Below are 54,854 nucleotides of genomic sequence, written 5' to 3' on the forward strand. Positions count from 1 at the left end.
AGCTACCGGTTCTGGCTGCCGCTTCAGCGAAGGTGACGAATTTGTCATCCGCCGGACTCGACCGTGTTGGTGTCCGGTTTCTAAAGTTGCGCTCATGCCATTGGGCATGCCCCGGCAGGCGCCGGCGGCCACACCCCCACCAAGGAGCCAATTTCATGAATCTTCGTAAAACCACCGCGCTGTGTGTCGTTGCTGCTGCGATCACGCTGCCCGGAATTTCGTTCGCCTCCTCGGAATGGCACCCCAGCGGCGGTGAGGCGGGTGGCACCTACCATCCGAACCACGTGACCAGCACGAAGACCCGGGCTGCCGTGATTGCCGAGCTTGATGCCGCGCGCAAAGATGGCACGCTGGCCATCATGCAGCGAGGAGGGGCCATCCCTATCAAGAGCACCGGGCCAGGCAAGACGCGAGAACAAGTCGTCAGCGAACTGCGCAACGAGTCCCCCGAGGCGCGCCGCGCTCGCATGCACTCGCACGCGGGTGGTTGAACTTGGCTGCGTTGCCATGCACCTGCAAGTGGCAACGACGCAGTGGTGTCCCTCGTAGCGGGGCTTGCATCCACGCAACGCTGGCATGGCGGCAGGAGGGACGCTTTGAACGCCGGATGTCATGGTCGCGGCGGGGCTGAATTCAGCACGGTGCCAGTTTCATGAACGGGGTTCTGGTGTGGGTGTCGCAACCGCGACCGCCGCACCGGTGCCATCGGCCGGCCCATGCGCTCTCGTCGTGCCGGTCTTGTAGGCCAGCAGCCGCAGCGCATTGATGACCACGATGACGGTCGATCCTTCGTGGAACAGCACCGCTGTGCCGATGTTCAGGCCGAAGATCGTGGCCGGGATCAGCACGGCCACCACGCCCAGGCTGACCCACAGGTTCTGCTTGATGATGCGGCTGGTGCTGCGCGACAGGCCTACCGCAAATGGCAGCTGCGCCAGGTCGTCGGCCATCAGCGCCACATCGGCTGTCTCAAGCGCCACGTCGGAGCCGGCGGCGCCCATCGCGATGCCGACGGTGGCATTGGCCATGGCCGGCGCGTCGTTGACGCCGTCACCGACCATCGCGACCTTGCCGTGCTGCTCGCGCAGCTTCTTGATCGCTTCGACCTTGTGCTCGGGCATCAGGTCGCCGCGCGCCTCGGTCAGGCCAACGGTCTTTGCCACCGCGTCGGCCACCTGCTGGTTGTCACCCGAGATCATGATCAGCCGTTCGATGCCCAGCGCCCGCAGCTCGGCCATGACCCGCGCCGCCACCGGACGCGGCGTGTCCATCACGCCGATGACGCCGAGGAAGCGCGACCCTTGGCGCACCACCATCGTCGTGCGGCCGGCCGCGACGAGCCTGTCATTGGCTGCGCTCACTTCGGCCGTCAGGGCCACATCCGGCAACTCCGAGAACAGCACTGGCTTGCCGATGAGCACACGCTCGCCGGCCACCTGCGCTTCGATGCCGCGCCCGGTGATGCTCTTGACGTCGGCCACCGCGGGCGGCTGCACGCGGCCGGCCAACCGCTCGCGCGCGCCGCTGACCACGGCCGAAGCCAGCGGGTGGTCGCTGCTTTCCTCGATCGCCAGCGCCACCGCCAGCAGTTGATCTTCGGTGACACCAGCCACCGCAACCACGTCGGTCAGCCTGGGCTTGCCTTCGGTCAGCGTGCCGGTCTTGTCGAAGGCAATGGAGGTCAGCGTGCCCAGGTTTTCCAGCGGGCCGCCGCCCTTGACCAGCACCCCACCGCGGCCGGCGCGGGCCACGCCGCTGAGCACCGCGCTGGGCACCGAGATGGCCAGCGCGCAGGGGCTGGCCGCCACCAGCACCGCCATGGCGCGGTAGAAGCTGGCGGCAAAGGGCTCGTCGATCACGACCCAGGCAAACAGCAGCACCACCACCAGCGCCAGGACCAGCGGGACGAAGATGCGTTCGAACTTTTCGGTGAACTGCTGCGTCGGTGAGCGCTGCGCTTCGGCTTCGGTCACCATCTTGACGACGCGCGCCATCGTCGACTGTTCGGCGCGGCGGGCCACCATCACTTCGATGCGCCCGCGCCGTTGATGGTGCCGGCGAACACGCGGCTCTCGGGCCCCACCTTGTCGAAGGCCGCGAGCGCGGCCGTGGCGGCCGCGGCATCGCCGATGGGGCGCTTGTCCACCGGAACGCTTTCACCGGTCACCGGCGCCTGGTTGACGCTCGACGTGCCGACGACCACCACGCCGTCGGCAGGCAAACGTTCGTTGGGCTTGACGATCACCACGTCGCCGAGCTGCAGTTCGGCGACCGCCACCTCCTTCGTGCTGCCGTCGCGGCGCACGACGGCCGTGTCGGGGGCCAGCTCGGACAGCGCCTCGATCGCCTTGCGCGCCCGGCCCATCGCGTAGTGTTCGAGCGAATGGCCCAGGCTGAACAGGAACAGCAGCAGCGCGCCCTCGGCCCACTTGCCCAGCGCCGCCGCGCCCACCGCGGCCACCAGCATCAGCGTGTCGATCTCGAAGCGCTTGGCCCGAAGGTTCTCGATCGCCTCCTTCAGCGTGAAGTAGCCACCGAAGAAGTAGGCCGCGACATAACACGCGGTCGGCAGCCAGCCTGGCGCCGCGCCGAAGCGTTCGATGAGCCAGCCCGCCAAAAGCAAGGCACCCGACAGCGCGGCGAAGATCAGTTCCGACTGTTCGCCCAGCGGCCCGCCGTGGGCGTGGTCGTGGTCGCCACCGGCTTTGCCGGGCTCGCCCTTGGCGTGATCGTGCGCGGCATGATCGTGCTTGCCTTTGGCGTGGTCATGGCCGGCGTGGTCATGGCCGGCGTGCTCATCCGCGGGGGGCGATGGTGGGACATGGGCTGCAGTCGCTGGCGCCGCTGCCGCCACGGCCGCGGGCTTGGCTGCGCGAACGCCCACGGCTTCGGCCTTCGACAGCAGCACGCTCTCGGACACCACCGACCTGTCGTATTCGATCCGTACCGTTCCGGATGCCGACACGTCGGCCTCCAATACGCCCGGCACGCTGCGCAAGGCCTCGGCAGCGCTGCGCGCGGCCCGCGCATGCAGCGTCGCGCCACCGCGGATCACCAGATGTGCAAAACGTTCGGTCAGTTCAGCGCCGGCTGCATGCACCAGCTCGCGCACCCGGGCCAGCGGCAGGGTGGCCGGTTCATAGTGCACGCAGAGCTGGGGCGCGCCGCTCTCGCGGCCGATGACATGCGCCTGAGAGATGCCGGGCCGGCCTGACAGGGCGTCGATGAGGCGGCTGACGCAACGGTCCTGCGCATCGTCTACATCGGGCAGGACCAGCGGCAGGTCCAGGCGCAGCGTTGTTGCTTCGGTCATCGGGGCTGCTCGTTGTTTGTTATGGGGCAGAAGGTTCGCAGGTATCGCGTCACCTCACAGCGCCGGGCGGCGCCGGGATGGCGGCCGTCAGGCGCAGGTTGCCGTCGTATCGGTCGGCGCGGAAGACGATGGCGTCGCCGACCCGGATACGAACCACGAGTGCGGGGTTGAAGTACCGAAACGTCGTCGTCGTGGCGGGCAGGTGGAGATGGGCGATGGGGGCATGCCGCAACGTCACCGTGCCACGTTCGCCGTCGATCCGGATGACCGTGCCGGCGATGAGGTCCGAGGTCGATGCCTGCGCCAGGACTTTGCCAGAACCCCATGGCGCCAGCCCAAGGCAGAGCAGGAGCGTCCTGCGCCGCATCGCAGGCGTGGCGCACACACCGTGCCAGGCGGCGGCATCAGATTCCGGAGCAGGCATCAGTGGCGTCCCCCGCTGTGGCCGCCATGCCCGCCGTGATGGCCATGGCCGCCGCGATGGCCTCCCGCATAGCCGCCGTAGCTGCCGTAGCCCCGGTAGTAGGGCAGGCCACCGTAGTAATGCAAGCCGTCGTAGTACCCGAGGTAGTTGTAGCCCAGGTACAGCGCGCCCGAGTACGCGGTGAGCCGGTAGCGGCCCGACACGATCTTCGCCCTGAGGTCTTGTTCGCCGCGGGCCCGCCCTTGCAGGTAGCGCAGCAGGCCTTCGCTGACGCCCGCAGCACGCTGCTGCTCGAAGTCTTGCGGCGACAGCACGAAGGCGACGCCCCGCGTCTCGATCTCCGCAATCAAGGCTTCGTCGTCCAGCCCCTGCTGCGACATCACGACGACTTCATCCAGACGCAGGCGGGGGGCCTGCGCGTCGGGAGCCTGGGCGGTGGCGCAGCCCGTCAAGGCGACTGCCGAAACCAGCGCGAACAGCGTCAAAAGGTTTTCATGAGAGATCCCCTTGTGATGAACCTTGGGTGCGGCCAGGCCACCGGTTGTTCCGTGGCGTCGTCGAAGAGTGTTCACCGTGTGGCCGCAGTCTCCCGCGTTCTGCGGGCCGCGCGCGCCGCTGCCCACAGGTCGAGCTCGGGCCGGTAAGCCTGCGTCTGCGTGCCGAAGGCGCCCAGCAGCGTATGGAACAGGTTGTCGTGGCTGTAGCTGCCCCCAGCAACCCCTTGCAGAGCGCCGGCACCGAGTTGCAGCCGTTGTGCAGCACCCGCCGACAGCCACGCCATCATCGGGATACCGGTCTGCTCGGCGGGCGCCAGCAGCATGGGCAGCCCGTGCAGGTACACCTTGCCTTCGCCCAGCGATTCGCCGTGGTCCGACACGTACAGCAGCAGGCTGTCCCTGCGGTCGGACTCGCCGGCGAGCCAGTCGATCGTCTGCGCGATCACCTCGCTGGTGTAGGCGATGCCGTTGTCGTAGGTGTTGATCAGCGCCTGGCGCTCGCAGCTCTGGATCTGGTTGGTGTCGCAGGTTGGCGCGAATCGGCGTGCGCCGCTGGGGTAGCGCTTGTAATACGCCGGCCCATGGCTGCCCTTCATGTGCAGCACCACCAGGCTGTCTTTGCCGGTCGCCGGCCCGGTCATGGCGGTCCGGAGGCCGCGCAGCAAGACTTCGTCGAAGCACTCCTCAGGGCCGCAAGGGCCGGCCATCGCGCCTTGACCTGGGAACTGGGTGTCGACGCGCTGGCACACGCCCTTGCAGCCCGAGTTGTTGTCCAGCCAGCGCACGGCGACGCCCGCACGCTGCAGCACATCGAGCGCGTTCTCACGCGCGGCCGCGGCCGCCACCGAAAACCGCTGGGCGCCGAGGTCTGAGAACATGCACGGCAGCGAGGTGGCGGTGTCGGTGCCGCATGACGTGACCTTGTCGAAGTAGACGACGCCCTTGCCGGCCAGCGCCTGGTTCGTCGCCCGGGCATAGCCGCCCAGCGAGAAGTTGGCCGCGCGGGCGGTTTCGCCGACGACCAGCACCACCAGCAGCGGCTTGCGGCTGCCGGCTGCCGCCGGCCGGACGGCATCGGCGCCCACGGTGATGAGCGCCGCCGCCGGCCGAGCGCGGCCTTTCCACAGGCCGACGAAGCCATTGGCCACGTTGGTCGGCGTCAGCAGGTGGCGCAGCTCGCGGTGGTTGCGCGCTGCGGCGGCGTAATCGGCGTAGAAGGCGGCCAGCGCCGCCAGCAGCAGCAGCGTCAGTGCCAGCGCGTGTCTGGCGACACCAGCGGCCACGGTCGGCCAAGGTTGCCGCTTCACCGGCATGGCCAGCAGCAGCGCCGCCGGCAGCAGCCCGCGCCAGGCAAAGTCCCACCACAGCGCAGCCGAAGACAAATCCGCTGCCTCGCGCCAGTCGGTTTCCAGCACGTTGCGGATCATGCCCTTGTCGATCAGCACGCCGTAGTTGCCGATGAAGTGTGCTGCCAGGGCGCTGACGAGCAGCACCGTCGCGAGCAAGGGCTTGCCCACCCAGCGCCAGCACAACATGCGCAAGATCAGACTGAACAGCAGCCACAGCACGGCCGCGAGCGCCACCACAGCCAGAATGCTGCGCGATGAGGACAGGTCCCGAGCGGCCCACAGCGTGCGCCAGAAGCCGGCGTTGTCAACGACGAGCAGCCACAAGGCCGTGGCCCCGCACAACGCGGCAGCCGAGACAGGGCGGATGGAGCGAGGGGTCATCGGGCAGACGTGTTCAGGTTGGTGCAGCCAAACACTGCATTGCGCGTCGTCGCTCGAAAGCAGCAGGGCAGCCATCCCGGCAGGCGCTCCTGACGTTCAGGCCCGTGTCCATGCCACTCTGCAAGAGCTGCTGAACAAGTTCACAACCAGCAGGCGCGCCTGACGTCGGGCCTGTGCCCATGCGGCTGTCCCAAGCGTCGAGCGTGCCAGGGCAATGCCGACGGCCTCCAGAGTCAAGGCCCACGTGGCCGTTTGCGCGGCGGCTTCGACCGTTTCGGCGGTTTGCCCGCAGCTCGGTGCGCGTTCAATCGTTGCTGCAGCCGCTGCGCATAGGGAGGTTCTGGCTTCGGCACGGGCAGGGGGTGACGCTTGCGCCACCAGAGGAACAAGCCGTATCCGACGACGGCTGCGACCACAATGGCCAGCCATATCCACGCCATGGTGATGGCCAGTGCGGTGTCCAACGTCTTGTAGCGCATGGTGCGGCCTTCCTTGCATCGTGGTTCGTGATCGAAGACGAACCCCGGCATCGCCGCGCGACGCAAGATGCCCGGGCGGGGGCACTGGGTCGGTGGCCAAGTTGGCTGAGCCGGCAATCAAGCAGTTGGCCTGACGTCGCAGGCCCGTGCCGGTAACGCGTGAACGCTGGTCGACGGCACTTGCGACGGAGCTACTGCACATCGGCAACCAGTCGCAACTGCGCGACACGATGGCGGCCCTCAGCAACGTCGCCATGTTCGAGTCGGTAGGTGCTGCCCCAGGCCCAGACGGAGCCCACCAGTTCCACGACCCGCACCTCGCCCGCCGCGCCGTTGACCGCCAGTTCGGTCGTGCCCTCGCTCCAGGCGGCGGTGAAGGTGTGCGTGCCGGGCCGCATCCGCAGGCGCACGAAGGACTCGGGCGTCGTCACCACGGGTGCACCACCGTCGACGGTCAGCCGCACCTGGTTGACTGCATCGCCCCACCGCTTGCGAACGACATAGACCGTCAGCAGCCCCGGAGCCGGCTCGAACCGCTTCGCTTGGACCTCGACCGATTCCGGAGGAATCGGCGTTGGCGTGCAGGTCAGCGTGCGTCGATACCACTTTCCGATACCGAAGCAGTACGTTCCATCCGGGTTGGCCGGCTGCATCGGCTTGGTCATGCAGCCTGAACTGGCCAGGGCGACAAGTCCAGTAGCGACGAGCAAGGTTCGACGCGAAACGTGGTCCATGGCCTGGCACCTTCACATGTCACTTGAGTGTGAGCGTGCCGACACGGCGTGCTTGCCGTTCAGCGCCACCTCCGCCAACACCTTGGTGCCTGCGCCGACCTTGAAGCTGCCCTTGGCTTCCGGCTTGTCGCCGATGATTGCCAGTGGCGCTTCGGTCTTGTCGCTGCCGTTGAACACCGTCACCTTGCCGCTGGCACTCGTCAGCTTCATCGGCTTGCCGTGGTCGCTGACGTGGATGACGATCAGCTCCGGCTTGGCGACCAGTTCCATGTCGCCGGCCTTGGTCTCGACAACAACGCCGCCGAACTTGGGCGCAGGGTCTTCGGCGGCATACAGCGCAGTGGCCGGCAGCGCCAGTACTGATGCGGCCAGCAGGGGACTCAGAAACGTCTTCATGGGTAAGTCCTTTCGGCGTTGGGGAACGGCGTTGGGGAACGGGGTTGGCGTCAGTGAATGGCGTCAGTGAATGGCGATGGCCTGCACGAGCTCGGTGACGGTGATCCAGCCGGCAACGGCCTGGCCCGTACGTGCGGAGGCCTGGATGGCAGCGACGATCTCGTCCACTTCACCGTCTTCGCAAAGCAGTTCGAGCTTGTATTCGTTGACCACCTCGTCGCCGAGGTCCATCGCGTAGTGCTGCTCGCCGCTGTCCAGCGGCATGATCGAACCCTTGACGACGTACACGGCCAGGTTGTGACGCCGGCCGGTCCGTTCTCCGCCCCAGGCGGAGGAGTTCTTCAGGGCCGCGATCACGCCGGCGACGCGGCTGCTGTGCACATAGGCTTTGATCTCTTTCATGTCGTGGCTCCTTCGACAACAACGTCGGCACGGTTGCGCCTTTCAGCGCGCAATTCCGACCACTCGTAGATCAACGGCAGCAGCAGCAGCGTGAGCGCCGTCGAGGTGAACAGTCCGCCGACCACCACGGTGGCCAACGGACGCTGCGTCTCTGCACCCACACCCGTGGACAGCAGCATGGGAATCAAGCCGAGGATGGCCACCGACGCCGTCATCAGCACCGGCCGAAGCCGCAGTGCCGCGCCGCGCCGCACGGCATCGCGCACGGACATGCCCTGTCGTCGCTGGTCGTTGAGAAACTCGACCATCACGATGCCATTCAACATCGCCACGCCGAACACGGCGATGAAGCCGATGGCCGACGGCACCGACAGGTACTGGCCGCTGACGAACAGGCCCACGATGCCGCCGATGACCGCGAACGGCACGTTGGCGATGATGATCGTCGCGTGCCGCACCGAGTTGAAGGCGGTGTACAGCAGCATGAAGATCAACCCGATGGTCAGCGGCACGATCACGGCCAGGCGTGCCATGGCCCGCTGCTGGTTCTCGAAGGCACCACCCCACTGCGTGTAGTAGCCGGGCGGGAGCTGGACTGCCTGCTTGAGCGCCGCGTCGGCGTCCTTCACGAAGCCGTCCACGTCACGGCCCTTCACATCCATCTGCAGAACCGAGTACCGCTGCAACGATTCGCGCCGCACGAAGGAATAGCCCTCGTCGAGCTCGATGGTCGCGACCTGAGAGAACGGCACGAGCGCGCCCTCGGCGCTGCGGATCGGTATGGCGCCGATGGTGGCCGGGTCCATGCGGAACTCGTCGGACAGGCGCACCGCGATGTCGAAGCGCTTGGTGCCTTCGATCAAGGTCGAGACCGAGCTGCCCCCGATGCCGGCCTGCACGATTTCCAGAATCTCGTCCGCATTGATACCGTAGCGCGAAGCCGCGTCGCGGTTGACCTTGATGATCAGCTGGGGCTTGCCCTTGTTCGCCTCCGCCGACAAGTCTGCGACACCGGGCACTTTGTCCAGCACACCCTTCATCTGGGCCGTCAGCCTGTCCAGCGTCTCCAGGTCTTCGCCATACAGCTTCAGCGCCAGCGTCGCGCGGACCCCGGAGATGAGTTCCTCGACCCGCGACTGGATCGGTTGCGTCGCTCCGAACACGGCAGTCGGCACGACCTTCTCCATCGCTTCCTGCATCTCTGCGGCGAGCTTGGCGTAGGGCATCTTCTCGGGCCACTCCGACTGCGGCTTGGTGGCGAGGTTGATTTCCATGTAGTTCACGTCGGTGGTCTCGCCGCCTTCGGCGCGCCCGATGGTGGCGAGCACGGAGACCACCTGCGGGAACTGTTTGTGCAGTTCGTCGCTGACGACCTTGGACACCCGGATCGACTCATCGAGTGACGCCGACGGAATATTGGTCACACGAAACTGGATGGTGCCCTCCTGCAGCGTCGGCATGAACTCCTTGCCGAGGAACGGGAACAGAGCCAGGGATGCGACCAACAGGGCCAGGGCAGAGCCGATGACCAGCTTCTTGCGCTCCAGTGCCCAGTCGAGCAGCGGCAGGTAGGCCTTCTTTGCCCAGCGCACGACGAACGTGTCCTTCTCCTCCTTGGGCTTGAGGATCAGCGCAGCGAGCACCGGCACCAGCGTCATCGACAGCAGCAACGATCCGGCCATCGCGAACGTGATGGTCAGCGCCATCGGCTTGAACAGCTTGCCTTCCAGGCCGGTCAGCGAGAACAGCGGCAGGAAGACGACGATGATGATGATGATCGCAAAAGCGATCGGGTTGATCACCTCGCGCGCCGCTTCCAGGATCAGGTGCGTCTTGTTGATCGGCTTGCCGGACTCCCGCGCATGCGACAGCAGCCTGAAGGAGTTCTCGACCAGCACCACCGCCCCGTCCACCATCATCCCCGTGCCGATGGCCAGACCGGCCAGCGACATCAGGTTGGCCGAGACGCCGAACTGCTGCATCAGGATGAACGCAATCAGCATCGCCAGTGGCAAGGTGATGATCACGACGATGGCCGAGCGGAATTCACCGAGGAACAGGAACAGGATGACGGCCACCAGGATGGCACCCTCGACCAGCGAACTCTCCGCCGTCCTCAGCGCCTTCTGGACCAGTTCGGCGCGGTCGTAGTTCGGCACCAGCGTCACGCCCTTGGGCAGTGCCGCCTGCGCCACGACCAGCTTGGCCTTCACCGCGTCCACGACGGCCTGCGCGTTCTCGTTGACCCGTGCCAGCGCAATGCCCAGCACGGCCTCCTGGCCGTCCTTGGTGACGGCGCCGAAGCGCGGTGCCGGCGCCTCCTTGACCTGAGCCACGTCGCGCACATAGATCGGCGCACCGTTGCGCTCGGCGACGACAATGCCGGCGATGTCCTTCGTAGTGCTCACCAGCCCCAGGCCGCGCACGAGGTACTGCTCGGAGCCCAGGTTGATCGACTGGCCGCCCACCTGCTTGTTGTTCGCCGTGAGGCGCTCCATCACCTGCTTGAACGACAGGCCGTACTTGATGAGCTGGCGCGGGTCGATCTGCACCTGGTACTGTTTCTGATGGCCGCCCCAGGACACGATGTCGTCGACGCCAGGCGCGGTGCGCAGGATCAACCGCACGGTCCAGTCATGCAAGGTCCGCAGGTCCATCGCGGACAGCTTCTTGTCGGCGGACTCGATCGTGTACCAGAACACCTGACCCAGGCCCGAGCTGTTGGGCCCGAGAACGGGTTCGCCGTATCCCTGTGGCAACCGGCCTTTCACGTCCTGCAGCTTCTCTCCGACGAGCCGGCGTGCGAAGTAGATGTCGACGTTGTCCTTGAAATAGACCGCTACATACGACAGGCCGAACAGCGAAACGGAACGCACTTCCTCGACCCCGGGCAGGCCTGCCATGCCGCCTTCGATGGGCGTGGTGAGCAGTTTCTCGACATCCTCGGCCGCCAAGCCTGGCGACTCGGTGTAGATGCTGACCTGGATTGGTGTGACGTCGGGAAAGGCGTCGACGGGGACTTGGCGAAACGCCTGGACACCGAGGCCGATCACGACGGCGAAGGCGACCAGGACGAGGACTTTGTAGCGCAATGAAGCGTCAACGATGGCATTGAGCATGGTGAGTTTCCTTGGGTCTCAATGCGTCAATGCTCGTCGCCGATTTGCGACTTGAGCAGGCGTGCCTTCAGGGCGTAGGCCCCAGCAGTCACGACCTTCTCGCCCGCGGCAACGCCCGACTTGATGACGGTTCGCCCGGACAGCTTTTCTCCCGGCTCGATGGCCCGCGATTCGAAACCTTCGCCCTTGGCCACAAAGATCGTCGGCTGGCCCTGCAGCAGCAGGATCGCCGCGTCGGGCACCGACAGCGCTTCGCGCTTGGCGCCGTTGGTGTCGATGGTGGCGCTGGCGAACATCTCGGGCTTGAGCCGGCCGTCCTTGTTGTCCACCTCGATGCGTGCCGGCACTGTGCGGCTGTCCTTGTCCAGCAGGCTGGCCACATAGGTCACACGGCCCTTGAACTGCTCGCTGGGATAGGCGGCCACCTTCACGCTGGCTTGCGCGCCCACATGCACCTTGGACAAGGCGTCTTCGGTGAGGTTGGCTTCGATCCACACGCGCGACAGGTCCGCCACCGTGAACAGGGGTGCCGCAGGTGTGCCCAACTCACCGACGATGGCCGTTTTCTGGATGACCGTTCCAGTCAAGGGCGTGCTCAATGGAAACGTGGAGGCGCCCGTGCCCGACTTCACCGAGGCCCCGAGCAGCCGCAGCCGGTCCTCGGCCGCGCGCAGGCTTGAGGACGCCTTCTCCAACTCGGATTTGGCTCGCAGGAACTCGCGCTGCGGGATGATTTCTTCAGCACTCAGGGTCTCTGCGCGCTTGAAGTCGGACTGTGCGACGCGCTGGCTGGACAGCGCCTGCTGCAAAGCCGACTGGGCTTCACCGATGGCCAGGCTGTCGAGGACGGCGAGCGACTGACCGGCTTTTACGGCGTCGCGAGATTCACTGCGACCGAAATGATCCGACCCTCCACGCGAGGTGCCACGCGCGCAATGCGGTCCTGATTCGGCCGGATGGTGGCGGTGACGGTGATCGAGTCGGCAAAGGCCAGCGACGCCAGCGTCTCCACCTTGACGCCCGCCCGTTGCGCTTCTTCCGCCGACAACTTCAGCCCACCGCCTTCTTTTGCTTCTTCCTTCTTGGGCTCTCCCTTCTCTCCCGCGGCAGCAGAGGAAGCGGCCTTGCCTGTCGCCGCAGTCTCGCCTTTGCCACAGGCCGACAGGCCCAATGCCAGAGCCACTGCCCCGGCGATGGCTGCTAGGCGCAGCCGAGATTGCTGATCAGGCGTGCTCATCGTGAAGTTCCTTCTTGCGACCAGCCGGCCGCGTTTTCAAGTTCGATTCGGGTGGCGTGGTACTCCGCCAGTGCGTCGCCCAGTTCACGCTCGGCGTCGAGCGTCTGGCGGTTGATGACCAGTTGCTCCAGCAGGCCGATCTGGCCGGCCTGGCGCGACTTGGCGGCCAGTTGCTGGTTGTCGGCCGACGCCGGCAGCAAGGTGCGCTGAAGGCGTTGCACCCGCTCGCGCTGGCTGCCGAGCCGGCTCCACAGGCGCCTGACCTGGGCTTCCTGGTCGCGGATGACCACCGCGCGCTCGACTTCCGATGTCGTCACGTCGCTGAGCGCCTGGCCGATGCCGGCCTGGTTGCGCTTGAACAGCGGCAGCGGCATCGACAAGGTCAGCATGGTGACGCGGTCGCGTGCGTTGCCCGGCCCTTCGCGGCCGACGTTGACGCCCACCGTCAGGTCGGGCAAGCGGCTGGCTCGCTCCACGCCCAGCCGGGCGCGTGCCGCGTTTTCGCGGGCAGACAGCGCACGCAACCGCGGCAGGGCCTGCGCGGCGGTGACGAGCTGGTCCAGGCTGTAAGGCAGGCCTGTGCCCAGTTCGGTGGCCAGTTCACCGGCCACCGCGGGCACAGCCGAAGGCGGCAGCTGCAGGGCAGCAGCCAGTTCGCTGCGGGCGTCAAGCCACTGCTCGCGGGCGACGGCCAGCGCATTGCGCGCGCGCTCAGCTTCTACCAGTGCCACGTTGGCGTCGAGCCGCGTGTCCTCACCGGCAGTACGCCGCTTCGCGATGGCCTGGGCCGTGCTGTCGAAGAGGTCCACCGACCGTTGTTCGATCTGGATGCGGCGCTGAATGGCGAGCACGGCGTGGAAGCGCAGGGCGGCGTCACTGCGCGCCTGGCGCCGCGCGTCTTCGATCTCGGCCTGCAGCGCATCCAGCGCAGCGGCCGCAGCTTCGCGGCGCCGGGCCTGCTGGCCACCGATCTCGATGGGCTGGGCGATGCCGACAGACCACCCGTTGCTGCGCTCGTCGGGCGGTGGCGTGATGCGGGTCTGCGTCCTGCGGCGCTCGAGGCTCAGCTCGGGGTTGTTAGCCAGGAGGGTCGACGCCTGCTGCCGCGCGCCTTCGGCAGCGGCCAGTTGGGCCTCGCGCAGCTTGACGGCGGGACTGGCCAATTCGGCCTGTCGCAGCGCCTCGGCGAGTGTCAGTGCAGAGGGTGAGGCCGGCAGCTGTGCGCTGGCAAGGCCATGGGCGGCGGCCAACAGGCAAGCCGTGCAGGCTGCCACCAAAACGGGAAATCGCATCGAATCATCCTTCTGGTCTCACGACAGAAGCGATTCGGAGGCGACGTGGGGGTGTCGTCAGTCAGTCCATGAGTCAGACCACCACGCCGCTGCCGGATCGCGCGGCAGGAGCGGAGACGACTCGATCAGGACGTTGTGGGACGGACGGTACGTACGATGTGTAGCGTGGTTCTCGACAACCCGGAGCGCGGGCCTGGGGCAGCGCATGAATCCCGGGGGCGTTGGCTTGCACGGCCGCGGAGCACCCGAGGTGGCAACTCTCGCAATCGGCGTGGTAGGCGCCCACGGCATCACCCTGGTTGTCCGCGGCCGGTGTGACCTCGCCGCCGGCCTGGTGCTTGTGCTCGTGATGGCCGAAGTGCTTCTTCGCCAGGACGCTGGCTTCATGCGCGCAGTACGGCGCCGCCGAGCCCCAGACGAACTGGAACGGCACGACAAGCAGCAGGAACGCGAACACCCAACGACGCATGACCCGGATTCTAGACTGACAATTTTGGTTGCGGCCCGCAAGACATGCGGTGCGAGCCTTGGCTGATCGCGATTCCCGCCGGAAAGGGCTATCAACGCTACTCCAAGTCGCCTCGAGGCCGCGCCATCCTGATCGAGGGCTATCGACGGAGTCGTGCGGCTGTGAGCAATCCCGGCTCAAAGCCGCGTGGCACGTGCCATCGGTACCCCGGTCAGCATACGGCCCGAGGTTGAGGCTTGTCCGGACGGCTTGGACGCATCGAGACGCGCGGCAATCGCCATCGGCACCCCGGACAGTTTTGCAGGCGTCACCGAGACTTCTGGCAACGAGCGGGCATCGAGTCGCTTGGCAAGGCTCATCGAGACGCCAGTGAGCGGTGTGTCCGACGGCGTAGCCGCCGCGTAAGTTTGAGTGCTCGCAAGAGAGGCGATGGCCAGGACGATCGAGGACGGGTTCATGGGGTGCGGTCTTTCAGCATGGCGCGGCAGCAGGCAAGAAGGCAGGTCAGCCCCGCGCCGGGTTGAGGAGCTCACTTAATCTACGCACCGGCAATCAACAGAAATCTGTCCAGAAGATGACAGGGCGGTCATGTTTCGCGTCAGTGCTGCAGCAGGCGTGGCGCGACCCCTCCAACCTTTTGCGGCACATCGGGGCTGGCGCGCTACGATATTTGCCGAGCGCGGGTTTCCCGGGCTCGCCTGCTTTTCCTCCCTGAGCAGGAGCGTGGTCGCGATGACAGCGGCCAGGCTTCGCGCCTCGGCTTCAGGGCCGGGGCGTTTTCTTTGGCGCACCGAGTGGGGCGTACCAGAGAGAGCCCCACAGCCTTTCGGCCGTGGGGGTGAAGTCAGTCACGCTGCTTCGCGCAGTTCTTCAGTATCGACTTTGGCCGTGCCGGCCTCGTCTTTATCGAGGTCGAGCTGGCTGAGCAGCTGGCGCTGCCTGGTCAGCAGATCCAGTAGTCGGGCTTCGTGCTCGAACGGGCGCTCGAGTTCGAGGCGGATGTCGTCCAGTCGCTTGCGCCTGATCTCCAACTGGGCCTGGCCCGCGGCGTGCTGCTTTGGAATCGACGCCAGCAGATCGACCAGCGCCGCAACGAGTGCCGGGCCGGTCTGGTACGGCGTCGCCTCATACACGCACGCGCCTGACAGGTACAGGCTCGGCACCTCGTCGCCGCGTGCCGTCTTGACGCCCAGCTCGAAACCGCCGAAGCGGCCGACAAGCTGTTCGATCTCGCGGCCCCCTGAACGGACTTCGTCCTTCATTGCCTTGACGATGCCCCGTAGGGCCTCGCCCACGGCATCGGGCCCGACGATCCTTCGGTCGCCGACTTCCATGCACATGCCCTGAAGCGTCTGTGGCTCGATGCGCGCCATGTCCTCGGCGTACAGCGCAAGCTTGCGTTGCTGCGCTCGATCATCATCGGCAGCCGGCTCACCTCGCTTTCGTTGGCATAGCGCTGGTTGCGCCACACCGAGAACAGCGTTGAGAGCCTGGCCACTTCCGCGTCCACGCCGGCCTTTTCGATGACCAGCGGGTTGCCCGAGGCCAGCGCCTTCACTTCGGCGTACGACAGCGCCGCCAGTTCCACGTCCTCCAGCGACCGGATGCCCTTGTCGCCCTTCATCACCTGGGCGATGAAACGCGCCTTGGTCTCCAAGGTCTGCCACATGTAGCTGTCGAAGCTGCCTTCGGTGACGTAGCGGAAGATCTCCACGTCCTCGCACTCGTTGCCCTGGCGCAGGATTCTTCCCTCGCGTTGCTCGACATCGCAAGGGCGCCAGGGTGCATCGAGGTGATGCAGGGCGCACAGGCGAGTCTGCACGTTGGTACCGATGCCCATCTTGGCCGTGGACCCGAGCAGCACGCGAACCCGTCCCTCGCGCACCGCCTTGAACAACGTTGCCTTCTGGGTGTCGGTCTCCGCGTCGTGCACGAACGCGATCTCTTTCTCCGGGACGCCTGCTTCGACTAGCCGCGCCCGCAAGTCGTCGTACACGCTGAAGACGTGGCCTTGCTTGGGCGACGACATGTCGCAGAACACCAACTGCGCACCGCGGAATGCGGCACTGCGCTCGCGGATCGCCAGCACCTCGCGCAGGCAGGCGGCGACCTTGCCGTTCTCGTCGAAGCCCGTCTGTGGTGCCACCAGCCGGAAGTCCAGCGCCGCCTTGCGGCCGTCGGTGGTGATGGCCAGCATGTTGTCGTCCTGCGGCTTCACGTGGCCGCTGCGGATCGCCTCGGCGCGCTGCACCAGCGTCTGCACAAAGGCCTTCAGCGCCTTGCTGGCCGGGCAGGCCACGATGCGAGGCTTGCCGCCCCTGAGCTTGGGTACCGGCAGGTTCAACATCTCGGCAGTGCGGATGTCGGCCACTTCGCCGAACACCGCCATCAACTCCGGCACGTTGATGAAACGCGCGAACCGGGTGTGCATGCGGTAGCCGCTGCCGTCCGGTGCGATCTCCAGCGCCGTGACGTTTTCGCCAAAGGTGGCGGCCCAGGCGTCGAACTGCTGCAGCCCGAGTTCCTCCAGCCGTCGCGGCTGCAGGTAACGCATCATGGTGTGGATCTCGGCCATGGTGTTGGCCACCGGCGTCGCCGTCGAGAACACCACGCCGCGTTGCGCCGGTCCTTTCGAATCCGCGTGAACCTGCATCGTGTAGCGCGTCTTCAGGTACAGATCGAAGGCACGCTCCGAGTTGCTCATCGGCAGACCCGCCACGCGGGTCATCTTCGTGAACCGGTACAGGTTCTTGTGCAGGTGGGCTTCGTCGACGAACAGGCAGTCGATGCCCAGTTGCTCCCAGGTCAGCAGGTCGTCCTTCTTCTTGTCGGCCAGCAGTTTCTCCAGCCGCACCGCCCAGTTCTTCTTCATGGCCTCGAGTTGCTTGACGATCCGGTTGCCCCGGTCGTTGCTCCTCTCGGCCCTCACCGCCATCTCGATTTCCATGATGATGTCCTTGATGAATTTCTCCGTGAATTGCGGTGACACCTTGATGCGCTCGAAGCTCGAATGCGTGATGACGACCGCGTCCCAATCTCCCGTCGCGATGCGCGACACCAGTTCCCGTCGGCGGTCGCCTTCGAGGTCTTCCTTGCCGGCCATCAGCACCGCCGCGTTTGGATAGAGCCGCACGAACTCGGCCGTGTACTGCGCCAACATGTGGTTGGGCACCACATGGCAGGGCTTGTTGACGAAGCCCAGCCGGCGCAACTCCATGCCCGCTGCCACGCACACCGCCGTCTTGCCGGCACCCACGACGTGGAACAGCCCCGTGTTGCCGGACTGCACGACACGCCAGATGGCGTCCTTCTGGTGCGGGTGCAGCTCGAAGCAGCGGGAGAACCCCGGCAGCTTCAGGTGCGCACCATCGAACTGCCGCTGCCGGGTGGCGTTGAACAGATCGTTGTAGATGCGGCAGAGCTTCTCTCTCCGCGTCGCATCGTCGAAGGCCCAGAGCGCGAACCGTTCTTTGATCAGGCCCAGCTTCTCGCGTGCGGCCAGGGTCTCGTCGGGATTGACGATGTACTTGTCGGTCTCCGGGTCGCGGTCGCGCACCGTCGGCACCTGCACGTTCAGCGCGCACTGCACCAGCTCGATCGCGTTCATGCGCGAGGTGCCGAACTCCTGCGTCACCTTGACGTTCTGGCGCGCGTCCCAGTCGCGGTAGCGCACCGACCAGGCGCCAGCTTGCGCCGAGTAGCCCACTTCGCAATCCTTCAGCTCCAGAACCTCCTGGACGAAGGTCTCGACCTCAACCGCCGGGATCCACACCGCCCCGAGCCGTGGCTCGATGGCGGCCGGCAGCAGGTCTTCCGGCTGCACCTGTTCCAGCGCCTCGATGTTGCGGCGGCATGCCGCACCCGACAGCAGCGCCTGCTTCAACTTCTCCTTGACGTTGCCCGACAAGTACTCGTCGGCCGTCTTCCACCGGCTGTCAGCCGGGTCCAAGAACACCTGACCGGCTTCGGCCAGCGCGTCCAGCACCGCCTGTTCCGGCGCCGACAGCAGCCGCGCCATGTAGGCCGGATCGACCCGCCCGCGCCACTGCATCGACGCGGCCAGCGCCTCGGTGGGTTCGCCCGCGACCGTCGGTTCGACCACGCGCGCCAGGGTGCGCCGCGTGAACAAGGCCGCCTTGCTGGCCCGGTCCGACTCTTCGTCGTAGTGCTCCAGCGACAGCAGCAGCGGATAGTCCGGGTCGCGCCGGAAGGCCAGCGCGTTGGCCCGTGTGGACAGGCAGCCGTGCCTTGCGACAAAGCGGTCGTAGCTGCCGTTGAGCAGCACCCTCAGGTGGGCGACCTGGCTGGCGCTGTCGTCCCTCAGCTGGGCATTGAGCAGTGCCCGGGCCTGGTCGCGGATGGCACACAGGCCGACGATCCGCGCACGCTGCGTGCCGTTGAGCTGGTCATGCACGTCAACCATTTCGGCACCCTCGGCGCGATGCACCCGCCCATGGTGAAGGCGGTAGCTGCCGGGCTTGGCGCCGCCGGTGGGTGGCACCGTCGTGCGCTCCACGCTCTTGTCGGCGACCGCCGCGCGGTACACGTCTGTCGGCAGTAGGCTGATTCGCTCCGTGAGGGCGGCGGCGAGGTCGCCTTCGAACACGGCCGTCGCTACGGCCTCGTAGCCATTGCTCTCGGTCCGGATGCTGCCGATGCAGAACTCCGGGTGTTGCGCATACCAGGCATTGATCTGCAGGTACCGCTCGTGGCAGTGCGGATGGCGCAGGGCATCCGGCACGATGGACAGCTTCAGCCACTCGCCGCCGACCGCTTCCCCGGGCTCCCGCTTGCGCAGGAACAGGATGTCGGTCTGCACGCCTGTGGACGCGATGTCGGCAAAGGTGCCCTGGGGCAACCGGATGGCGCCCAGCAGGTGGGCCTGCGCGCCGATGTACTGGCGAGCAGCGTCGTCCATGGCATCCATCGTGTAGCTGGTGGTGATGAAACACACCAGCCCGCCGGGCCGCACCAAGTCCAGCGCGCGGCCGAAGAAGTAGTTGTGGATGCTGAAGCGGGCGTAGGCCCGGTTGCTCAGGTCGGCGACCTTGTACTTGCCGAAGGGCACGTTGCCGATCACGATGTCGAACCAGTTGTCCGGCAGCGGTGCTTTCTCGAACGGCGCGATGCGTACATCGACGCCGCCGGGCGCATAGAGCGCGGTCAGTACTCTTCCCGACAGCCGGTCGATCTCGATGGCCGTCACCTGGCTGCTCACGGCCATTGCGCGGGGCATGGCACCGATGAAGTGGCCGATGCCGGCGGCGGGCTCAAGGATGCGCCCGCCGGTGAGGCCGAAACGTTCGATGGCTTGCCACATCGCCTCGATCACGTGGATCGGGGTGTAGTGGCTGTTGTTCACCGAGGCCCGGGCCGACTCGTATTCGTCGTCGCTCAGCAGGCCGCGCAGCTGCTCGGCGCGCCGGGCCCAGGCCTTGTCGTCGCCTTCGCGGTTGAAGCTGGCCGGCAGGCCGCCCCAGCCGGTGTAGCGCACGAGCCGGCTGCGCTCGGCCGTGAAGGGTGCTCTGTCATGGCATTCGACATGCCGCAGCGTGGCAATGGCATCCACGTTCGCATCGAACTTGGCCACGGCGCCACCCAGCTTGTCGAGGTCGGCTTGTCTCAATGCCGGCCACAGGGTGCGTGGTGCGGATTCGGTGACGACCCCGCGACGCGCCAGGAGGTGTGGTGCGAGGTGTTGTTTGCTGTCTCCGTCAGCTCGTCGCGGGGCTCCGCCGACGGGTCGGCGGCCTGCGCTTGGGTCTCAAGGCATGAAGCAAGTGGCTCGGTGGCGTCCAAGGGCTCGGGGTCGAACCCGGGCAGCCACAGGGAAGGCGCGGTGAAGCGGGCCATGGGCGTGTTCTCCAGATGAATGGGAGAGACACGCCCATCCCCGGCGGGGAGGCGTGCTCCCCGTGGGTGGGTTGGCAGGATGGGGTCGCGCTCGACCCGGGGCCAGGCGTCAAGCGACGCCCGGCGACTGGCTCAGTTCAGGGCAGGGCCCCGATGTTTTGGTGATGCGCGTTGCCGCGCAGCGAGGAAGGCGGGTAACGACCGCGACGCCTGAACGGATTCAGGGGCGCCCGGATGGGCGCGCTTTGGCCGGAGCCAAGATGCCCTGGCAGTGTGCGCGGGGCTGTCCGCGCGAGCGGGTTGCGCATCGACTCGCCATGCAAAAGCGCTCGCGTGTCGGCTCCGTTGACGATGGCAACCGCGAGCCTGTCTGCCTGCGCAGCGGCCGGGCCACTTGTTCGTGAGTGAAGGCCGCCGCGCCGATCCCGAAACCCCGTGCCTTTGCCGGCGATTGTTCCTGGCGACACCAACACTGGCGGCCGAACATGTCTGCATCGCAGCCGCGGAGAACCGCAGTGTGTGGAGGGCAGCTCATGCCAGCCGATCAAGAGCCCGAGCGCGGCAACGAGAGCGCAGCGCAAGCCATCGAGATGTTGAAGGCCGTGGTCGATGGCGCCACCTACGACGCGGTGGCCGCACGCTTCGGCGTCACGCGCACGGCGGTGGAACGCCGCATCAAGGCCGTCGCCGTCCGCCTGAGCAAGACGGTCGGCATCGAGGGTCTCAACACCGAGGGCGTGGCCTTCGTGCAGCGCTTGCGCCAGCACCGCGAATCGATCCTGGTGGCGCTGGCCGGCTTCGAGCCGCTGGCGCCGTTCGGCCCGCGCCAGCACCGGGTTGTCTCGAGCGAAGAGATCACGCAGGCTGCGCTGCGGATCAAGGCGCGCAGTGCGCGGCCCTGGCACGACCAGTCGCTGTTCTACATGCTGTTCGCGACCGGCGCGCGTCCCTTGGAAATCGCCCGGCTCGAGGTGCGCGACTACCTCGGGCCGGACGGCAGCGTGCGCCGCGTATCCGAACTGCGCGCCGAGGCCGCGATCACCGGCAAGTCGCGCCCGCTGTACTTCACCAGCACCCGGCTGGACGATGCACTTGCGGCCTACTTGCGCGAGCGCATCGAGCAGGGCCTGGGCATCGCGGAGAGCGGCGACTACCGAGCCTGGATCCGCGGAGCTGCCTGTTCCTGTCGCCGGCCGGACTCGGCTTCGCCATCAACCGTATGGCGAAGAAGGGCAGCGCCGCTACCTGTGCCGTCCGATCCTGGAGGCTTATCGCAAGCTTTTTCGCCATGCCGACCTGCGCGACGTGACGCCGCTGTCGGCGCGGCACACCGTCGCGGCCCGGTTGTACGAACGCGGCGCGGACGAAGAGCAGGTGGGCCTGCTGCTGGGCATCAACGGCCGCAGCGCGGTGCGCGAACTGTTCCCGAAGCATCGGCCGGCGATGTCGGACCTGGTGCGCGAACTGGTGTGACACGCCGGGGGCGCGACGACGGTGGACATCCAACGTTTCTCCATCCTGGGGCGCGTGTGGAACGCGGACGACGCGCAGCTGCAGCAGGCGCTGGCCCGCGTCCATGACACGCCGGAACGGCCACGTTGTCTGTGCGTGCCTGGCGGCGTGGAGATGTACGTGGCGCGCCACCGGCAGTTCCTGGTCAAGCGCATGCCGGACACGGGCAGCCACCATCACCCAAGCTGCCCGTCGTACGAACCTGAGGCGCGGGAGTCGGGGCTGGGCGAACTGATCGGCGAAGCGGTGCTCGAGACCGCCGTGGGCTGCGTTGACCTGCGCGTGGATTTTCCGTGGACACGCACCACCGGGCGTGGCGCCACCCGCGGCGAAAGCGACGCCGAGGCCGAAGTCGGCGTGGCCCGCCGCCGTATGAGCCTGCGGGCGCTGATGCACTTCCTGTTCGAGCGCGCCGGCTTCAACCGCTGGAGCCCGGCGATGGCGGGCAAGCGCAACCAGGGCGTGCTGCACAAGTACCTGCTGGAGGCCGCGGAGGATGTGTCGGTGAAGGGCGTTGCCTTGACAGAGCGGCTGTACGTGCCCGAACCCTTCAGCGAGGCGACCAAGGCCGATGCCGCACAGCGCCGCCGCGAGAAGCTGGTCGTGCTGCGGCCCCACGACGGCCACAGCCCGCTGGCATTGGTGCTGGGCGAGTTCAAGGGCAGCGACGCGGCGGTGGGCGGCTGCAGGGTCTGGGTCAAGCACATGCCCGATGCGCCGCTGCTGATTGCCGGCAAGACCTGGGCCCGGATCGAAAAGGTGTTCGCGCCGATGTTCGAAGCCAGGGACGCGGACACCGGCCACCGGGTGCGCCTGATGCTCGCAGCCCTGGTGCGGGCGCGGCGCGAGTACACCTACGAGATCGACGCCGCCAGCCTGATGATGACCACCGAACACTGGATCCCCATCGACGCCATCCACGAGCTGCCGCTGGTGCATGCCCTGGTGGAGCGGGGGCGGCGCTTTGCAAAGCCACTGCGCTACGACGCCGCGACGAGCGGCGCGTTTCCGAACGCGCTCTTGCTGGACATGGGGCCGAAGCCCGTGCCCCTGCACGTCGTCAGCGCCTTCATGGCGCCGAAGGCGCGCGTGGACAAGGAGCAGGCGATTTCGCGGGCTGGGGGAGCGGGATGGGTGTGGGCGACCGACCAGCCCATGCCGGCGCTGCCGGTCCCTACAGGACCTCAATCGGTTGCCAGGGCGTGAATGATCGGGCAGGCGCCGCTGCTGTCCACCGAGTCGCACGCGCGCATCAGCTTGGACAGTGCCTTGCGCATGGCTGTCAGATCGGCGAGCTTGCTCTCGATCAGGTGCAGCTTCCGAGCCGCCAGTTCGCGTGTTTCGCTGCAGGCGCCGGCTTCGTCAAGGTCAAGCAGACCGACGATCTCGTCCAGAGTGAAACCCAGCACCTGCGCACGCTTGATGAACCGCACGCGCTTCACCAGCTGGGGCGGGTAGTGACGCTGGCCGTTGGCCGGCCTGGGGGGTTCCGCCAGCAGCCCGCGCCGCTGGTAGTAGCGAATCGTCTCCACGTTCACACCGGCTTGGTCGGCCAGCCGCCCTATCGTCATCTCGGACACCATGCCGCACCCCTTGACTCCGTACCACGGTACGGACTCTAGACTGCCTGCAATGCAACAAGGTTCGAAGGGTGTTGATGCTTCGTTGAACGTCAAGGGTTCGCTCGTCGCCGGCGTGTTGGCTGCCATCGGCGCGTCGGTCTGCTGCGTCGGGCCGCTGGTGTTGTTGACGCTGGGCATCGGCGGGGCCTGGGTGTCCAGCCTGACGGCGCTGGAGCCGGTGCGCCCCTTCTTCATGGCCGTCACGCTGCTCTTCATCGGCCTGGCGTTCCGGCGGCTCTACTTGGTTCCGCAGGTTTGCGTGCAAGGCACGCCCTGTGCCGATCCGCGAACGGTCAGCCGGCAGCGTCTGATCTTCTGGCTTGTCACTGTCGCGATCGTCGCCCTCCTGGCGGTGCCGCTCGCTGCCCCCTTGTTCTACTGAAAGGACCGTCATGCGCAAAAGTTTCTCCGTCCTCGCGATGTTGATGCCCCTGGCCACCCTGGCCGCGACACCGCAGACCGCCGTCCTCGACGTGCAGAACATGACCTGCGCGGTGTGTCCGATCACCGTCAAGAAGTCACTGGTGCAGGTGCCTGGCGTGTCCGGCGCCAAGGTGGACTTCGACAAGAAGACCGTGACGGTGACGTTCGATGCGGACAAGGCCACGACGGCGGTGCTGGTCAAGGCGACCACCGACGCGGGTTTCCGTCCACGCCGCGGAAGTGATCGATGAGCGAGGTGCTGCTTGACTCCGACTTGACGTGCCCCGAATGCGGCCACGTCAAGCGCGAAACCATGCCGACGGACGCTTGTCAGTTCTTCTATGAGTGCGAGAACTGCAAAGCACTGCTTCGGCCGAAGGCTGGTGACTGCTGCGTCTTTTGCTCCTACGGATCGGAGAAGTGCCCGCCAGTCCAAATGCAGGCGCCTTGCTGTGGATGACGTTGCAGCGGCCTGACGGCTCTGCGCGGCGCGGTTCGCTGGAAAGGGGTATGGAGCCATGAGACGGGGTTGACGGGCCCGGCCTGCGCGAGAGCATGGAAGCGACAGATTCGCCAACCATGAGGAGCGCAGAGATGACGCAATCCATCGTCAGCCACCGCGGCAGCGACGCGGTGCCAGCCACCGTGCTTGGGCAAGGCCCGGCCCGCATTCCGACCGGCGGGAAGATCCGCGCCGGCACCAAGACGCTCAGCCGTACCGCCGCCGAGAACCCGCAGGCACGTGCCATCTACGAGCAGGGCGTTGCGGCGGGCCAATCGTTCGACCAGATCGAGCAAGCCCTGGTCACAGCCCTGCCGCGGATCAAGACGCCGCTGGTGCCGAAGAACGTGCCGTGGTTCACCGTGCGCGGGCAGGACTTCTCGAACCCGGAGATCGCGCAGCAGATCCTTCGTGCCTTCGGCGAAGACCGTGGCGACGGCCATCGGCTCTATCGCTTTCCGGTGGTGTTTCCGTCGGACCACTGGCAGGTGGTGATGCCGCACGAACTGGCGGCCTGGGGCGCGAGCGAAAAGCGCTACTGGTCGGAGTATTCCCCGGATGGGCGGGTGCGCCATTGCAAGACCCACGCACCGGTGCCCTTCGACGACAGCGGCAAGCGGGTCATCCGCGTCTTCGGCGGGCGCAAGACGGTGGCACGCGACGCCAACGGCGGCATCTGCGACCCCGAAGCCTGCCCCGAGTACCAGCAGCGGCAATGCAATCTCAGCGGGCGCTTCCTGTTCTTCATTCCCGGCATCCGGTCGATCAGCGCGTTCGAGTTGCACACGCGCAGCTTCTACGCGATGAACGCGGCGATCCAGAAGTTCGAGACCATCGGCTTCCTGCGTGGCGGGCGCATCTCGGGCTTCCTGGACAGCCAGCGCACCCCGTTCTACCTGAGCAAGAAGCTGGTCGAGGTGGCGCACATCGACGAACAGGGCCGGCCGGCCCGGGTGCCGCAGTGGATCATCGAACTCGAAGCGCCGGTGGACGTGACCGCGTTGTTGCGGGACCGCGATGACGACGAGGCCGCGCTCGTGCAAGCCCAGCTGGCGACGCAGATTCTCAGCGGGCCGACCGTGCTGGCGGCCGAGGGCGACAGGGTTGCCGCGCCGGGCGAACCGCAGGACAGCGCGGCACCAACCTCCGCGCACGCTGGACCACGGCCGCAGGCGCGCGACGGGCGCCCCTCACTGGAAGACCTGTTGTCTCGGGCACTGGCGTGCGGCATCGACCGGCAGCGTTACACCGCCTATGCCAACCTTCGATGGGGCCCGGCTGGAAGATCAACCCGCAGGGGCGGGCGCGGGCCTGGGATGAACTGGAGCGCTACCGCAACGACCCCGCGGGCTATCTCGACAAGATCGAAAGCGAATTGCAGGCCGTGGCCGCGGGGAGAACGGCATGATCCGCATCGCACACTGTTCTGATCTGCACTACGGGCCGAAGAATCTGGCCGAGGCCGACCGCTGCTTCGGCGCGGCGGTGGACCGAGCCATCGCGCTGGGCGCCCAGGTGGCGGTGCTGTCGGGCGACGCCACCGACCACGCCCTCGACCTGCACTCGCCGTCGGCGGAGCGTCTGGCCCGGCAGGTGCGGCGGCTGGCCGACCATTGCCCGGTGCTGATGCTGCAGGGCACGTTCTCGCACGAGCCACCCGGCACCTTGGGCCTGTTCCGGCTGCTGGGCGGGCGCTATCCGGTGCATGTGGCGGACCGCATCGCGCAGGTCGGCCTGATGGGTGATGGCCGGTGGGTGGTGTCGGACGGCTGGCGCTTCGACGAAGTGCCAGCGGGCGTGCAAGCCTTGTTCTCGTGCGTGCCCACCGTCAACAAGGCCATGGTCGCCGCCACCATGGGGGCGAGTGCGGCGGCCGAAGCCACCGGCGAGCAACTTGCGGCGCTGCTGGCCGGCTTCGCGCCAGGGCACCGCGCCGCTCGCAGGCAGGGCGTGCCGACCATCGGTGTGTCGCATGGCACCGTGTTCGGCTGCCTCAGCGAGCACGGCGTGCCGATGGCCGGCTTCGACCACGAATTCACCACCGGGGCGCTGTTCGCGTCCGAGGCACAGGCTTTCATGCTCGGGCACATCCACCGGCATCAGGCGTGGCAGCGCGTTGGAACGGCAGGGCACCAGTGCGTGGCCTACGCCGGGTCCATCGGGCGCTTTCACTACGGCGAGGAAGGTGAGAAGGGCTTCCTGATGTGGGAGGTCGATGCAGACGGGGCGCGCTTTGACCAGGTGCCTACGCCCGCGCGGCGGACGGTCGATATCGTGTTCGAAGGCAAGCCGGATATTGACGCACTGCGCACAGCCATTGCGCAGCAAGACATCGCCGGCGCGCATGTTCGTGTGCGGTGGACGGTGGCGGACGAGGACCGGCACGAAGTGGACCGTGCGCTGATCGAGCGCGAACTCGGGCGCGCCGCCGAGGTCAAGCTGGAGGGCCGCATCGTGCCCGTGGTGCGCACCCGTGCCGCCGGCATCTCGCGCGCGTCCAGTCTGGCCGACAAGGTGCGGCAGTGGGCACAGGTGACCGACGCGAAGCCAGGGCCGTTGCTGGCGTGCCTCGCGCGACTGGATTCGGAGACAGGAGAGGTGATCGCCGAGCGAATCTTGCGCGGAGCGATGCCGAATCGACTGGAAGGTGCGCTTCCAAGAGCCGTCGACACGGCGGTTGCGTGAGTGGTGGTCTATTCCGTTCTCCCTGCCGCGCTCAGTGGGCAACCTCCGGTGTTGCCATCTGAGTAGCTGGCGGGTCGCCTCTCTCTTGCTTGTCAGTCAATGGCCATCGCTCTCGCCATCGCCATCGCCGTCGCTCATCAGGTCCGTCCCGAACGGTCCAGACAACTGCTCCTCAAGCTCCGGAAACAGCAGCCCGATCGCCTCGTCGAAAGACGTGTCTCGTCGGTAGGCGGTCTCCCCGCTTTCCAGCGACCGCTTGACTTCTCGTGCGTAGTCGACGAGCCAGCGTCGATGCTTCTCGCTGACTGTCGGTCGGTACGTTTTGTATGCCCAGAGGTGAAGCACGGCGTACGCATGTTTGCCCACATGGCTGCCTGTGCGCAAGCCAGCCTCGATGACCTGAAAGGCTGACAGCTTGGGGTTGTAGCCAACAGGCTCACCAGCCTGGATCGACATCAGTACCGCAAGCACTCCGTGATACCCAAAGAACCGCGACTCGCGCAGTCCCTCGAAGCCTGGATGCCACGCTGTGTTCTCTTCCAGGTCATCGACGATTTCCAACAGCGCCTTTCGCTCTTCGTCTCCGTGATCACTCGCGAAGAAGCGCCTCGCTGCGACCCGGTAAGCGTCAACGCCAGCCTGCCAACGGCGCTCCTCATCCGCTCGGCTCGCTTCGATTCGAGCGTTCTCGATCTCCTTGCGTCGCGCTTCGTAGTCGAAGAAGTACGGTCTGTACGTATCGGCAGGGAATATGACCTCGTGCAGACCGACAGGCAGCGCCTCCCAGGTATCTCGCCACGAATGGTTATCCCTCAGACTCGGAAGCTGGCGGAAGCCACTGAAGGTAAGTGCTGAGCGAGCTATCGTGTCTTCTCGTGCCTGAGCATCGAGCACGAACAGGTTTCTTCTGTTGAAGAACGCCTCATCTGTCACGGCCGCGCGGCTGCTGTCGAATCTCGCGAACACCCAGATCACGAACGTCTTCTCCCGGCGATAGAAGGCATCGCGTGCAATGACATCCGACAGGAAGGTATAGGACAGCTGGATCTCGAAGACCAGCGGCACCTCTCGATAGGTGCACCTGACATCCGGCCTGCGCCATTCGCCCTTGACCACTTCGCTGAAGGTCGTCTTCTCGAGACGGACATCTTGAACCTGCGGGTCTTGCCGAAGCCAGCGGGCGATGTAGTCCTTCATCTCCCGATGTTGTTGGCCCTCTTGCTGCCCGCGGTAGACCAGAGCCTTGATCTGCTCTGGCGCCAGGCGGCGACCTTCGAACCACGGACATTCGTCAGCCTTACCGTCGTGAACGAACCACCGGTTCTGAGTGCCTGTGATGCGACGGGACAGGTACAGCGGGCACTTACAAATGGCGCAGCGGAAGCGCTCGGCGGCGCGACCCTTGCGTCTGTCCACCCGAGCCTGCATGGCCTCCCTTCGCAGCGCCGTGAACTCGACTTCTGGCAACGTCAGGAGTGCCTCGGCCGCAACCAGCTCGCTGGTGTGGCAGTCGATGGCCAGCCTGACCGTCTGCTGTAAACCAGATCCAGATGCGGAGCCGTACATCGCGTCATTGCGTCCGGGGTTGCCCGGCACTCCTCCCGTGAGCTACCATTCTCGTCGGCTGCGCCAGCCTGCCGTGCACCCGCGCTCTGCGGAAGGTAAACCAGGGCCTCTAAGTTTCGCCGCTTGGTACCTCGTGAACTGGGCGCGGCAAGGTGCACACCGCAATGCCCATTTCTTCCGAGGTATTGCATGAACTCTTCCGATCTCCAACGCTTCCCTGGTAGCCGCTGGGACGATATGTGCCTGCGACTCGAGCATCTTCTTGGCGACGTCCGAACTTCCCTGGGTCCTCAATGGCATGAGAAAGCAGAGGCCCTGTTCACAGAGGCCGACTTCGTAGTCGCAGATGCAGTTCTGCGATCGCCCAAGTCCCCCGACTGGTTCTTGATTCGGTATGCCCCCGCGGGCCACCGCTTGGATGGGGAGGGAGACGGTCTGGTCTGCGCCCCCTCATAGTCCGAAGTATTGGCTGTCTTGCTCGGCGCGTGTGAGAGCAACCGATGCATGCCCAGCCGTGTTGTGTACGTCGAAGACCAGCGCACCTTGCGACTCTATGTCGGCGAGGATCTTCTGGCCACGGCTGCGCCGCTCCTGGTAGAACATGTGCGCCCAGCACTTCGCCAACGGGCACAGAGCACTATCTGCGGACTCCGAAAGTCAGGCGATCCCCGCGCTGAGCTGTTCAAGCGGATTCGCAAGTGGCCGGGCATGTCAACCGTAGTTGAGGGTGAACACCAGGACCCGCACGAGATGCAGCAGTTCCGCGAGCGAATGGCTCACCACCCGATCCCTCGGGAGTGGCTCTTGTCGGCGCGTTTGTTGTGCATTGCCTGCGGCAAGACAGATCCCAGCACCGCTGAGACCCAGGCTGTGGCCGCTGCGGCCTTCGGTGCCCAGAGTTGGAACCACCTCGCTGCTCCACTCGGTGACCTGAGCGCCCGCCTCTTGTAACCCTGGTACCTGTGCAAGGACGACGTGGCATGCGCTTTCCACGCCGACGCGATTGATGACGTCGCTGACTTGCTGGCAAGTGCGCCGCGTGCATGGATCGCAGACTGGGCCGGCGTCGCTCTCGAAAGCAAGTACAGCTTCACCGCGCTCGATTACATGCCGACGTATACGCTCAGCGAGCACTTGCAGGGTTCAACGGCCGCGCGCATCGACGCTCGGCAGATCGCTGCCTATCCGGTGATCCGGGCGCAGAGTCCCGCGAGCGCCGCAGTTGAACGAGTGGGCGGCCTCACGACACGCCGGTCCGAGGATATCGCGGCGCTCTTTGGTATCGGGTTGCCGGTGGATGTCAAGGTCCGGATGCTCGATGAGCGTTCACAGGAGATATTGATCGTTCAGGACGGGCAATGGCGCTTCACGCGAACAGGTGACCCAATGGACAAGAGCACCTCGCTGTGGGTTCATCGCCTTGGCTACGACGGCAACAGCGTGTGGTCCGCAGCAGTTCCGACTTACAAGGGCTTGCTGCAGACGCACCGCGAAACTGGGTTTTACGTCTTCTGTGCCGACTACGACGGAGCTCATCCCGTCGCGGTCATCGATGGGTTGAGCCCATTGGCGGCCGCTCAGGTTCGGGCGAACCTGCCCGACACAACAGATGGCCGCATGGAGTTCCGAGAGGAGGACCGGCGCCCTCGCGACCTGGACGATTTCCGGAAGCTGCTCGAGCGAGCTCTGTCTAGGCGTTCGACGACCAGCTGATCGATCGCCTTGACCTGGCACGTACCTGCGAGAGACTTTCTCGACCAGCTTTCCAAGGTACACGCCATGCAACCACTGACCCTCACCCTCAAAGGCTTCCGCGGCATCCGCGACGGCCTGGGCCGCGACACGCTGACGCTGGACTTCGAGCGTCTCGCCGACGGGGCTCAGCTGATCGCCATCGCCGGTGCCAACGGCCGCGGCAAGACCACGGTGATGGATAACATGCACCCCTTATGTTGAGTTCGCGGTGTCAACAAGAGATCAAGTTACCGAAGTTACCGAGCTATTCATTGCTTCTGCAAGGTGGCAATCAACGGACACGACACGGTGCCACGGCTTGTGCAGCAGTCGCGCACGAGGGAGGCCAGTGCTGACTCGATGCGCCGCAGATCCTTCAGTTTCTTGCGCACGTCCGCCAGCTTGACCTCGGCAAGTTGGCGCGCTTCATCGCAATGCGTGCCGTCGTCCAACTGCAGCAGGCCTGCCACTTCGTCGAGGCTGAAGCCCAAGCGCTGTGCGGCCTTCACGAACTTCACGCGGGCGACGTCCTCGGCCTCATAGCGCCGGATGCTGCCATAGGGCCGGTCGGGCTCGGGCAGCAGGGCCCGGCGCTGGTAGAAGCGAACCGTCTCCACGTTGACCCCGGCCGCCTTGGCGACGGCCCCGATGGTCAGGCCGTTCTGTTCTCGTTCCATTCCGCTTGACTCCGTACATGAGTACGGAAATAAGCTTACGCCATCGTCTCCAGACTGGCCGAGGAAAAGCGAATGACCGAAACACAAGAAGGGCGCGGTGCCCTCTTCGCCGGAGGACTTGCCGCGATCCTGGCATCCACCTGCTGCCTAGGCCCGCTGGTGCTAGTGGCCTTGGGCTTCAGCGGCGCCTGGATCGGCAATCTGACGGTGCTGGAGCCCTATCGCCCGATCTTCATCGGCGCCGCGCTCGTTGCGATGTTCTTCGCTTGGCGACGCATCTATCGGCCGGCACAGGCCTGCAAGCCCGGCGAGGTCTGCGCCATCCCGCAAGTCCGGTCCACCTACAAGGCCATCTTCTGGATCGTCGGCGCGCTGGTGCTGATCGCGCTCGCCTTCCCCTATGTCCTTCCGCTGTTCTACTGACCAGGAGTTCTCCATGAAGCAGCTGTTCCTGACCACCATGCTCGCGATCGGCGTCGCCGCTGCGCAGGCGGCACCTCAAACCGTCACGCTCGACGTGCCCGGCATGACCTGCGCGGCCTGTCCGATCACCGTGAAGAAGGCGATCTCGAAGGTCGAGGGCGTGAACAAGGTCGACGTGAGCTACGAGAAGCGCCAGGCCGTCGTGACCTTCGACGATGCCAAGGCCACCGTGCAGAAGTTGACCCAGGCGACCGAGAACGCGGGCTACCCATCCACCGTCAAGCGCTGAACCGTTGCAGCGAAAGAGGGAACGCGCCATGAACGTCGTGACGCGCATTTCCGACAAGGCTGGCTCGCTGGGCAGCATCGTCTCGGCAATGGGCTGTGGCGCCTGCTTCCCGGCCCTGGCCAGCCTCGGCGCCGCGCTCGGGCTCGGCTTCCTGAGCCAGTTCGAGGCCTTGTTCGTCACCGTGCTGCTGCCGCTGTTCGCGGGGCTGGCGCTGCTGGCGAACGCGCTGGCTGGTTCAGCCATCGCCAGTGGCACCGCACCGTGCTCGGCATGATCGGACCTGTCATCGTGCTGATCGCCAGCTTCACGGTGGCCGAGAAGCTTCTCTACGTCGGCCTCGCGGCGATGGTCGGCGTTTCGATCTGGGACTTCGTCTCGCCGGCGAATCGGCGTTGCGGTCCAGCCGGCTGCGAAATTCCGGCCAAACACGCCTGAAGCCTTTGCACCAGCTTCTGTTGAAAGCGACCTTATGACCGAACTCGTGATCAGCGGCATGACCTGCGACTCGTGTGCGACGCATGTCCGTCAAGCCCTGGAGAAGGTCCCCGGCGTGCGCTCCGCGCAGGTTTCTTATCCCAAGGGAACGGCGAAGCTCACGCTTGCCCCAGAAACACCCGTGGCGGCCCTCATGTCGGCCGTGGCCGCGGCCGGCTATCGAGCCCGGGTTCCCGACTCTGCGTCCCAGCAGCCGCGCAACGGCCTGCTCGACAAGGCGCGCAGTTGGCTCGGCGGGGGCCAAAAGGCGCTCGGCGGCGGCGAAGCGATACACATCGCCGTCATCGGCAGCGGCGGTGCCGCGATGGCGGCGGCGCTGAAGGCGGCTGAGCGCGGTGCTCGCGTGACCCTCATCGAGCGCGGCACGATCGGCGGCACCTGCGTCAACGTTGGCTGCGTGCCATCGAAGATTATGATCCGCGCGGCACACGTGGCCCACATGCGGCGCGAGAGTCCCTTCGACGCCGGCATCGCCGCGAGTACGCCCGCGATCGACCGCAGCCGGCTGCTCGCGCAGCAGCAGGCCCGCGTCGACGAACTGCGGCGCGCGAAGTACGAGGGCATTCTGGAAAGCACGCCGGCGATCACCGTGTTGCGCGGCGAGGCGCGCTTCAAGGACGGCCGCCGTCTCGTCGTGAAACTTAGCGATGGCGGCGAACGCGAACTGGCGTTCGACCGCTGCCTGATCGCCACCGGCGCGCACCCTTCGATCCCGCCGATCGCCGGCCTGAAGGACACGCCGTTCTGGACGTCCACCGAAGCACTGGCCAGCGACGCCATCCCGCCCCGTCTTGCGTTTGTCGGCTCGTCGGTGGTGGCGCTGGAGCTCGCGCAGGCCTTTGCGCGGCTGGGCAGCAAGGTGACGGTGCTGGCGCGCCATACGCTGTTCTTTCGCGAGGACGCCGCGATCGGCGACGCCGTCACGGCGGCATTTCGTGCCGAGGGCATCGAGGTGCTCGAGCACACCCAGGCCAGCCAGGTTCGCCACGCCGATGGCGAATTCGTGCTCGCAACCGATCGCGGCGAACTGCGATCCGACCGGGTGCTCGTCGCCACCGGCCGCACGCCCAACACGCATGGCCTCGCGCTCGATGCGGCGGGCGTGGCCGTCGACGCGCAGGGCGCCATCGTCATCGACGCGGCGATGCGCACCAGTGCTGCGAACATCTACGCCGCCGGCGACTGCACCGACCAGCCGCAGTTCGTCTATGTGGCCGCTGCGGCCGGCACGCGCGCCGCGCTCAACATGATGGGCGGCGACGCTGCGCTCGACCTGAGTGCGATGCCGGCGGTGGTCTTCACGGATCCGCAGGTGGCCACCGTGGGAATGACAGAAACCGAAGCGCATGCGAAGGGCATCGAGACCGACAGCCGCACGCTGAGCCTGGAGAACGTGCCGCGCGCGCTCGCGAACTTCGACACCCGGGGCTTCATCAAGCTGGTGGCCGAGGCCGGCAGCGGGCGGTTGCTGGGCGTGCAGGCCGTCGCGCCCGAGGCCGGCGAGTTGATCCAGAGCGCCGCGCTCGCGCTGCGGGCGCGCATGACGGTGCACGACCTGGCCGATCAGCTGTTCCCGTACCTGACGATGGTGGAAGGGCTCAAGCTGTGCGCGCAGACCTTCACCAGGGACGTCAAGCAGCTCTCGTGCTGTGCCGGCTGAAGCGCCTGCATGAGTGCCGACTACTCCGTCGCGCAGGCGGCCGCCCGGGCGGGCGCCACGGTGCACCAGTTGCGCACCTACGTGGCGTGCGGGCTGGTCAAACCCTGCGCCAGAACCGCCACGGGACACCACCGATTTAACGATGATTGCGTGGCGCGACTGCGGCTGATCGTCGCCGCCACTGGCGCAGGCCTGCGCATCGCCGAGATCGGCAGCCTGATCCGGGCACTCGATTGCGGCGACCGTGGCGCCGTGGCACTGGCTCGTCGCACGCTGGCAGCTGTCATCGACGAGCGGCAGGCCGCTTTGATGAGCCTGGCGGGAGTGCTCTCGAGCACCTGTGGCCAGGTGGCTGCGAAGGCCGCCCTGTGACGCGTCCGCGCGACGCGACCCAGGATGAAACCGCCCGGGCTCCAGCCACCTCGCAGGGCGCTGGTTCTCTGCGGTGGCGGGGCCCGCGGCGCGATGGAGGTTGGCTTCTATCGGGCGATAACGGAACTGGGCCTCTCGTTCGAGATCGTCGTCGGCAGTTCGGTGGGTGCCTGAACGGGGCATGCATCGCCGCCGGCATGCCGCCGGATGAACTGGCTCGGTGGTGGCAGCGCGTGGGCCGCGCCGATGTCGTCGGATGGCATATTGGCAGGCGCTCTGGCGTGGCGGCGGGCCGCTGAGCCTCGACCCTCTGCGGCGACTGCTGCGCAAGACCTTGCCGGTGCTGGTCTTCGAAGACCTGAAGACTCCGCTGGTGGTGACAACCACGGATCTGCTGACCGGCACACCGGTGTACTGGCACGGCGCCGGAGACTTGCTCGAGCCCGTCGTCGCGAGCATGAGCCTGCCGGGTGTGTTCCCGCCAGTGACCATCGACGGGCGGCAGTTGGTTGATGGTGCGGTGGCCAGCAACGTACCGTTCGCGTCGGCGCTGGAGCGTGGCGCGCGGCGCGCGGGAGATGCTGATGATCCTGTGCACCTGTTGCCCGGCTGCACGACGGCCGCTGCGCTCACCGCTGGGGATCCTGCTGCGCAGCTTCTGGATCGCACTGGAGACGAAGTACGGCTGCGACCTGCAGCACCACCGGCGACAGGGCGTGGCCGTGCGGGTGGTCGAACCCCGCCTGGACATCGAGGTCGGGCTGCTCGACTTCGGACACGCCGATGCGTTGATGGATGCCGCCTACGAGCAAACCCTCGCGGCGTTCGAAAAGTCGGGTGACGAAGCGCGGTCCGCTGCGTGGCTGCAGGCCGAAACGACCCCATGGCGAGTCAGTTGACTTCGAGTCACCAGACGGCGCGTCAGCGCCTCGGCGCCTACCTGCTCGCAGCGCTGGCCGTTGTGAGCTGCCCTTGCCACTTGCCGATCTGGATCGCGGTGTTCTCCGGCACCTCTGCCGGCGCGGTCCTCGGCGAACACTGGGGACTTGCGGCCGTGGCACTGACCGGCCTGTTCGTTGCGTCCGCGGCCGGCGCGATGCGGATGTTCGGCCGCAAGGGGTGATCGTTGTGTGGGTGGCTGAACGGAAGGCTGTTCGTCGCCGCGGTGGCCTTGATGTGGAGACTGCCCGTGAGAGCCTGAGGCATCTGCTTCCTCGGGGCTCTCCATGCAACCTCTCGCACTCACGCTCAAGGGATTCCGCGGCATTCGTGACGGCCTGGGCCGCGAGGAGATCACGCTGGACCTCGAGCGTCTGACCCAGGACGCGCAACTGATCGCCATCGTCGGGGCGAACGGTAGCGGCAAGTCGACGATCATGGATTGCCTCGTGCCCTACATCGGACTGCCGAGCCGAGCCGGGCTGGCGGGGGCGGGCGGCTTCTCCTACTACGATCATGTGTACCTGCCCGAAAGCGTGAAGGACCTGACCTGGGCGCATGAGGGCCGCTGCTACCGATCGCAGATCGTCATCCGCCTCTGTGGTCGCCGCCGCACCGAGGCCTATCTGCACACGCTCGACGACGCCGGTGGCTGGCAGCCGGTGCGGCTCGACGACGGCATGGTGTCCGACGGCCGGGTCGAGACCTATACCCGCTGCGTCGAGGCCATCTGCGGGAGCGCCGAGACGTTCTTCACCTCCGTGTTCGCGGCGCAGGGCAAGCGCCAGCTCAGCACCTATCGCAACGCCGAGATCAAGTCGCTGCTGGCCGACCTGCTCGGGCAGGAAGAGATCCAGGCCCTGGGTCAGAAGGCCGCGGAAACGGTGCGCCTGTTGAAGGCGGGGCTGGCGACCATCCGCCAGGAGCTGATCGGGCTCGACGCTGAGGGGGTGCGCCTGGAGGCGACACGCCGGCAGCTTGACGGAGCGGGCGAGCGCGTGTCGGCGGCCGAGCGTGCCAAGACGGCGGCACACGCCGCATTGGAGGCAGCGCAGGCGTGGCATGCGCGCGTGGCGGTCGAGCGAGAGCAGGCGCGGGCGACCGAGGCTCGCCGCGCACAGCTCGCGGCCGAACGCCAGTCCACCCTCGACACAACCGCGCAGGCTCGCCGTGCTCTGCAGTCCCGGGATCAAGCCGAGCGGCAACGGCTGGAGCGGCTTGACCAGCGGATCGCCGGACGGCTGCAGCAGGAACGCTCGCGGCGTCAGGCCCTGACCCTGTCCCGCCAGCGTTGCCAGGCAGTGCTTGCCGAGGCCGGCGAGGTACAGCGTGCGGAGAGGCGCCTGCCGCTGGCGCAGCGCGTGCAGGCGCTGCGCAGCGCGCTGACCGAAGCCTGTCGCGAGCAGACCCACGAGCTGACGCGCTGCCGAGGGGCGGTGCGGCTTGCCGAACAGCGCGTGGCAGGCATCGAGCAAGAGGCGGGACGGGCCGCGCTGAAAGCCGAGGAACTCGCGCGCCGGTTCGGCTTGACCGGCGAGGTGCCCTGCGTCGGCACGGATCTGCAGGGCCGTTGCAAGCTGCTGGGTGACGCGCGCGAGGCGCTGGCGCTGATCCCGAACGCCCAGGCCCAGCTGGCCCGGCTGGCCGGCGAGAAGGCCGAGGCGCGGCAGGAACTCCTCGCCGCGCGTCAGCGCTGCGAAGCGCTTGCCGGCGCACCGCAGAATCTGGCACGGGCCGAACGTCGCGAAGCCGTCGCGCGCGAGCGGGTGAGTCGCCTGGCCGTGATGTGCTCGAAGGCGCCGGCGTGCGCACAGGCACAGATGACATTGGTCGAGATCGAACAGGAGTTGCAGGCGCTGGGGCCCGGGGTGGCCGCCGATGCGGCTGGCGAAACCGCCGACGAGCGCGCCGAGCGCCAGCAGATCGCCGCGGCACGCCAGGCGGTCGAGGAGCAACTGGAACAACAGGCGAGGCTGGCCACGGCAGCGCTGGCGCGCCTGGATCACGCGCTCGCGTCGCTGCCGTCCGCCTTCGACGAGCGACAGGTGACGCAGGCCTCTCAAGCGCTGGGTGCGGCTCGGGAAGCCTTGAGCGCCGCCGAGCAATCGATGCTGACGGCGGTACGCGAAGCGCAGACGATCGAAGAGGTGTCCAAACAAGTGGCCGCTCTGGCCGAGCGCTGCGAGCGCGTTCGCGCGCGCAGCGCCCGCGTCGAGGACGAGCTGGGTAACTGGAACCTCTTCGCGCGCTGCATGAGCAACGACGGCCTGATCGCACTGGCGATCGACGATGCGGGGCCCGCGCTCTCGGCGTTGGCGAACGACCTGCTGCTGGCCTGCTACGGACCGCGCTTCACGGTGTCGATCCACACCTTGCTGGAGACCGCCAAGGGCGATCAGAAGGAGGGCTTCGACATCGTCGTGCACGACGGCGACACCGGCGAAAGCAAGAGCGTCAGCCTGATGAGCGGGGGCGAGCGCACGTTCGTGGAGTCATGCCTGACCCGCGCGATCGCGTTGTACCTGGCGCGAAACACCGGCCGCCGCTACACGACGCTGTTCACCGACGAGGCGGACGGCGCGCTGGACTCCCAGCGCAAGCGCATGTTCATGGCGATGAAGCGCGAAGTGCTGCGCCTGGGCGGCTACGAGCGCGAGTTCTTCGTCTCGCAGACGCCGGAGCTGACGGCGATGGCCGATGCCGTGATCGACCTCGACGCGCTGAAGGCGCAAGGATGAAAGCGCAAGGGTCCGTGTCCGCGCCGTAGCGGCCGCGGCCCCAAGCCGGCAGCGCCGGCGACGATCATTGCGGCTCGGCTCGTGGCCTGTGCGGATCGGCCGGGGCATGGAGACCGATTCCCCACAGGTATGCCTGATCGAGGATGTGCTCGCACGCAGGCTTGCTCTTCGCGAGCTGCTCCAGGGCGCACAGCAGGTGATCCGCAACGCCGCGGTGCTCACTCGCGACGGCCAGACTGTAGAGCCGCAAAAGCCCTCGCGCGAGGCGACGGCCGGATCCAAGGTCGCTGTTCATTGCGGACCTCCAAGCGGGGCACCACCACCCCGAGTGCTGGCAGCGTAGAGCTTGCCCCTGTGTCAAAGTCAACCCCCGGCCGCAGCTCCTCCCGGGGAGCGCGACTGCGGCGGAGGTTCAGCGCTGCAGCGAAACCACTTGGGGCTTGTGGGCGCGGCGCACTTCGGCCAACTCCCGGTCCCGCCGTTCGAGCTGGAGCCGCGTCTCCTGCCAGGCTGCGAAGTAGTGGTCGACCAGTGCCGCGAGCTTGGTGAGCTGCTCGCGCAAGGCGGCATTGTCGCGGCGCAGGCGTGCAGCGCGCCCGGCGTTGTCGGGGTGCCGAAGGTGCTTCTGCTGGGCCGCGTGCAACGCCTGCACGACATCGGGGTGGTAGCGGTACAGCGCGTTGCGCGAGATGCCGGCCAGATCGCACAGGGCGGTGGCGGTCAGTGCCGGCGGCGATGCGCTGTCGCCTCGCTGTCGAACCATCGTCGTCAGCGCCTCGCGCAGGCGCTGGGCCGATGCGGTCTTGGTGGCGCCGCGCGCCTGCTTGGTCATGATCGCTCCTTCGCATCGCTGTCGATCGTGCGGATCAGCGACCTTGCCTCATCGAGTCGTGTGCGGACGAGACGCAGGGTCTGCCGCGGCAGGGCGGGCTCGTCCAGCAACCGCTCGCAGCGGTGGACTTGCTCGACCCAATAGGTCGATGCCGCTGCGACACCGCGAAGTTCTTGCAGCGCGCGCAGGTCGACGGCTCGCGGCGAGCGGGGTTCGGGCCGGCCGCGTTGCCGAGGCAGGCGCTGTGCTCCTCACGATAGACGCAGAAGCCCCAGTCGCAGATGCCGAGCACGAGTCCCGCGTCCACCAGCAGGCGCGCGTAGCTTGCGAGGTCTTCCTTCATGCGCTTGCCCCGAAAGCGCGGGCGATTGGCCACGATCTCCTCGCCGGCGCGGCCGCCCAGGCCGGGTGCCGCCAGCATGTGTTCCCAGGCGTTGATCGACTGCTGCAGGATCTCGGCGTCGATCTCCTGGTTGAGCCGATAGTCGGAGCCGGCGTAGCCATGGTCGGTCTCGGCCCGCTCGCGATGACCGAGCTGCTGCGCCAACGCGAACAGGCAGGTCCTGTCGCGCAGCGCCGCGAACCTGGCGAAGGTCTTGCGGCCCTGGTGCGTAGAGAGCCTCCATGGCCGATCCTCGTGTGCGAGGCCCAGCCAGGCGGCAAAGCGCTGCAGTTGGATGTTGATCCGTGCGATCGAAGGGATCTCGAGCAGTTCGGGGCGCACCTCGTGCCACTCGGTCGCGCCGTTGCCGTGCCAGCGACGCAGCCACAGCTCGTCGCGTCCGGCGACGGCGCGGTGCCCGGCAGACAACGCTTCGAGCACGGCCACCGCCTGAACCGCGGCAGGAGGCGCGACCCATTCATGCGCGCGCCCGTGGTAGCCCGATTGGCGCTTGAAGATCGCTCCGACAATCACGGTGACGGGCTCGCCTGCGCCGTCGGCGCAGCGACGCTGCACGCAGCCGGCCTTCAGATGCAGGATCTCACTGACGCGCGGGCCAACCAGGTAGGAGATGACGGCAAAGCACGAGGCGTAGAGCAAGTCGGTGCGCAGAACGAGTTCGCGGACAGATCGCACCGGGGATTGCGCATCGGCGAAGCCGGCACTGGCACTTTGAAGCGCACGTGTCGCGCGTCCGGTGTGCGCATGGCCCGCACCGCGACCGCCGGCCGCCGCCTGCCGATACGTCTGCCAGGCGCGCAGGACGACGGGTGCGTCGCGCGTGACGATGTCGATGGCCGACTGTACGAGCTTCACCGCGACGGTGTCCGGCGTGTAGGGCCAGGGGTGTCGCATCCCCTCGTGATAGCCGGCGGCCCGGCGCTGATCTTGTCCAGCGAAGGGGTCGAAGGACAGGCTGTCGTCGAGTTCGCCGCCAAAGCGATGAAAGTACGCAAACAGGTACAGGTGGCGCAGCACGGTTCCCGGCGCGCGCGGTGAAGGGTGACCGGCCAGGGGGCGGGTGCGCAGCCACTGCTGAAACTGCAGTAATGCCGGCGGGTCAAGTTGGGCGAAGCGGCTGAAGCCTCGCCGTCCATCCACTGCAGCAGGCAGCGCAAGGTGAAGAAGTACTGCGCCACCGTGCTCGGTCGCAGCGGTAGTCCGGTGAACATCGAGTGTGCTCGGATGAGTGCGATCAGTTGTCGGCTGGTCTCTCGCAGCACGGCGTAGCGCTCGTCGGTGAACCGCTGGCCGTCCTGCAGCTCGAAGTCCCAGCGCAGGCGCACAGGATGCCGTTCTTCCAACGCGTTCGCCGGCGCCAGTACCCAGACGTCGTCTTCCCACTTCGATTCAAGAAGGAACCATGTTCGATCGTCGGCGTGTTCGGCCGCAGGGTCGACGGGACGTTCGCTGGCTTGGTGCTGCAAAGCAGACATGGCAGCGCCCTCATCGCAGCTCGGGCAGCGGCGGGAGCTGCGGCAGCAGCGACTCGGCCGAAGCGATCTCGCGTGCGGCGAAGCGCGGCAGGATGTCTTCCTCGAGGATGCGCAGCTGAGGCGCGTAGAAGGCCTGCCAGCGCGCCGGATGCAGCGTCGCCGCCGCGGCGCGAAGGTGGTCATGTGCCTGGAGCAGCCGGGCCATGGTCAGCGGTTCCGGCGTGATCACGGCGTTCGGGCAGGTGAAGCAACCCATGAAGTTGGTACAGAGCTCGCCACCGCGGGTGCCCGGCGCGGCGCCGGCCAGCGGATCCTTGCAGTCGAAGCCGAACATCGACACCAGCTCGCCCGGCGGTAGCACGCTCGCCGCCGCCGCGGCTGCCTGCGGAGGCGGTGCGGTCGGCGAAGGAGTGAGGTGCTCGAGAAAGGCAGCCTGCAATGCGGCGATGCGCACGTGGTTGTGCCTTCGCACGACCGGCGCCTCGACGTAGCGAACGGTCGTCGCGATGTTGGCGTGGTTGGCCACCGCCCGCGTTCGAAGCAGATCGCCGCTGGCGCGGTAGAAGCTGCACAGGACGCTCGGCCGGATGCTCGCCAACGCGAACGCCGCCAGGCGGTGGCGGTCGCAGAATTGGGCGAGCAGGTGATGGACGGTGATGGTCGACATCGCGTTCACGGTGCGCAGCCCCTTGAAGATGAAGAGGCGGTCGCGCTGCGCCGGCGGCGCCAGCGGCCGCAGCCGCTCGTTCCAGGCGAGGATGTCCCTCACCAGTGCCGGCGGCTCGAACGCCGCGTCGCGTCCGAAGGTCCGCCGCTGCTGGCGCCCGGCGCGGGCCTTGAACCACACCAGCGCCTGGCGGTTCTCCAGTAGGGGAACGTCCTGCAGGCAGTCGCGCCCGAGTTCGGCGATGGGCTCGGGGTTGCCGGCCGCGTGGGTCAGGATGGCCAAGTAGTATGGCAGCAGCGAGACGGCACGCGGGTACAGGTACGGCTCGATCTGCTTGGCGCCGCCCCAGCGACGCACGGCGATCTGCAATTGATGGTTGCCGTGCTGTTCCAAGTCGAGCCTGCTGGGCATGATGCCGCCGAAGCGACGATCGACCTCGGCCAGAAGCCAACCCAAGGAGCCGGCCTTGCCGCCGTCGACGGCGCGCTGCGCAGCGGCCGATGCCCGCATCTCCCGCATGGCAGCGATGTCCGCTTCGCAGGCACGCAGGATGGCGCGAAGCTCGCGTGCTGTCAGCGTCGCGCGTGGGGGCGTGTCGCGACCCGCCCGGGGAAGGGCGCGAAGGGATGGTCAATGCGGTCGACCAAATCGGGACGGCAGCGTTCGAGCCAGCGCAGCAGCTGGCGCAAGGCACCGTAGGTGTTGGCACGCGTGGAGACGGCCCAGGGCGTGCCGTCCGCGCGTCGTTGCGCGTTGAGCCATTCGATGTAGCGCACGAGCATGCATCGGTCCAGGTCCGCGAGCGACCTGACGGCTCCAGACTCGGCCGCGAAGCGGTTGAAGATGAGCACCGATTCCCAGCATGACTTGATGCCGCGCGGCGACCGAGCTCCGCAATGGCACCAGAACGCCTGCGCCAGCGCAAGCCGCACGTCCTCCGGCAGGGACAGCGACGAGAAGTCGATGACCGTCCGGCGAACCAGGCGAGGAGCGTCAAAGCGAGCGGGCTGCGCGTCGCGCACCGACGCTGCCACGGGCTCTTGCGACAGCGCCCGACGGATGCTCTGGCGCGGCGACTTCATGACGGCCCTTCCTCTGACAGCAGCGTCTCAAGCACGTCCTTGAGGACGCACGGATCGACAGCGACGGCGCGAAGGTAGCGGTCGGTCGTCTCGATGTGCTCGTGGCCGAGCAGCACCTTCACCACGATCAACGGGTTGATCTTGGCACCTCGGCCGGCCAGGTGTTCGAGTCTCGCGAGCAGCATGCAAGCGAAGGTGGCTCGCAGCAGGTGCGTGGTGGCCTTGAATCCGCAGGCCACACCCGCCTGGCTCACGGCTCGTTGATAGGCGTTCTTGCCCGCGGGTGCACCGCGGGCGTTGACGAACAGGGCATTGTGCTCGGCGATCCGCCCCTTGCGTCGGGCGCGTGCCAGCCAGGCGAAGCGATGGCCGCTGACGTAGCCGTCGGTCTCGTCGAGCAGGCTGGCCGGCGCGATCACGTGGCCGGCCTTGCGGCCCTTGCGAACGACCTCGATCGCGTGATGCAGCGTGGCTGACGCAGGGCGGTGGCCTATGTCGCTGACGCCGAGGCGCAGCAGTTCGCTGATGCGTAGGCCCGTATACAGCTGCCAGCGGGCCATCAGGTCGTAGGGCGGTGCGAGCTCCGCGAGGAGTTCGCGCGCCTGCTCGGAGATCAACGGCCGCGGCAGCTCCTCGTACTGCCGAAGGACGAAGAGGCTGCGTTCATGGGTCGGAGCGTGACTGGCCCGCGTAGGCCGGTGATGCCGTGCGAGCCGGAAGTCGCGCGTCTTGTCCGCCAGCGGCGAGGCGTTTAACCATTGCGTCCGAACTGCCCACTCGTAGAACCGGAGTACGCCACGAACGCGATGATTGATGGTCGTCGTCCGGTACGGGCGGCCGGTGTGGGGGCTCGGCTGCGCCATCATGCGGTTCCGATAGGCCACGAGGTCGACGGCGTTGGCGCTCTCCCACGGGATGTCGTTCTGCTCTAGCGTCTCGAACCAGTCGTAGAGGATCTCGGCGTAGGTCCTCAGAGTGTCGTCGGTATGGGCGCGTTGGACCGAGTGTTCATGCAGGAAGGCGACTGCCGGTTCGATCAACTGCCAGTGCCTAGTGAACAGAAGCGGAAATCCGGCGGGGCGAGGTTCGCGCACGGCGACATCGGTCGCCCGCTCGGCAGCGGTGCGCGTTCGCTCGGTCACCTCATCGGGGGTCGGCAGCGAGGCCTTGCGGATGATCTGCACCATGGGGCGCGCCCTTGCGATTCAGAAGCTTGACGGCTTCCACGAAGGTCACATCCAGGAGGTGAATCGCCAAGTCGATGGCGCCGCCTCCGCCATGCCTCGCACGCGTGTCGTACCACTTGGGACCCGTGGTCACGATCTCGAAATCGCCGCGGCGAGTGCACAGGTGCCAGCGCTGGCTCTGGTCGTCCTTGACCGGCAGAAACGTCGGGTCAGCCTTGACGTGGGTGGCCAGCAGCGCGAGCGCGTCGCAGGCCGGCATTTGGCGAAGCTTGTCAACGTCGAGGCACTGAACGAACTGCGTAGTCGGCGCGCGACCATCTCCGCAACCTCCCGTGGCGTTGCTCAAAAAAAAAGGCGCGGGACGCGGCGGGGCTACTCGCCTCTGAGAGAGGCCCGGGCTACCCGGGCGTGAGATCACTGTAGGCCGGTTGGCCGCTCAGTCCAAGGGCGTTGACACTCGCGAATGCAACCTAACACCCCTACCTGACCATGCCTTCACGTGCGGCGGTGGCCGGGCCGGGTGGCTTCTCGTACTACGACCATGTGTGCCTGCCCGAGAGCGAGAAGGACCTGACCTGGGCCCATGAAGGCCGCAGTTACCGTTCGCAGGTGGTGGTGCGCCTCAACGGCCGGCGCAAGACCGAAGCCTTCCTGTTCGTGCTGGCCGAGCATGGCGCCTGGGTGCCGGTGGTGCTGGCCGATGGCACGGTGTCTGACGGCAAGGTCGACACCTACGCGCGCTGCGTGGAAGCTCTCTGCGGGCCGGCGGACACCTTCTTCACGTCGGTGTTCTCGGCCCAAGGGAAGCGCCAGCTCAGCACCTACCGCAATGCCGAGATCAAGAGCTTGCTGGCCGACCTGCTGGGCCAGGAGGAGATCCGCGTCATCGGGCAGAAGGCGGGCGAGACGGCCCGGCTGTTGAAGGCGGGGCTGGTCGCGATCCGGCACGAGTCATCTGGCCTGGATGCGGAACACAACCGGCTCGCGGCTGAGCGGCTTCGGCTGGACGGTGCGGCAGGGCGGGTCGAGCCTGCCGTGGCAGCGCTTCGGGCGGCGCAGTTGGCGTTGGAGGTGGGCCAGTCCCGGCACATCACCCTGGTGGCCGAGCGCGACCAGTCGAAGGCCACCGAGGCCCGCCGCGCGCAGTTGCACGCGGAGCGTCAGTTGCTGCTGGCCCGCGGCACCGAAGCCACCCAGGCGCTGCAGGGCCGCGAGCAAGGCGAACGGGGGCGGCTTCAAGGCCTGGAGCAGCGCATCGCGCAGCGGCGCGCGCAGGCGAATGCGCGGTGGCAGGCCTTGCAGCAGTCGCGGCGCCAATGTCTCGCGACGCTCGCGCTGTCGGGTGTGGTGGGGCGTGCCGTCACCCGGCAGCCATTGTCCTCACGCTTGCAGGCCCTGCGCAGCGGGCAGGTCGCGGTCTGCCGTCAGCAGGTGCAGCGGCTGGCGCAATGCCAGGCGGCCGAGAAGCTCGCCGAGCAGAAGCTGCAGGGAATTGACCGCGAAGCCGGCAAGGCCGCGCTGCGCGCCGAAGAACTGGCCCATCGATTCGGCTTGACGCGCGAAGTGCCCTGCGCCGGGACCGATCTGCAAGGGCAGTGCAAGTTGCTCGGCGACGCGCGCGAGGCACAGTCGCTGATCCCCAGCGCAAGCGCCCAGATTGCCGCGCTGGCGCGGGACAAGGCACAGGTCCAGGACGAACTGGTGGCGATCCGTCAACAGCGGGACGCATTGCAGGGCGCTCCACAAGCGTTGAGGCTTGCCGAACGGCGCGAAGAGGCCGCACGCGAGCGCGCATCCCGGCTCGCGCTGCTTGCCGCCAAGGCGGCCGAGATGGCACAGGCCGAGTCCACGCTGGCCCGCGTGAATCAGGAACTGGCCGCGTTGGACGTGACCGTGGCTGGTGCCGACAGCCCCGAAACGCCCGACGAACGCGCCGAACGCCAGCGCATCGCCGTGGCCGGGCTGGAACTGTCCGAGGAACGTAAGCGCCACGCCCAGCGGCTGCAGGAAGGGCTGGGCCGGATCGACGCGCTGCTGGCTGCGTTGCCCGCACCCTTTGATGAACGCCGCCTGTCGGCCGCCGCGCAGGCCGTGGCGGACGCGCGCCAGGCCGTGGCTGCTGCGGACCGGGCTCATCTGGCTGCGGCACGTGAGGCGCAGGCAATGGACGCGCTGACGCAGCAGATCCAGTCGCTGGCACAGCGGCGCGTGCAGGTCGATGCGCGCGTGGCGCATGTCGAAGCCGAACTTGGCGGCTGGAACCTGTTTGCGCGCTGCATGAGCAACGACGGCCTGATCGCGCTGGCCATCGACGACGCGGGCCCCACGCTGTCCGGCCTGGCCAACGACCTGCTGCTGGCCTGCTACGGGCCGCGCTTCACGGTGTCCATTCACACGTTGGTGGAGACGGGCAAGGGCGAGCAGCGCGAGGGCTTCGACATCGTCGTGCACGACGGCGAGTCGGGCGAAAGCAAGAGCGTGGGTCTGATGAGTGGCGGGGAACGGGTGTGGATCAACGAGTCCCTGACACGGGCGGTGGCGCTGTACCTGGCACAGCATTCTGGGCGCCGCTACACGACGCTGTTCTGCGACGAGGCAGACGGCGCGCTGGACCCTGAACGCAAACGCGCGTTCATGGCGATGAAGCGCGAGGTGCTGCGGCTCGGCGGCTACGACCGCGAGTTCTTCGTCTCGCAGACGTTGGAGTTGACCGCGATGGCGGATGCGGTGATCGACCTGGATGCGCTGCACACGAGTGCATCCGCTTCGCCGGCCGGCGCGGAAGCCTGAGCTGTCCGAAGTCAGCGGGGCCGAGCTGCCCGATGGACAGCCCGGCCCGCCAGAAGAGGCGCGGATGCCTCAGCGGAAGACTCGCGGCTCGATGGTCTCGCCGCGCATGAACGCCAGGTAGGCGCTGGCCTTGCCGACGTCGCGGAAGCGGGCCAGTTCGTCCCGTTGGTGCTCGACGCCCCACGGGTGACTATCGTCGCCGGTCGGTACCAGGCGCAGGTCCGGCACCTGGTAGCTGGGGTGCGTGTACAGCGCGACGCCAGATTGCCAGTCGATGATGCACAACAGGCAGGCCGTCAGGATGGCTCCGCCGCCGGCTTCGCCCGCCTCGATCAACAAGGGCACCTTGAGCCATCCGGTGGAGCGGCCGATGCGGCCGACGACATCGAACTCGTCGAACCAGGATTGGCCATTGCGGGTGTCGCCATAGACCAGGCGCGCTTGGCGGCGTGTCTTGCGGCAGGCCTCCAGGACCTTGATGACCTCAGGGTGGGTTCCGGGATCGAAGTAGGTGTCATGGGTCAGCGCGGACTGGCCCCAGGCGCGCGTGGCAGCCTGGTACTTGCGGTAGCCGGCCAGCGTGTCGGCGTCTTCGTCCGTGAAGGCCAGGTCGGGCTGCCGGAGTCTCCGCGCGATCTGGTCGGCATGTCCGCGCGCGTTGTCGAAACCGAGGCAACTGAAGCCACCGCCATCGGCGATGACGTAGAGCCGTTGCTCGCGATCGAGGGTCACCGATTCCATGGGGTGGCCTCGAAGGGTGTGTGCATGTGATTGCTCCAAAGAAGGCAGGGCGCCGGCCTTGCGGCGCGATGCCCTGCGGGACTGGGAGCCACCGGTCGGGTGGCGTGGTGTTTCAGCCTGGTGGCCTCACGAGATCGGGTCTTCGCCCTCGTAAATCGGCAGGCCGTCGATGCCGGCGGCGTCGCTGTCGAACTTCAGCCACACGATGCCGGCTTGTTCGGCCACGTCGAAGATCGTGGCGAGGTCGGGCTCGGTGGGCACGCTGTAGCGCGGCGCGCCAACGTAGACGAAGCCGCCGTACTCGTTGGGGTAGGCGTTGACCGACAGGTCATCGGCGGCCAGCTTCTGGCGCGAGCTGGCGGTCAGGTGGGTGATCGACAGCGCGGCCATCGGCTCGGCGTGCTGCAGCAGGTTCTTGGCCGTGGAGTTATCCAAGATGAACTCCTTCTCGTTGCGGTGGGGGACTCGGGGCGTGGCGGCTGGGTGCTGGACGGTTGAAGTCCATGCCGCAGTCGCGGCAGCGGTACCAGCGTAAGCGTCCCAGCGTGCCCAGCGGCACGCCGTGCCCGGGGCACGGGGGGCAGCGCGGTGCATGGGTGGCGGACATGGTGTTCCTTCGTGTTGACCGGACCACATGCCTCAGACCAGCCCGCGTTCGGCGAACGAAACGACGTGGTCGCCGGCGACGACGAAGTGGTCGAGGAAGCGGACGTCCACCAGGCTCAGCGCGGACTTGAGGGTCTGCGTCAGGAACTCGTCGGCGCGACTGGGCTCGGCGTTGCCGCTGGGGTGGTTGTGCGCCACGGCGACCGCCGCTGCGTTGCGGGCCAGCGCCGCCTTGACGAGCTCGCGCGGGTACACCGAGGTCTGCGTGAGGGTGCCACGGAACAACTGCTCCGTGCCGATCAAGGCATGATGCGCATCGAGGTACAGCGCCAGAAAGACTTCATGCTCCAGGCTGGCGCAGTACAGCCGCAGCCATTCACGCAGGGTCTGCGGCGAATTCATCACCGGGGCGCCACGCATGCGGGTCTGCAGGTCGCGCAGGATCAGTTCGCGTGCGGCGCTGAGCTTCTGGTCGAGCAGCGTCCGCTGCGCGATGACCGGTCCGTGGAACGGCTCGCCGTCGGCGACGTGCAGGTGTTCATCGGAAAGGTACCGACGGTCGTGTGCGAGCAACTCGCCGACCAGCTCGGACCTGGAAAGGGTGGACATGTCCACGGCGTTCTCCTTCATGAATGTGAAAGCGGGAACGCCGAACCCGAGAGGGGAACGAGGTTCCCGCTCGGGATGCATGGGCCGGATGACCCATGCTGATGACAAGGCAGGTGACGACTGCGACGCCGGCTGCGCCGGAAGGCACTTCGCTGGGAAGTGCACTGGGGAATGGTCAGTCTGCGACGCCCGCCCGGTGGCGGCAAGCCCTGGGCTTGCGGCGCCATGTCAAAGCGATGGTGTTGGGCTTGCGTTGCCGGTGGCGGCGCCGATCAAGCGCTTCAGGCGCAGGTCGCGCTGAAGAGCGACTCGGATGACATTGGAATCGCGCGTCAGAAATCTTTTGCAAGGCGCCGGTCCAACCGACGACAAATGTTTGCGGTTCGGCCAAGATGGCGCGCGACAACGGTTCGCACGCACCATGATCCGCCTCGGTCAACAGGTTCGACTCACCCGCCGCGAGGTCGAGCGCTTCACCAAGATCACCGGCATCGCGCCGGTGGGCATCCGCACGCTGGCGGAGCTGGACGCCTACATCGCCCGGTGCAAGGCGCACTACTGGGGGGTGTCGCGCGAGACGCAGTTCCTGCACTGGCTGATCGACAGCGAGTACGAGCGGTGCCGTGATGCGGCGTAACCCGCGATAAATGGCGGCAAGAGAGCCCAGGCCCCGCTGAGGTGAGGGCGCTGGGCTCGAATTGACGGCGGTTCAGGCGACGGCAGGACTTGCAGGCTGCTCGGGGAACCAGGCCCGGTAGGCCTCGGCGCCGCTGATCGCCGCGCCGTTCATCAGCGGCTCGATCGCCGTGCGGCTCAGGTCCAGCACCAGGTCGGCGTAGTCATCCGGCGCGGTGTGGATCGAGCTGTACAGATCGAGGTCGCACTCATCGAGATCGGCCTCGATCACGGCGATGGCGCCGAGCTCGTCGAAGGCGCCCTCGTCGATGACCGCTTCGGGCAATGTGGCACCGGCCAACGGCACAACCTGCGTCACGGCGTTGCTGATCGAACGGTAGGTGCCGCCCTGATCGTCGTACTCCGCCGATGCACTCAAGGTCGCGCGCAGCGACTGCAGCCAAGGGTGGCGCACAAACAGGCCCGCCAGGCAGGCGCCGGCCCAGCAGTGCTGGAGCGTGTCGAAGGCTCGTTCGGCCTCGCGGTAGGTGCGGTCGACGGCCAAGCCGGCTTCGGTGACGGTGATCGCCCCCAAGGCATCGACCCAGTAGTCGGGCACGTCGGTGTTCTCTGTGGTGTTCATGGGGTTCTCTTTCTGCGATGGTTGCCTTCCGAGAAGACCACCGCCTTTGGGTTGATGTGTTGCAGCAAGGGCCACCACCAGGGCGGCCGTTGGCAGACCTGGTGCCAGTCGCCCCGGCCGTCGTTGGCGCTGACGTGGACTTCGATGCAGCGGTCGCAGGCCAGCATTTCGCGCGTGAGGGCGTCGTCGCGAAGGCCGCTGTGGCAGGCCAGGATGTGCAGGTGCGACAAGTCGATGGCGTAGGGCACGCCCGACTCGAACAACTGCCGGTACTCGGGCCAGGTCGAGACCAGCCACGGGTCACCCGCGGAGGGGTACTGTCCTTCGACGCCGACGGCGCAGCCGAACAGGTCCGTGCAGCGGCGTGTGTGTGTTCGAGCATCTCGGCCATGCTGGCGTCGCGTCGCGCGCCGGCATGCGCGGTGTAGGCCGGCGCGGCAAGCCGCCGGCTGATGAGGGCCGCCTGCCGGAACCACTCACGGTGCGCCTGGTAGCCCGACAGGTCGGCCAGTTGGTGCTCGGGCAAGACCCGCACGTTGGCGTGCAGCCTGAAGCGCACCTGCGGAAACGCGACCATCAGTCCATCGACCATCGCCTCGGTCAGGACGCCGAAGTTCTGCGGAACGAGTTGGACGTGGTCGGTGCACAGCCTTCCGAACAGCGGCTCGACGACCGCACCCGCGAGATGCCGGGCGGCCTGGTCGTGGCGCAGCCCGGGCCAGCATGCGAGCGAGGCGTGCACAGTTGGGCGCGTCAAAACGTCGTCTCCTCGTAGTCGGAGTCGGTGAAGTAGGCCGTGTGCTCGATGCGCACCGTGCCGGCCTGGCAGTCGAAGATGACGCTGCCGGAGCCGCCGTCGCCGTTTTCCCAGCCGCCATGGACCACATCGATGACCTCGTCGGCGAAGTCGCGCAGGGCCTGTTCGATGCTGAGCTGTTGCTCGACGATGGTGGTCTGCCACTCACCGTTCTCGAAGACGCCGCGTTCGGCGAACATGGTGACGAGCGCCGCCATGTTGAACGGCGCTTCGGCCGGCATCTCGACCGACACGTCTTCGACGCCGCCCGAGTCGCCGCAGCCGACGTAGGTGGCGGTGGCCGTGACGGCGCCGGCCTGTACCAACGTCGCCAGCAGGATGCGCCGGTTGCGGCCGAGGACCGACGCTTCGTCGATCACGTAACGCGCCGGCTCGGTGGCGTCCGCGGAGTTGTTTGTCTTCTCTGGGGTCATGTTCTCTTCCTTCATGGAGGTCGAGGGGCACGACCGCACCCGTCGGGACAGCGTGCCCCTCGGGGTTGGTTGAACTGCAGTGCCGGCGGCGCTTCAGGCGGCTTCCGGCAGCGGGCTGAACAACTGCTCGAGCGGTGCGCCGTCGCCAACCTGCAACGCCGAGCAGGCCCTGGTCACGGGTGGCCGCACGGTGACGTCGGTGTCATCGACAGGCTGGACGCGGGCCACCACGGTGCCCCGGGGGCTTCGCACTTCCATCTCGCCGATGCCGCGCGTCCACGTGGCTTCCACCACGTAGTCGGCCTGCACCGGCAAGCGGTCGCGCACCAGCTGTACGCCGGCGTCGAACGAGTCGGTCGTGACGGCATCGGTGAGGTCGCCGTATTCGCGGTCGTAGAGGAAGACCTTGTAGCTGGCCTTCATCGCGGCGGGGGTTGATTCCGGCCCAGGGGACGACATTGCGGGATCGGCTCCGGGTTGGATGCCCAATCCGAAGGTGTCTTGCGCCAACTGGCGCAGCTCGTGCGCACTGGCGATCTGAGCGGGTGCCTCGAAGGCACGCGGTGTTTCATTGGCAGGGGCCATGGGACTGTTCCTTTCATGAGGGGTACGACCGGCCGGCGGCAGGTCGACGTGGAAGGGGCGGGATGGCCGAGCGCGTCACGCACCACCGCGGAGGTGGGCGTGAGCGTTCGACGCTCGAGGCATCACGGCGGGCGCCGCGTTGCCGGGCCAGGCGGGTGGTGCCTCGCGCTCTGGGTCAGGCCGCCGAGCGGGTGGCCTGGGCTTGTGGCGAGCGAGGCGGTGAAGCCTCGGTTTGCGCGGCGGCCGGCGCCGCGCCGGGTGGGCCCGCCTGCGGTGCGAAGGCCGATTGCGCCTGCGCGAATTCAGTCTCGCGCGTCAGGCGTCGCACCTGGCGCACCGCCGGTTCCTTGCCGGTCTCGGGCAGGCACTCGACGGCGATGTCACCGCCGCGGCGCAGCATGCGCACGGGCACAGCAAACAGCCCGTGGCAGAGCCAGCGGACGAACTGGCCGATCCGCTTGTCGCGGGCCTGGCGGGCCTTGTGGGCGCGCAGGGCTTCCTTGCAGCACAGCACCAGGGCCAGGTGCCTGCGCTTCATCTCGGCATCGGCTTCGAGCTGGGCCAGCACTTCGGTGGCCAGGGTCGCGTCGTGACGCACCCGGCGGTAGAAGCTGACCCAGGCGCGCTCTTCCTCGAACTCGACGCCGAAGCGCTTGGCACGAGGGCGGGACTTTTCAGGTTTCTCAGGGAACATGGTGTTGGCTCCTGTGAAAGAGGGAACACCCATCCCCGGCGGGAAGCGGTGGGCTCCCCGAGGGTTGCAAATCGGTTGCAAGGGCATGCGGTGCTGATAACCTGAGCAGCCCGCACATGGAGGCCCACACGATGCTTCGTGCAGGCAAGTCACTACGGTTCACCCCCGACGAAGTCGATGAGTTCCGATCACTCGGACTCGACTTCGAAGGGGTGCGAACGCAGGACGACGTCGAACAAGCGTTGGCCGCGTGGGCCGGTACGCTCGCCGATGAACGCCCTGATCTGCTGGACAAGATCGTCTCGGAGATGGCGAAGGTGAAGGGCGTGAAGCCCCCTGCGCGTTTGACCACGGTGGTCAGCGGCGCGCCTTCTGCCGGTTCTCCTCGGCAATCCTGATCCAGCGGTCGGCGATCTCGTCCAGATAGACCAGATCGTCGGGCTCGATCTCGCCTGACTTGCGCAGCCGGGCGATCACTTCCTTGACCACTTGCGGGTCATCCTTGGCGAGTTGAATCGCCAGGGCGGCTATGCGCTTGCGGTACAGGGTGGTCAGCATGACGCCCCTTCCACAGCGCGGTTCTCGACAGCCTCGAACGCTTGCGTGAACGCAAACGAAATGGGCTTCATCAGCGCGGCGACTTGCGGCGCTCGAAGGGTCAGCTCACGGGCGCGCCCGGAACCGCCCAGCAGCACCCCGACAGGCGCAGCACTCTCTTCACTGGGACAGCGAACATGGTGTTCTCCTTCATCGAATGAAAGGGAACACCCATCCCCGGCGGGGAACTTGGGGTTCCCCGTTCGGGATGCTCCGGCCGTGACCGGCGGAGCGGCTCTGTGGCACAAGGCCACGCTGTTCAGCCTGGGGGCTGAACGCAATCCACAGCCACGGGCGTGGCTGAACCGGATCGATGTCCGGGCTCTACAAGGCAGGTAACGACTGCGACGCCAGCGAACTGGACTTCAGGAGGCCGGAGCCTCTGGTGAAGGCTTTGCAGGCGCGATGCCCACGGATAGCCCTTGCAGTCTGGCACCCGAGGGGAGCAAGCTCAAGATCGCACCAGAGGTCGCCGCCATGCGCCACCCGAAAGCGCCCCACAGGCCGGGTGCTTCGCGATGGCGCAACACGCCCTGCGGCACTCCGGCGAAGTGCGTGGCGGCAGCATGGCCCACAGGCAGCGTGCCCCATGTCAGCCCCGACTCGATGATGAAGGTGAGCGTGCAATCATGATAATATCCGTCATCGATTTGGGAGCTGTGATGCGCGAAGTCAACGATGGGCGGGCAGTGCCGTCGGGCGTGGGCACGTTGGCCGGCACACCCGGCGAGATCGGCGAGCAGTTGCGGCACTCAGTCGCCGAGCGTGCCATTGCGCTGACGTTCGCCCATGAGAGCGAGCGCACCGTGCGCGCGATTGCCGATGCGCTGGGCAGCCTGGCACCGATGGTGGCGGGCCTGATCAAGCGGCGCCAGCGCGAGGCGCTGGACAAGATCGTCGACGCGCTGGTGCCGACCGTACCTATGCCGGCGCACATGATGGTGGAAGCGCGCATGACGGCGCACGCGCGCAGCGAAGTCCTGGCGTCAGGCGACTGGCTCACGGCGGCGCAGGTGGCCGAGCTGGCGGGCTTCAGCACCTCGAACCTCAGCGCGCAGCCGAACAAGTGGAAGAAGGAAGGGCAGATCTTTGCGATCCGCCACCAGGGCCTGGACTACTTTCCGGCCTACGGTCTGGACGCCGAGGCGGGCTACAGACCCCTGAAGCCGCTGGCGCCTGTCCTGGCGGTCTTCGGGGATGCCAAGGACGGCTGGGGTCTGGCGTACTGGTTCGCCTCGGCAAACAGCTTCCTCGGCGGCAAGCGGCCCCAGGACGTGCTGCTCAAGTCGCCCGACCGTGTGCTGGCGGCTGCCACCGACGAAATGGCCGAAGTCGCCCATGGCTGACCCGGCCGGCGCAGGCCGTCCGCGGCGCGCCGGCGCTTCCAAGTCGAAGGCCGCGTTGGCCGGCACCGTGCCAGACCCGCCTGCGGTCTTGCACATCACCACAGCGACTTGGAAGGCCGGTGTTGCCTTGCACCGCATTCACCTCGACGTGTACGCGGCAGAGGCGTTCAACCCGGGCGTCAAAGGCAACGCCAGGTTCAGCCCCGTCGTCAACGCCGCCGGAAAGCCGATCCCGACGCTCTACGGCGGCACCAGCTTCAACTGCGCGGCCATGGAAACTGTCTTCCACGATGTGCCGTTCGCGCCGGGACTGAAGACCTTCGCCAAGCACAAGCTCGAAGGTCAACTGCACTCGGTGCTGGCCGCCACGGCGGCATTGACGCTGGCCGACCTGCGCAACGTGCCGCTGCGCAAGCTGGGCGTCGAACGCAAGCAGTTGATCGACACCGAGAAGGACACCTACGGCCAGACCCGCAAGTGGTCTGCGGCGATCCATGCGCAACATGCGCACATCCAAGGCCTGTGCTGGACCTCGCGGCAGGACGACAGTGCGATGGCGGTGATGCTGTTTGGTGATCGCGTTGATGCAGGCACATTGACGCGGCGTGAGGTTTCGCGCGCCTTGCTCGATGACGGGCCTGCCTACATGGACCTGCTGACCTTGGCTGACATGATCGGCGTGCGCGTCGTTGCGGGAAGGGCCTGACTTCGCTGCACTGAATCGAGGAACGAAGGAATGGGGGACCAAGGATGAGCGGATCAACTGTCGCGACGTTCAATGCCGGTGCTTCGATGCTGGGTTACCTGTACCAGGTGCGCGTGGCATTGCTGTTGGCCATACGGCAGAGCCGGGTGATGGACTTCTTGGTCAGCATCGAAACGCTGGACGACGTGAGTTTCGAGGCAAACGGCGATCCCATCGCGGTGCTGCAGACCAAGCACTCGATCCACGGCACATCGGGTCTGAGCGACCTCAGCTCGGACCTCTGGAAGACGCTGAGAGTCTGGATGGTGGGACGCGCCAGCGGCGAGGTGCCTATCACGGCCGCGAAGTTCCTGATCTCGACGTCGATGGCTTCGGCCGGCACCGCCTGTTCGGCGTTAGGCCCGGCGGGCGAGGGCCGCGATGTTGAAGCCGCCTCCACTCGGCTCAAGCAGGCGGCCACGACC

60 protein-coding genes and 2 pseudogenes (1 of these 62 running past the window's edge) are annotated in these 54,854 nt (G+C 67.0%); 25 read left to right on the forward strand and 37 right to left on the reverse strand.

Going from position 1 to position 54,854, the window contains the following annotated elements:
- A partial coding sequence (locus x551_RS01285) for a DUF4148 domain-containing protein (RefSeq protein WP_343252098.1) occupies positions 1-491 on the forward strand: 491 nt, incomplete at its 5' end.
- Between the two features lie 159 nt (positions 492-650).
- Here x551_RS01285 and x551_RS01290 read toward each other — a convergent pair.
- The 16 genes and pseudogenes from x551_RS01290 to x551_RS01345 form a co-directional block, all read right to left on the reverse strand.
- Positions 651-3,313: pseudogene (locus tag x551_RS01290) on the reverse strand (heavy metal translocating P-type ATPase).
- Between the two features lie 49 nt (positions 3,314-3,362).
- Entirely contained in the window at positions 3,363-3,737 is a 375-nt protein-coding gene (locus x551_RS01295) for a copper-binding protein (RefSeq protein WP_231497451.1), read from the reverse strand.
- A complete protein-coding gene (locus x551_RS01300) occupies positions 3,737-4,222 on the reverse strand; it encodes a hypothetical protein (RefSeq protein ID WP_036228999.1) in 486 nt (161 codons plus the stop codon). Before x551_RS01300 ends, x551_RS01295 begins: the two co-directional genes overlap by 1 nt.
- 83 nt (positions 4,223-4,305) lie before the next feature.
- Positions 4,306-5,964: a phosphoethanolamine--lipid A transferase gene (locus x551_RS01305; RefSeq protein ID WP_161727929.1), complete on the reverse strand. Its 1,659-nt coding sequence runs from the start codon at positions 5,962-5,964 to the stop codon at positions 4,306-4,308.
- Positions 5,965-6,197: 233 nt separating this feature from the next.
- On the reverse strand, positions 6,198-6,443 hold the full coding sequence (locus x551_RS24900) for a hypothetical protein (protein WP_152543356.1): 246 nt from the start codon (positions 6,441-6,443) through the stop codon (positions 6,198-6,200).
- A 191-nt stretch (positions 6,444-6,634) separates the two neighbouring features.
- A complete protein-coding gene (locus x551_RS01310) occupies positions 6,635-7,177 on the reverse strand; it encodes a hypothetical protein (RefSeq protein WP_155935770.1) in 543 nt (180 codons plus the stop codon).
- A gap of 12 nt (positions 7,178-7,189) precedes the next feature.
- Entirely contained in the window at positions 7,190-7,573 is a 384-nt protein-coding gene (locus x551_RS01315; protein ID WP_036229002.1) for a hypothetical protein, read from the reverse strand.
- Between the two features lie 63 nt (positions 7,574-7,636).
- Positions 7,637-7,975 carry a P-II family nitrogen regulator gene (locus x551_RS01320; protein WP_036229008.1) on the reverse strand — a complete coding sequence of 113 codons (339 nt, stop codon included), beginning with the start codon at positions 7,973-7,975 and terminating at the stop codon, positions 7,637-7,639.
- On the reverse strand, positions 7,972-11,094 hold the full coding sequence (locus x551_RS01325) for a CusA/CzcA family heavy metal efflux RND transporter (protein WP_036247344.1): 3,123 nt from the start codon (positions 11,092-11,094) through the stop codon (positions 7,972-7,974). Before x551_RS01325 ends, x551_RS01320 begins: the two co-directional genes overlap by 4 nt.
- Positions 11,095-11,120: 26 nt before the next feature.
- Positions 11,121-11,930 carry an efflux RND transporter periplasmic adaptor subunit gene (locus x551_RS01330; RefSeq protein WP_343252100.1) on the reverse strand — a complete coding sequence of 270 codons (810 nt, stop codon included), beginning with the start codon at positions 11,928-11,930 and terminating at the stop codon, positions 11,121-11,123.
- A 32-nt stretch (positions 11,931-11,962) separates the two neighbouring features.
- Positions 11,963-12,331 (reverse strand): efflux RND transporter periplasmic adaptor subunit, encoded by a 369-nt coding sequence (locus x551_RS26735; protein ID WP_253950266.1) that lies wholly within the window; start codon positions 12,329-12,331, stop codon positions 11,963-11,965.
- The gene (locus tag x551_RS01335) at positions 12,328-13,623 is read right to left on the reverse strand and encodes a TolC family protein (protein WP_081771162.1); all 1,296 of its coding nucleotides are present in this window, start codon (positions 13,621-13,623) and stop codon (positions 12,328-12,330) included. The genes x551_RS26735 and x551_RS01335 overlap by 4 nt, the downstream gene beginning before the upstream one ends.
- A 73-nt stretch (positions 13,624-13,696) precedes the next feature.
- Complete coding sequence (gene czcI, locus x551_RS23145) at positions 13,697-14,092, reverse strand: cation efflux protein, CzcI family (RefSeq protein WP_051495471.1); 396 nt, start codon at positions 14,090-14,092, stop codon at positions 13,697-13,699.
- A 176-nt stretch (positions 14,093-14,268) separates the two neighbouring features.
- Positions 14,269-14,550, reverse strand: a complete 282-nt coding sequence (locus x551_RS24905; protein WP_152543358.1) for a hypothetical protein — start codon at positions 14,548-14,550, stop codon at positions 14,269-14,271.
- Between the two features lie 390 nt (positions 14,551-14,940).
- Positions 14,941-15,354, reverse strand: a complete 414-nt coding sequence (locus x551_RS26740) for a hypothetical protein (protein ID WP_253950267.1) — start codon at positions 15,352-15,354, stop codon at positions 14,941-14,943.
- Positions 15,351-19,718, reverse strand: coding sequence for a DEAD/DEAH box helicase family protein (locus x551_RS01345; protein ID WP_051511775.1), 4,368 nt, complete (start codon positions 19,716-19,718; stop codon positions 15,351-15,353). The genes x551_RS26740 and x551_RS01345 overlap by 4 nt, the downstream gene beginning before the upstream one ends.
- A 760-nt stretch (positions 19,719-20,478) precedes the next feature.
- Here x551_RS01345 and x551_RS01350 point away from each other — a divergent pair.
- Both x551_RS01350 and x551_RS01355 read left to right on the forward strand, forming a co-directional pair.
- A complete protein-coding gene (locus tag x551_RS01350; RefSeq protein ID WP_253950268.1) occupies positions 20,479-21,525 on the forward strand; it encodes a hypothetical protein in 1,047 nt (348 codons plus the stop codon).
- On the forward strand, positions 21,440-22,663 hold the full coding sequence (locus x551_RS01355; protein ID WP_036229014.1) for a DUF1173 family protein: 1,224 nt from the start codon (positions 21,440-21,442) through the stop codon (positions 22,661-22,663). The genes x551_RS01350 and x551_RS01355 overlap by 86 nt, the downstream gene beginning before the upstream one ends.
- On the opposite strand, the gene merR (x551_RS01360) is transcribed toward x551_RS01355, so the two are convergent.
- The gene (gene merR / locus x551_RS01360) at positions 22,642-23,040 is read right to left on the reverse strand and encodes an Hg(II)-responsive transcriptional regulator (protein WP_036229016.1); all 399 of its coding nucleotides are present in this window, start codon (positions 23,038-23,040) and stop codon (positions 22,642-22,644) included. The two genes, x551_RS01355 and merR (x551_RS01360), sit on opposite strands and share 22 nt — an antisense overlap.
- A gap of 49 nt (positions 23,041-23,089) precedes the next feature.
- On the opposite strand from merR (x551_RS01360), the gene x551_RS01365 reads away from it, so the two are divergent.
- The 5 genes from x551_RS01365 (at position 23,090) to x551_RS01380 (ending at position 26,689) form a co-directional block, all read left to right on the forward strand.
- Positions 23,090-23,461, forward strand: a complete 372-nt coding sequence (locus tag x551_RS01365; RefSeq protein ID WP_051511778.1) for a mercuric transporter MerT family protein — start codon at positions 23,090-23,092, stop codon at positions 23,459-23,461.
- A gap of 43 nt (positions 23,462-23,504) precedes the next feature.
- Positions 23,505-23,753 (forward strand): cation transporter, encoded by a 249-nt coding sequence (locus x551_RS01370; protein WP_253950269.1) that lies wholly within the window; start codon positions 23,505-23,507, stop codon positions 23,751-23,753.
- Positions 23,750-23,962, forward strand: a complete 213-nt coding sequence (locus x551_RS26745) for a GDCCVxC domain-containing (seleno)protein (RefSeq protein WP_081771163.1) — start codon at positions 23,750-23,752, stop codon at positions 23,960-23,962. Before x551_RS01370 ends, x551_RS26745 begins: the two co-directional genes overlap by 4 nt.
- A 134-nt stretch (positions 23,963-24,096) precedes the next feature.
- Positions 24,097-25,434: a hypothetical protein gene (locus x551_RS01375; protein WP_253950270.1), complete on the forward strand. Its 1,338-nt coding sequence runs from the start codon at positions 24,097-24,099 to the stop codon at positions 25,432-25,434.
- Positions 25,409-26,689, forward strand: coding sequence for a DNA repair exonuclease (locus x551_RS01380; protein ID WP_051495473.1), 1,281 nt, complete (start codon positions 25,409-25,411; stop codon positions 26,687-26,689). The genes x551_RS01375 and x551_RS01380 overlap by 26 nt, the downstream gene beginning before the upstream one ends.
- 96 nt (positions 26,690-26,785) lie before the next feature.
- On the opposite strand, the gene x551_RS23155 is transcribed toward x551_RS01380, so the two are convergent.
- Together x551_RS23155 and x551_RS26325 are read right to left on the reverse strand one after the other, a co-directional pair.
- On the reverse strand, positions 26,786-28,255 hold the full coding sequence (locus tag x551_RS23155; RefSeq protein ID WP_051495474.1) for a DUF6035 family protein: 1,470 nt from the start codon (positions 28,253-28,255) through the stop codon (positions 26,786-26,788).
- 450 nt (positions 28,256-28,705) lie between these two features.
- On the reverse strand, positions 28,706-28,858 hold the full coding sequence (locus x551_RS26325; RefSeq protein WP_216701291.1) for a hypothetical protein: 153 nt from the start codon (positions 28,856-28,858) through the stop codon (positions 28,706-28,708).
- A 372-nt stretch (positions 28,859-29,230) separates the two neighbouring features.
- Here x551_RS26325 and x551_RS01395 point away from each other — a divergent pair, with 372 nt between their 5' ends.
- The gene (locus x551_RS01395) at positions 29,231-29,968 is read left to right on the forward strand and encodes a hypothetical protein (RefSeq protein ID WP_036229025.1); all 738 of its coding nucleotides are present in this window, start codon (positions 29,231-29,233) and stop codon (positions 29,966-29,968) included.
- A gap of 66 nt (positions 29,969-30,034) precedes the next feature.
- Positions 30,035-30,211, forward strand: a complete 177-nt coding sequence (locus x551_RS24910; RefSeq protein WP_152543359.1) for an AAA family ATPase — start codon at positions 30,035-30,037, stop codon at positions 30,209-30,211.
- A 47-nt stretch (positions 30,212-30,258) separates the two neighbouring features.
- On the opposite strand, the gene merR (x551_RS01400) is transcribed toward x551_RS24910, so the two are convergent.
- Entirely contained in the window at positions 30,259-30,666 is a 408-nt protein-coding gene (gene merR, locus x551_RS01400; protein ID WP_036229027.1) for an Hg(II)-responsive transcriptional regulator, read from the reverse strand.
- 72 nt (positions 30,667-30,738) lie between these two features.
- Between merR (x551_RS01400) and merT the strand changes: the two genes are divergently transcribed.
- From merT to x551_RS01440, 8 genes and pseudogenes are all read left to right on the forward strand, one after another.
- Positions 30,739-31,089 carry a mercuric ion transporter MerT gene (merT, locus tag x551_RS01405; protein ID WP_036229030.1) on the forward strand — a complete coding sequence of 117 codons (351 nt, stop codon included), beginning with the start codon at positions 30,739-30,741 and terminating at the stop codon, positions 31,087-31,089.
- A gap of 13 nt (positions 31,090-31,102) precedes the next feature.
- Complete coding sequence (gene merP / locus x551_RS01410; RefSeq protein ID WP_036229032.1) at positions 31,103-31,378, forward strand: mercury resistance system periplasmic binding protein MerP; 276 nt, start codon at positions 31,103-31,105, stop codon at positions 31,376-31,378.
- Between the two features lie 88 nt (positions 31,379-31,466).
- Positions 31,467-31,813, forward strand: a pseudogene (locus x551_RS01415) (MerC family mercury resistance protein).
- Between the two features lie 34 nt (positions 31,814-31,847).
- Positions 31,848-33,533, forward strand: a complete 1,686-nt coding sequence (merA, locus tag x551_RS01420; protein ID WP_036229037.1) for a mercury(II) reductase — start codon at positions 31,848-31,850, stop codon at positions 33,531-33,533.
- 9 nt (positions 33,534-33,542) lie between these two features.
- Positions 33,543-33,905, forward strand: a complete 363-nt coding sequence (locus tag x551_RS23945; RefSeq protein ID WP_081771164.1) for a MerR family transcriptional regulator — start codon at positions 33,543-33,545, stop codon at positions 33,903-33,905.
- Between the two features lie 557 nt (positions 33,906-34,462).
- On the forward strand, positions 34,463-34,804 hold the full coding sequence (locus tag x551_RS26750; protein WP_231497453.1) for a hypothetical protein: 342 nt from the start codon (positions 34,463-34,465) through the stop codon (positions 34,802-34,804).
- The gene (gene merE, locus x551_RS01435; protein WP_231497454.1) at positions 34,801-35,028 is read left to right on the forward strand and encodes a broad-spectrum mercury transporter MerE; all 228 of its coding nucleotides are present in this window, start codon (positions 34,801-34,803) and stop codon (positions 35,026-35,028) included. Before x551_RS26750 ends, merE begins: the two co-directional genes overlap by 4 nt.
- A gap of 103 nt (positions 35,029-35,131) precedes the next feature.
- Complete coding sequence (locus tag x551_RS01440; protein ID WP_036247351.1) at positions 35,132-37,582, forward strand: AAA family ATPase; 2,451 nt, start codon at positions 35,132-35,134, stop codon at positions 37,580-37,582.
- A gap of 64 nt (positions 37,583-37,646) precedes the next feature.
- On the opposite strand, the gene x551_RS01445 is transcribed toward x551_RS01440, so the two are convergent.
- From x551_RS01445 to x551_RS01475, 8 genes are all read right to left on the reverse strand, one after another.
- Positions 37,647-37,877 carry a hypothetical protein gene (locus x551_RS01445; RefSeq protein ID WP_036229047.1) on the reverse strand — a complete coding sequence of 77 codons (231 nt, stop codon included), beginning with the start codon at positions 37,875-37,877 and terminating at the stop codon, positions 37,647-37,649.
- Positions 37,878-37,994: 117 nt separating this feature from the next.
- Complete coding sequence (locus tag x551_RS01450) at positions 37,995-38,414, reverse strand: hypothetical protein (RefSeq protein ID WP_036229050.1); 420 nt, start codon at positions 38,412-38,414, stop codon at positions 37,995-37,997.
- Between the two features lie 34 nt (positions 38,415-38,448).
- Positions 38,449-39,711: an integrase gene (locus x551_RS01455; protein ID WP_152543361.1), complete on the reverse strand. Its 1,263-nt coding sequence runs from the start codon at positions 39,709-39,711 to the stop codon at positions 38,449-38,451.
- Entirely contained in the window at positions 39,669-40,292 is a 624-nt protein-coding gene (locus tag x551_RS24915; protein WP_152543362.1) for a hypothetical protein, read from the reverse strand. The genes x551_RS01455 and x551_RS24915 overlap by 43 nt, the downstream gene beginning before the upstream one ends.
- A 10-nt stretch (positions 40,293-40,302) precedes the next feature.
- The gene (locus x551_RS01460) at positions 40,303-41,478 is read right to left on the reverse strand and encodes a hypothetical protein (RefSeq protein WP_036247352.1); all 1,176 of its coding nucleotides are present in this window, start codon (positions 41,476-41,478) and stop codon (positions 40,303-40,305) included.
- Between the two features lie 53 nt (positions 41,479-41,531).
- The gene (locus x551_RS01465; RefSeq protein WP_036247353.1) at positions 41,532-42,041 is read right to left on the reverse strand and encodes a hypothetical protein; all 510 of its coding nucleotides are present in this window, start codon (positions 42,039-42,041) and stop codon (positions 41,532-41,534) included.
- On the reverse strand, positions 42,038-43,228 hold the full coding sequence (locus x551_RS01470; RefSeq protein ID WP_036229053.1) for a tyrosine-type recombinase/integrase: 1,191 nt from the start codon (positions 43,226-43,228) through the stop codon (positions 42,038-42,040). The genes x551_RS01465 and x551_RS01470 overlap by 4 nt, the downstream gene beginning before the upstream one ends.
- On the reverse strand, positions 43,185-43,487 hold the full coding sequence (locus x551_RS01475) for a hypothetical protein (RefSeq protein WP_051495476.1): 303 nt from the start codon (positions 43,485-43,487) through the stop codon (positions 43,185-43,187). The genes x551_RS01470 and x551_RS01475 overlap by 44 nt, the downstream gene beginning before the upstream one ends.
- 230 nt (positions 43,488-43,717) lie before the next feature.
- On the opposite strand from x551_RS01475, the gene x551_RS01480 reads away from it, so the two are divergent.
- Positions 43,718-46,018 carry a DNA repair protein gene (locus x551_RS01480; RefSeq protein WP_051511782.1) on the forward strand — a complete coding sequence of 767 codons (2,301 nt, stop codon included), beginning with the start codon at positions 43,718-43,720 and terminating at the stop codon, positions 46,016-46,018.
- Positions 46,019-46,087: 69 nt separating this feature from the next.
- Here x551_RS01480 and x551_RS01485 read toward each other — a convergent pair whose 3' ends face one another.
- The 3 genes from x551_RS01485 to radC all read right to left on the reverse strand — a co-directional run bounded on the left by x551_RS01485 (position 46,088) and on the right by radC (position 47,980).
- Positions 46,088-46,759, reverse strand: coding sequence for a hypothetical protein (locus tag x551_RS01485; RefSeq protein ID WP_036229055.1), 672 nt, complete (start codon positions 46,757-46,759; stop codon positions 46,088-46,090).
- Positions 46,760-46,885: 126 nt separating this feature from the next.
- Entirely contained in the window at positions 46,886-47,194 is a 309-nt protein-coding gene (locus x551_RS01490) for a hypothetical protein (RefSeq protein WP_036229058.1), read from the reverse strand.
- 204 nt (positions 47,195-47,398) lie between these two features.
- The gene (gene radC, locus x551_RS01495; RefSeq protein WP_036229131.1) at positions 47,399-47,980 is read right to left on the reverse strand and encodes a DNA repair protein RadC; all 582 of its coding nucleotides are present in this window, start codon (positions 47,978-47,980) and stop codon (positions 47,399-47,401) included.
- A 415-nt stretch (positions 47,981-48,395) separates the two neighbouring features.
- Here radC and x551_RS01500 point away from each other — a divergent pair, with 415 nt between their 5' ends.
- Positions 48,396-48,611: a hypothetical protein gene (locus tag x551_RS01500; RefSeq protein ID WP_036229061.1), complete on the forward strand. Its 216-nt coding sequence runs from the start codon at positions 48,396-48,398 to the stop codon at positions 48,609-48,611.
- A gap of 72 nt (positions 48,612-48,683) precedes the next feature.
- On the opposite strand, the gene x551_RS01505 is transcribed toward x551_RS01500, so the two are convergent.
- Positions 48,684-49,232 carry a hypothetical protein gene (locus tag x551_RS01505; RefSeq protein WP_036229063.1) on the reverse strand — a complete coding sequence of 183 codons (549 nt, stop codon included), beginning with the start codon at positions 49,230-49,232 and terminating at the stop codon, positions 48,684-48,686.
- Positions 49,229-49,480: a hypothetical protein gene (locus x551_RS23160; protein WP_152543364.1), complete on the reverse strand. Its 252-nt coding sequence runs from the start codon at positions 49,478-49,480 to the stop codon at positions 49,229-49,231. The genes x551_RS01505 and x551_RS23160 overlap by 4 nt, the downstream gene beginning before the upstream one ends.
- Before the next feature lie 122 nt (positions 49,481-49,602).
- Here x551_RS23160 and x551_RS23165 point away from each other — a divergent pair, with 122 nt between their 5' ends.
- A complete protein-coding gene (locus x551_RS23165) occupies positions 49,603-50,007 on the forward strand; it encodes a hypothetical protein (protein WP_051495479.1) in 405 nt (134 codons plus the stop codon).
- Here x551_RS23165 and x551_RS01515 read toward each other — a convergent pair.
- The 3 genes from x551_RS01515 to x551_RS01525 form a co-directional block, all read right to left on the reverse strand.
- Positions 49,986-50,462, reverse strand: coding sequence for a DUF6878 family protein (locus tag x551_RS01515; protein ID WP_152543365.1), 477 nt, complete (start codon positions 50,460-50,462; stop codon positions 49,986-49,988). The two genes, x551_RS23165 and x551_RS01515, sit on opposite strands and share 22 nt — an antisense overlap.
- A 93-nt stretch (positions 50,463-50,555) precedes the next feature.
- On the reverse strand, positions 50,556-51,047 hold the full coding sequence (locus x551_RS01520; RefSeq protein WP_152543366.1) for a hypothetical protein: 492 nt from the start codon (positions 51,045-51,047) through the stop codon (positions 50,556-50,558).
- A gap of 175 nt (positions 51,048-51,222) precedes the next feature.
- Complete coding sequence (locus tag x551_RS01525; RefSeq protein ID WP_036229069.1) at positions 51,223-51,741, reverse strand: hypothetical protein; 519 nt, start codon at positions 51,739-51,741, stop codon at positions 51,223-51,225.
- A gap of 116 nt (positions 51,742-51,857) precedes the next feature.
- Between x551_RS01525 and x551_RS23960 the strand changes: the two genes are divergently transcribed.
- Positions 51,858-52,139: a hypothetical protein gene (locus x551_RS23960; protein WP_231497456.1), complete on the forward strand. Its 282-nt coding sequence runs from the start codon at positions 51,858-51,860 to the stop codon at positions 52,137-52,139.
- On the opposite strand, the gene x551_RS01530 is transcribed toward x551_RS23960, so the two are convergent.
- Positions 52,099-52,299 carry a hypothetical protein gene (locus tag x551_RS01530; protein ID WP_036229071.1) on the reverse strand — a complete coding sequence of 67 codons (201 nt, stop codon included), beginning with the start codon at positions 52,297-52,299 and terminating at the stop codon, positions 52,099-52,101. The genes x551_RS23960 and x551_RS01530 overlap by 41 nt on opposite strands.
- A gap of 701 nt (positions 52,300-53,000) precedes the next feature.
- On the opposite strand from x551_RS01530, the gene x551_RS01535 reads away from it, so the two are divergent.
- The 3 genes from x551_RS01535 to x551_RS01545 form a co-directional block, all read left to right on the forward strand.
- Complete coding sequence (locus x551_RS01535; RefSeq protein WP_051495480.1) at positions 53,001-53,684, forward strand: hypothetical protein; 684 nt, start codon at positions 53,001-53,003, stop codon at positions 53,682-53,684.
- 55 nt (positions 53,685-53,739) lie between these two features.
- A complete protein-coding gene (locus x551_RS01540) occupies positions 53,740-54,390 on the forward strand; it encodes an RES family NAD+ phosphorylase (protein WP_051495485.1) in 651 nt (216 codons plus the stop codon).
- Positions 54,391-54,476: 86 nt separating this feature from the next.
- Positions 54,477-54,854, forward strand: partial view of an ABC-three component system protein gene (locus x551_RS01545; RefSeq protein ID WP_152543367.1) — the 5' portion only. It continues 891 nt past the right edge of the window; the window shows 378 of its 1,269 coding nt (coding positions 1-378); its start codon is at positions 54,477-54,479; the stop codon falls past the right edge of the window.

This window comes from Methylibium sp. T29 (assembly GCF_000576205.1).
In the GTDB taxonomy this organism is placed as follows: domain Bacteria; phylum Pseudomonadota; class Gammaproteobacteria; order Burkholderiales; family Burkholderiaceae_C; genus Methylibium; species Methylibium petroleiphilum.

What these genes read in the sequence shown, in the direction of transcription:
- x551_RS01295 (WP_231497451.1), bottom strand. Translation starts at nt 3,737, where the DNA reads ATGCCTGCTCCGGAATCTGATGCCGCCGCCTGGCACGGTGTGTGCGCC.
- x551_RS01305 (WP_161727929.1), bottom strand. Translation starts at nt 5,964, where the DNA reads ATGACCCCTCGCTCCATCCGCCCTGTCTCGGCTGCCGCGTTGTGCGGG.
- x551_RS24900 (WP_152543356.1), bottom strand. Translation starts at nt 6,443, where the DNA reads ATGCGCTACAAGACGTTGGACACCGCACTGGCCATCACCATGGCGTGG.
- x551_RS01310 (WP_155935770.1), bottom strand. Translation starts at nt 7,177, where the DNA reads ATGGACCACGTTTCGCGTCGAACCTTGCTCGTCGCTACTGGACTTGTC.
- x551_RS01315 (WP_036229002.1), bottom strand. Translation starts at nt 7,573, where the DNA reads ATGAAGACGTTTCTGAGTCCCCTGCTGGCCGCATCAGTACTGGCGCTG.
- x551_RS01320 (WP_036229008.1), bottom strand. Translation starts at nt 7,975, where the DNA reads ATGAAAGAGATCAAAGCCTATGTGCACAGCAGCCGCGTCGCCGGCGTG.
- x551_RS01325 (WP_036247344.1), bottom strand. Translation starts at nt 11,094, where the DNA reads ATGCTCAATGCCATCGTTGACGCTTCATTGCGCTACAAAGTCCTCGTC.
- x551_RS26735 (WP_253950266.1), bottom strand. Translation starts at nt 12,331, where the DNA reads ATGAGCACGCCTGATCAGCAATCTCGGCTGCGCCTAGCAGCCATCGCC.
- x551_RS01335 (WP_081771162.1), bottom strand. Translation starts at nt 13,623, where the DNA reads ATGCGATTTCCCGTTTTGGTGGCAGCCTGCACGGCTTGCCTGTTGGCC.
- czcI (WP_051495471.1), bottom strand. Translation starts at nt 14,092, where the DNA reads ATGCGTCGTTGGGTGTTCGCGTTCCTGCTGCTTGTCGTGCCGTTCCAG.
- x551_RS24905 (WP_152543358.1), bottom strand. Translation starts at nt 14,550, where the DNA reads ATGAACCCGTCCTCGATCGTCCTGGCCATCGCCTCTCTTGCGAGCACT.
- x551_RS26740 (WP_253950267.1), bottom strand. Translation starts at nt 15,354, where the DNA reads ATGAAGGACGAAGTCCGTTCAGGGGGCCGCGAGATCGAACAGCTTGTC.
- x551_RS01350 (WP_253950268.1), top strand. Translation starts at nt 20,479, where the DNA reads ATGCCAGCCGATCAAGAGCCCGAGCGCGGCAACGAGAGCGCAGCGCAA.
- merR (WP_036229016.1), bottom strand. Translation starts at nt 23,040, where the DNA reads ATGGTGTCCGAGATGACGATAGGGCGGCTGGCCGACCAAGCCGGTGTG.
- x551_RS01365 (WP_051511778.1), top strand. Translation starts at nt 23,090, where the DNA reads ATGCAACAAGGTTCGAAGGGTGTTGATGCTTCGTTGAACGTCAAGGGT.
- x551_RS01370 (WP_253950269.1), top strand. Translation starts at nt 23,505, where the DNA reads ATGCCCCTGGCCACCCTGGCCGCGACACCGCAGACCGCCGTCCTCGAC.
- x551_RS26745 (WP_081771163.1), top strand. Translation starts at nt 23,750, where the DNA reads ATGAGCGAGGTGCTGCTTGACTCCGACTTGACGTGCCCCGAATGCGGC.
- x551_RS01375 (WP_253950270.1), top strand. Translation starts at nt 24,097, where the DNA reads ATGACGCAATCCATCGTCAGCCACCGCGGCAGCGACGCGGTGCCAGCC.
- x551_RS01380 (WP_051495473.1), top strand. Translation starts at nt 25,409, where the DNA reads ATGATCCGCATCGCACACTGTTCTGATCTGCACTACGGGCCGAAGAAT.
- x551_RS23155 (WP_051495474.1), bottom strand. Translation starts at nt 28,255, where the DNA reads ATGTACGGCTCCGCATCTGGATCTGGTTTACAGCAGACGGTCAGGCTG.
- x551_RS26325 (WP_216701291.1), bottom strand. Translation starts at nt 28,858, where the DNA reads ATGTTCTACCAGGAGCGGCGCAGCCGTGGCCAGAAGATCCTCGCCGAC.
- x551_RS24910 (WP_152543359.1), top strand. Translation starts at nt 30,035, where the DNA reads ATGCAACCACTGACCCTCACCCTCAAAGGCTTCCGCGGCATCCGCGAC.
- merR (WP_036229027.1), bottom strand. Translation starts at nt 30,666, where the DNA reads ATGGAACGAGAACAGAACGGCCTGACCATCGGGGCCGTCGCCAAGGCG.
- merT (WP_036229030.1), top strand. Translation starts at nt 30,739, where the DNA reads ATGACCGAAACACAAGAAGGGCGCGGTGCCCTCTTCGCCGGAGGACTT.
- merP (WP_036229032.1), top strand. Translation starts at nt 31,103, where the DNA reads ATGAAGCAGCTGTTCCTGACCACCATGCTCGCGATCGGCGTCGCCGCT.
- merA (WP_036229037.1), top strand. Translation starts at nt 31,848, where the DNA reads ATGACCGAACTCGTGATCAGCGGCATGACCTGCGACTCGTGTGCGACG.
- x551_RS23945 (WP_081771164.1), top strand. Translation starts at nt 33,543, where the DNA reads ATGAGTGCCGACTACTCCGTCGCGCAGGCGGCCGCCCGGGCGGGCGCC.
- x551_RS01440 (WP_036247351.1), top strand. Translation starts at nt 35,132, where the DNA reads ATGCAACCTCTCGCACTCACGCTCAAGGGATTCCGCGGCATTCGTGAC.
- x551_RS01445 (WP_036229047.1), bottom strand. Translation starts at nt 37,877, where the DNA reads ATGAACAGCGACCTTGGATCCGGCCGTCGCCTCGCGCGAGGGCTTTTG.
- x551_RS01450 (WP_036229050.1), bottom strand. Translation starts at nt 38,414, where the DNA reads ATGACCAAGCAGGCGCGCGGCGCCACCAAGACCGCATCGGCCCAGCGC.
- x551_RS01455 (WP_152543361.1), bottom strand. Translation starts at nt 39,711, where the DNA reads ATGCGACACCCCTGGCCCTACACGCCGGACACCGTCGCGGTGAAGCTC.
- x551_RS24915 (WP_152543362.1), bottom strand. Translation starts at nt 40,292, where the DNA reads ATGTCTGCTTTGCAGCACCAAGCCAGCGAACGTCCCGTCGACCCTGCG.
- x551_RS01460 (WP_036247352.1), bottom strand. Translation starts at nt 41,478, where the DNA reads ATGCGGGAGATGCGGGCATCGGCCGCTGCGCAGCGCGCCGTCGACGGC.
- x551_RS01465 (WP_036247353.1), bottom strand. Translation starts at nt 42,041, where the DNA reads ATGAAGTCGCCGCGCCAGAGCATCCGTCGGGCGCTGTCGCAAGAGCCC.
- x551_RS01470 (WP_036229053.1), bottom strand. Translation starts at nt 43,228, where the DNA reads ATGGTGCAGATCATCCGCAAGGCCTCGCTGCCGACCCCCGATGAGGTG.
- x551_RS01475 (WP_051495476.1), bottom strand. Translation starts at nt 43,487, where the DNA reads ATGCCGGCCTGCGACGCGCTCGCGCTGCTGGCCACCCACGTCAAGGCT.
- x551_RS01480 (WP_051511782.1), top strand. Translation starts at nt 43,718, where the DNA reads ATGCCTTCACGTGCGGCGGTGGCCGGGCCGGGTGGCTTCTCGTACTAC.
- x551_RS01485 (WP_036229055.1), bottom strand. Translation starts at nt 46,759, where the DNA reads ATGGAATCGGTGACCCTCGATCGCGAGCAACGGCTCTACGTCATCGCC.
- x551_RS01500 (WP_036229061.1), top strand. Translation starts at nt 48,396, where the DNA reads ATGATCCGCCTCGGTCAACAGGTTCGACTCACCCGCCGCGAGGTCGAG.
- x551_RS01505 (WP_036229063.1), bottom strand. Translation starts at nt 49,232, where the DNA reads ATGAACACCACAGAGAACACCGACGTGCCCGACTACTGGGTCGATGCC.
- x551_RS01515 (WP_152543365.1), bottom strand. Translation starts at nt 50,462, where the DNA reads ATGACCCCAGAGAAGACAAACAACTCCGCGGACGCCACCGAGCCGGCG.
- x551_RS01520 (WP_152543366.1), bottom strand. Translation starts at nt 51,047, where the DNA reads ATGGCCCCTGCCAATGAAACACCGCGTGCCTTCGAGGCACCCGCTCAG.
- x551_RS01525 (WP_036229069.1), bottom strand. Translation starts at nt 51,741, where the DNA reads ATGTTCCCTGAGAAACCTGAAAAGTCCCGCCCTCGTGCCAAGCGCTTC.
- x551_RS23960 (WP_231497456.1), top strand. Translation starts at nt 51,858, where the DNA reads ATGGAGGCCCACACGATGCTTCGTGCAGGCAAGTCACTACGGTTCACC.
- x551_RS01530 (WP_036229071.1), bottom strand. Translation starts at nt 52,299, where the DNA reads ATGCTGACCACCCTGTACCGCAAGCGCATAGCCGCCCTGGCGATTCAA.
- x551_RS01535 (WP_051495480.1), top strand. Translation starts at nt 53,001, where the DNA reads ATGCGCGAAGTCAACGATGGGCGGGCAGTGCCGTCGGGCGTGGGCACG.